The following is a 57,671-nucleotide window of genomic DNA, read 5'->3' as shown; positions in this document are numbered from 1 at the left end:
CAAAGGACGATCATCACGTATGAAGCAAGTTGGCCTGAGGATTGATGTTGATACCTACCGTGGCACCAAGGAAGGCGTACCCTCACTGTTGGCCGTATTGGCAAAGCATGATGTTAGCGCCAGCTTCTTCTTTAGTGTCGGGCCGGATAACATGGGGCGCCATTTATGGCGTCTTTTCCGACCGCGTTTTCTGTGGAAAATGCTGCGATCTAACGCCGCCTCACTTTATGGCTGGGATATTTTACTGGCCGGTACCGCCTGGCCGGGTAAAAAGATAGCTGAAGACCTTGGGCCAGTGATGAAAAGCACGCTACAGGCGGGGCATGAAGTCGGCTTACACGCATGGGATCACCAAGGCTGGCAGGCTAAAGTTGCGTCGTGGTCAATGCAGCAACTGGCGGAGCAGGTGCAATTGGGGGTGGATGCATTAGAACGGAGCATTCAGCAGCCGATTACCTGCTCCGCAGCTGCGGGTTGGCGTGCCGATGAACGTGTTTTAGCGGTAAAACAGCCATTTTCTTTCCGTTATAACAGCGATTGTCGTGGTACCCACCCCTTCCGGCCACAACTGCCAGATGGCAGCTTAGGCAGTGTCCAGATCCCCGTCACTTTACCGACTTACGATGAAGTGGTGGGGAGTGAGGTTCGCGCTGAAGATTTTAATGATTTTATTATTGCCGCCATGTTACGTGACCAGGGTGTGCCGGTTTATACCATCCATGCCGAGGTTGAAGGCGGGTCTCAGGCTCAGATGTTTGAGCAGTTATTGATTCGAGCAAAAAAACAGAATATCCAGTTTTGTCCTCTCAGCGAACTATTACCCGAGAATTCGGATTTATTACCTGTGGGTAAAGTTGTACGCGCAGCCTTTCCAGGTCGAGAGGGCTGGTTAGGATGCCAGACAGATATAAAGGGTGCAGGATGAGACTGTTAAAAGGAAGTGGAGCGGTAGTGCTGTCGCTATTTTTTGCTCTGGTATATCTATTACCGGTCAATAGCCGGCTATTTTGGCAACCTGACGAAACGCGCTATGCAGAAATTAGCCGGGAGATGTTGCAACGTGGTGACTGGATTGTACCGCATCTACTGGGCATCCGTTATTTTGAGAAACCCATCGCGGGATATTGGTTTAATAATATTAGCCAGTGGATATTTGGTGACACCAATTTCGCCGTCCGGTTTGGCTCAATTTTTAGCACCGCGCTGAGTGCCATATTAATCTACTGGCTGGCGACGTTATTATGGCGTAATCGTGCTACGTCGCTGCTGGCGACACTAATTTATCTCTCTATGTTGCTGGTGTTTGGTATCGGGACTTATGCGGTACTGGACCCAATGATCTCATTGTGGTTAACCGCCTCAATGGTCTGTTTTTATCTCACACTGCGGGCAGAGACGTCGACGCAGAAGGCTGGAGCATATCTGCTGCTCGGCCTTGCTTGTGGGATGGGTTTTATGACCAAAGGTTTTCTGGCGTTGGCGATCCCCGTCATCTCTGTACTGCCCATAGTGATACAGCAAAAACGGGTAAAAGAGCTGCTTATTTTTGGCCCAATCGCGATAGTGAGTGCGGTGCTATTGAGTTTGCCGTGGGCATTGGCAATTGCACAACGCGAGCCTGATTTTTGGCACTACTTCTTCTGGATTGAGCATATTCAACGCTTTGCCGAGAAAGATGCGCAACATAAAGCCCCATTCTGGTACTACCTGCCGATATTGTGCCTGGGTGTTTTACCCTGGTTAGGGCTATTGCCAGGAGCACTTCTCAAGGGGTGGCGTGAACGTGTAGCACGACCTGAGCTGTTCTTTTTACTCAGTTGGGTACTGATGCCGTTGCTATTTTTCAGTGTGGCAAAGGGGAAGCTGCCGACCTATATCCTGCCGTGTATGGCACCGCTATCCATGCTGATGGCCGCCTATGCGACAGATTGTGCCAACAACTTGCGAATGCGTGCGCTCAAGATTAATGGTGTCATCAACTTCCTGTTTGGATTGGTTTGTGCATTGGCGGTGCTGGTTATCGACGTGGGGCTAGTGAGTGGTCTGGTGGCTTACGGGCCGCAAGAGCATCAAAAAGTGGTACTTGGAACAGTTGCCTTTGCCGGCTGGGGGCTGGTGGGCTTGATAACCTGGCGCAATGATGCGCGTCATTGGCGCTGGGCGGCGGTGTGCCCATTACTGTTTGTTTTACTGGTGGGATATTTGATCCCGCAACAAGTCATTGATTCCAAACAGCCACAAAACTTTATCAAGCATAATTTTAGCGAACTCAATAGCAGTCGCTACGTGCTGGCCGACAGTGTGGGGGTGGCTGCGGGATTAGCATGGCAATTAAAACGTAGCGATATACTGATGCTCAGTGAGAAGGGTGAACTGACCTATGGGCTGAACTATGCTGACAGCAAAAACCAGTTCGTCAGCGGCGAAGATTTCAGTCAATGGCTGGCTAGGGCAAGGCAGCAAGGGGATGTATCTTTGGTGATGCAACTATCCCGCGATGAGGCAATTCCGGCCTATTTACCGGCAGCAGATAAGGTTAACCTGATGAATCGTTTGGCACTTTTGTGGTACAAAAAGGCACCATGACAAGTTACCTGCTATTGGTCATGGTCAGTTTATTGACCTGCGCGGGCCAATTGTGTCAGAAACAAGCCGCGCAATGCTGGGAGCGGTCGCCGAAAGCGCGGCTGGCCCCGACACTGCGCTGGCTTGCCGCCGCCATCATGCTGCTCGGTTTGGGGATGTTGCTGTGGTTACGGTTACTGCAACATCTGCCGCTGAGTGTGGCCTATCCGCTACTGAGCTTTAATTTCGTGCTGGTCACGCTGGCCGCACAGCTGTTTTATGGCGAGAAGGCGACACCCCGCCATTGGCTAGGGATTGCCGCTATTATGTTTGGCATCCTATTAATAAGTTGGCGCTGATGAAAGGCTATCTGTGGGGCATTGGCAGCGTGATGCTGGTGACTGTGGCCCAGTTAATGCTGAAGTGGGGCATGATGCATACCCCGTTGATCTCATTGGCTGATATTAATTTCGAATTCTTAGCTAATCACCTAAGCCAACTCATCGCCGTCATCTGTGGGCTGACGGGCTATGCTTTATCAATGTTGTGCTGGTTTTTTGCGTTAAGATACCTGCCGCTCAATCGAGCCTATCCGTTACTGAGCCTTAGCTATGCACTGGTCTATCTGGCCGCCGTACTGCTTCCTTGGTTTAATGAACCCGCGACTTTACTGAAAACCATGGGGGCAGTTTTTATTCTGCTGGGTATCTGGTTGATAAATACTAAGCCGATAAAAGGCGCTTAAACCTATTATCTCATTCATATCACTTGTTTTTTCCATACTCGATAGCTAAATTAACCCTACTGGTGCCTTTCGCTAGCCAGATATAACGTCAAACAGTTCACTGTGCGGCGAATTGGCTAAGCCTCACCCTGGGTGGAATATCGATGCGGATGCGTTTTTGGATCTTTCTGATCAGCATGATTCTTGCTGGCTGTAGCAGCCATGCACCGGCACCCAGTGGCCACTTGTCTGATTCTATTGTGGTGGTTGCCAAACTGAATGAGCAGTTACGTCAATGGGAAGGCACGCCGTATCGAAATGGCGGGCTGGATCAAGGTGGCGTTGATTGTTCTGGCTTTGTTTACCGCACCTTCCGCGATCGTTTTGATATGCAATTGCCCCGCACCACAGTGGCACAAACCACGTTAGGGACTAAAGTCTCTCGTGATGATCTGATGCCCGGCGATTTAGTCTTCTTCAAAACCGGCAGTGGGCAGAATGGGTTGCATGTTGGCATTTACGATACCAATGACGAATTCATCCATGCCTCAACCAGTAAAGGCGTTATCCGCTCATCACTGGAAAATGTGTACTGGAAACGTGTCTACTGGCAAGCGCGTCGCATCTAAATAGGGTATTGCATCAATAGGCTGAAGCTGAAGATATCACTGTGGGTTATGCTATCTTAGTTGCTGCTTATTCTGGTTCGGAGCCCTGTTTATGTCATCCCTGCGCTTACTCATTTCTGATTCTTATGATCCCTGGTTTAATCTGGCAGTAGAAGAGTGCATTTTTCGCCAAATGTCTCCGGATCAGCGGGTACTGTTTTTGTGGCAAAATTCTAATACCGTGGTCATCGGTCGCGCTCAGAATCCGTGGAAGGAGTGCAATACACGGCGCATGGAACAAGATGGCGTGAAGCTGGCGCGCCGCAGCAGTGGCGGCGGGGCGGTATTTCATGATTTGGGCAACAGCTGCTTCACTTTTATGGCCGGTAAACCGGAATACGATAAAACAATATCAACTCAAATTATTCTCAATGCCTTGGCCTCGCTAGGGATCCAGGCCACAGCTTCCGGGCGTAATGACTTAGTGGTGGTTAAGGGGGATGGTGAGCGCAAAGTTTCGGGTTCCGCTTACAAAGAGACCAAGGATCGTGGTTTTCACCATGGCACGCTATTACTGAGCGCTGACCTCAATCGTTTAGCTGATTACCTGAATCCCGATCCCAAAAAATTGCAGGCCAAAGGCATTACCTCAGTGCGCTCCCGAGTCACCAATTTGGTGGAGCTGTTGCCGGGAGTTAACCACCAGCAGATTTGCGCCGCCATTAAGCAGGCATTCTTCGATTATTACCATGAAGAAGTCGCCGCAGAGATAATCTCGCCACAAGTTTTGCCAGACCTGCCCGGCTTCACTGAACAATTTGCCAAACAGAGCAGTTGGGAGTGGAACTTTGGCCAAGCCCCGGCTTTTAGCCATTTAGTCGATACTCGCTTTGTTTGGGGCGGAATTGAGCTACATTTTGATGTATTACACGGTGCGATTGATCGCTGCCAAATATTCACCGACAGTTTGAACCCAGCACCGCTGGAGGCGCTAGCAGAACGGTTACAAGGCGTGAGCTATCGCCCTGAGGCCATCCATGCGGTCTGCCAGCAGTTAGGTGCTGATTTCCCTGAGTCACAGGCTGAGCTGTTGCAAGTTCACCACTGGCTGGCGGAGGTATTACGCTGATGTTACCTGCTAACACCCCACAATTTAACAACAGCTACGGGCAACAACTGAGCGGTTTCTACACCCATTTGCAGCCAACGCCATTAACAGGGGCACATTTGCTCTATCACAGTGAGCCACTGGCGCAAGAGTTAGGGCTTGATGCCAGCTGGTTTAGTGGCCCGAAAGCGGCTATATGGGCGGGCGAGGCGCTATTACCGGGCATGGAGCCGCTGGCGCAGGTCTATAGCGGCCACCAATTTGGCGTATGGGCGGGGCAGCTTGGTGACGGTCGTGGTATTTTGCTGGGGGAGCAGCAACTGAGTGATGGCCGCAGCATGGATTGGCACTTGAAAGGCGCGGGCTTGACCCCCTATTCGCGTATGGGAGATGGGCGCGCAGTGTTGCGCTCGGTGGTGAGAGAGTTTTTGGCCTCCGAAGCCTTGCACCATCTGGGGATACCCAGCAGTCGTGCATTGACCATCGTCACCAGCAATCATCCGGTTTATCGTGAGCAACCAGAGCGCGGGGCGATGCTACTGCGGGTGGCAGAAAGCCATGTGCGCTTCGGCCATTTTGAGCATTTCTACTATCGACAGCAGCCTGAGCAGGTCAAACAGCTGGCCGACTATGTTATTGCCCGCCACTGGCCGCAGTTGGTCGGGCTGGCGGAGGGTTACCTGTTGTGGTTTACCGATGTGGTCAAGCGCACCGCCCGCTTAATGGCCCATTGGCAAACGGTAGGTTTCGCCCATGGCGTGATGAATACCGATAATATGTCGATTCTCGGCATAACCATGGATTATGGCCCATTTGGTTTCCTTGATGATTACGTCCCCGGCTACATATGCAATCACTCCGATCATCAGGGGCGTTATGCTTTTGATAATCAGCCGGCGGTCGCACTGTGGAACTTGCACCGCTTAGGGCAGGCGTTGTCCGGTTTGATGTCGGTAGATCAATTGCAACTGGCGCTGAATGCTTATGAGCCAGAACTGATGGCGGCTTATGGTCAGCAGATGCGCGCCAAATTAGGTCTCTTTGACAGCGGCAGTCAGGATAACGACCTGCTGACGGCACTATTGAGCTTGATGAGTAAAGAGGGGCGCGACTATACCCGCACCTTCCGCTTGTTGAGTGAGGTTGAGATCCATTCGGCACAATCGCCACTGCGGGATGATTTTGTCGACAGAGCTGCTTTTGACAGTTGGTATAGCCGCTATCGTGCACGTTTGCAGCAAGAGTCAGTGGATGATGCACAGCGCCAGCAGGCGATGAAAGCGGTTAATCCTAAATATATACTGCGCAACTATCTGGCACAGCATGTGATTTCTCATGCTGAGAAAGATGATATTCAGCCGTTACAGCGCTTACATCAGGCGTTGCAGCAACCTTTTGCCGATCAACCTGAGTTTGATGACCTGGCGGCATTGCCGCCGGATTGGGGAAAACATCTGGAAATTTCCTGCTCCAGTTAAGAGGCAGGGAGATATACCCTGCCACCTGAGGTTATTGACAAAGTCGCCTGAGCGGAGAGAATAAGCAGGTCGTCAAGACGCCGTAAAATCATCCCTGATGGCTCGAACCGCGCCATTCCTGGCGCGGACGCTTGACTCTTCTGCCTATCCTCACCGTTATCGATCGAATCATTGAGGTTGTCAGCCGTCTGAGATGACAGGGGGCGGCCCTACCACTCTATTTCAATCAAAAACTATCTATGTGTTGAATGCCCCCTCGATCACCATTGATAGCTAATCAGTAATTTGGCATTGCGGCCATCTTGAGGAATAGCTTGCGGTGAGTAGTGCTCTTTGTTGAAAGCATTACTCAGTACCGCTGTGGTGGTGACACCTTGCAAAGCCCCTTGCCCACGATAGCTCAGATAGAAGTCATGCAGGGTATAGCCATGTTGTGGTTTATAGGGGCCAGACCTCTGCTGCGCATCATTATTTTTCATAAATTGCGTGTTGCCCACCATCTTGACTAGCCAGCCGGCACTTAGACCGGTGTTGGCAATAGGGAGATTCAGGCGGCTGGTCACCGTGTCAGGATTGATGCTGTTAATATATTGGCGGGTCACCAGATTAATGCCCCGGGTGCGGTTATAGGCCAGTGCCCAGTCAAACCACGGATTTTGATAGTCCAATGATGCATCCCAGCCCCAGCTTTTGCTCTGCGGGATATTAATGTACCGGGAGGTGATGAGTTTAACTTCAGGGGTAATGCGGTTCTCAGCGTTAATAGCGAAATAGCTGGTTTTGAATTTGACTGAATCGTCATCGGTCAGTAGCGAGTTAAAATGTAAACCAAAACCCGCTTCCCGGGTGACGTTGCTTTCGGGGTGTAAACTTGGGTTGGGTTTCCAGTAATTTACCCAAAAATGGTTTGAGTTGTTATACAGCTCGGCCAGTGTCGGGGTGCGAAACGCCTGGCTGTAGGCGCCAAACAGCATCAGCCAATCTGTCGGGTTGAGTGTCACCGCGCCCCGTGTTGACCATTTTTTGGCATCCCGATTGGCAAAGCCCACGCGGCTGTTTTGATAACTGTCGAAACGGGTTCCCGCCAGTAAGGTAACAGGTAGGTTGCGCAGGGTTATCTCATCTTGCAACCAGCCGGAGGTAAATCTGACATTGGCCGGCGGGAAGCTGCGGATTAAGCCATCGGGGATCTGCTGCTGACGATAACTCTCCGCACCGTAAGTGAACAGATGTGCCGCCGGGCTATCAGTAAATAGCGCGCTACGGTTCTCCAGTTTTACTCCCGAACTCCTCTGCCGACGATTGCCAAAATCTTTGGCGCTCACCTGATCACTGACATTAATCTCCGAGTAGTAGATTTTGCTGGTGAAGTCTAGCCACTCAAGGTGTTGCGGTTGCAGCCGATAGCTCAGGTCGGCATCACGTTGCAGGGTATGTCGCGCCATCATGGGGTTCATTCGTGGGTTTGGCTGGCTACTATTGGCCATCTTAGGCTGCTGCGCGCGGTTGTTGTAGTAACGCAGTCCGGTGGTTAATGATTGACCCTCAGAGAGGTAGGCGGTGCCTTTGAGCATCAGATTGTTCACAGCTTCATCATTGGGAGCAGTATAACCATCACTTTGGCGTATATTTCCGACCTTACGTGTACTCAGGGCCATAAGGCCATCCAGATTATCTGTGCGGCCAAAGAGCGATAGCGCCGCGCCGCGACTATGATAGGCACTGGCGCTATAGCCGCTGAGCCGGAAACCCAAGTTTTGATCTTTAGCCAATAGATCCGCCGCCGTGACTGTTTGGTAAGCAATCACGCCGCCCATGGCACCGCTACCAAACAGTGAGGTTGATGGGCTGCGAATGACGCTAACCTGTTTTATCAGCGCCGGATCAATGAAAGTCCCGTTGATATGGGCGCCGCTAATTCCCTGACGGATACCATCAATCAGTACCAGCACCCCATATTGGTCATAGCCTCGAATATTGATATTCTGCCCGTTGGTGCGGCCAACTCCAGTGACACTGACCCCCGGCTCATTTTGCAGCATCTCTGCGGCGCTGGTCGCGGTCTGTTTTTGTGGCAATGAATCATCAATAGTGGTGATGATTCCGGCAGCATTAAAACTGTCGGTGATGGGGCGGTCAGCGGTAATGACAAGGGTGTCATTTTTACTCTCGGCGGCGAGGCTGGCAGTGGCTAAAGGCGATAATGCCAGGGTGATTGCCAGACTGCACGAAGACAAACGAAAGAGACGAGACATAAGCAACTCTCCATATGTTATTAAACATAATCAAAGGATTGCTGGCTGCCTTGGGGGAGCTATTCGGTGGCTGGCGTAGTGATAATTATCGGAAACAGTACTCTGGCGACTAAATCATTATTTAGTCAGGATCAGTTTTCCTGCTTTGGTTTGGCGTAAATAGTAGAGCTGGCCTTGATGATGGATCGCCACCACATCCTGTTGGCCAAGCAGTTGTTCGCTGCGCAGTGAGGACAGTGGCAAAGTCGAGTGATGCTGGTCGGCGGTGTAATTCAAATCCTGAATGCGACGAGTGGGATTATTCATAATGTCTGTTTTTTAGCGTTCATATCATTTTGAATGTGATAATAATTATCATCTGCATCTGCGCAATATTTCAATAGCAATATTCATTACTTGATATGCCAACTCCTTGTTTTTCATTAATGATTCAGTGAGTCAATTGGTGATGATAAATAGATAGGAGGAATCTAGTGCAGGGGGAATTATAACAGCGTGGATCATATCATTTAGTGATAGAACAGAATTACCGCAGTGATTAACCCGGTACGGCTAATGCCATTCTATCACTATGTTAATTAAGATATCTTGCTAGCTGAAGGGCGCTGCTAGTTAAAATCGGCTGCTGACCGCATCAGCCAGTAGACTCAATAGTTGCTCGGTATCGGCCCAGTTTAGGCAGGGGTCGGTAATGGATTGCCCATAGGTTAAGGGCTGACCCGCAACAATTTTCTGTGTTCCTTCCATCAGGAAGCTCTCCGCCATCACCCCAACGATAGCCGTTGAACCGGCGCGGATCTGCTGACCAATATCGGCAGCGACCTCTAACTGACGACGATGCATCTTCTGGCAATTGCCGTGGCTGAAATCCACCACCAGATGTTCGGGTAGATCGAATTCACGCAGGCTATCACAGGCTGCGGCAATATCCGCAGCACCATAGTTAGGGGTTTTTCCACCGCGCATGATGATGTGGCCGTGCGGGTTGCCACTGGTTTGGTAAATGGTCATCTGGCCATGCTTATCCGGTGACAAAAACATGTGGCTGGCTTGTGCGGCACGAATAGCATCAATAGCAATGCGGGTATTGCCGTCAGTGCCGTTTTTGAAACCGACCGGGCAGGAGAGTGCTGAGGCCATTTCACGATGAATCTGGCTTTCGGTGGTACGTGCGCCAATCGCGCCCCAACTGATAAGATCGGCAATATATTGACCAGTCACCATATCCAGGAATTCTGTCGCCGTCGGCAGCCCTAGCTCATTCACCGCCAGCAGCAAGCGACGGGCCATCTCAATACCCAAATTGACCTGACAGGAGCCATCAAGAGCGGGGTCAGAAATCAGCCCCTTCCAGCCTACGACTGTGCGCGGCTTTTCGAAATAAGTGCGCATGACGATTTCGAGGCGGTCTTGATAGCGCTGGCGCAATACATTCAGGCGAGTGGCGTAATCAATCGCGGCATCAAGGTCGTGAATTGAACAGGGGCCGACCACCACCAGCAGGCGCGGATCTTCACCGGTGAGTATCTTCTCAATCCGCTTACGTGACGCTGTCACGTTATCGGCAATGGCCGCAGAGATCGGCAACTTCTCCGCCAGTTGTTGTGGCGTAATTAAGCTGTCGATGCGCGCGGTCCGCAATTCATCTGTCTTATGCATGGAAATTCTCTAAATCCGTTCTTCTCTGCGGCAGGAATACCGGGAAGTGATGGCGATCACAATAAACCAAAACTAAATGAATTCAACCGCCATCGCCGTGATTTATACAAATTTTGATTAAATAAATTGCAAATGATAAGTCTGGCAATGGTCTGATTAGAACATCCGCCGACTCATGCCCAAAATATCCAGAATTTTGGTGGAGATCTCCTCGACGGAGTAGTTGGTGGAGTTCAGATAGCGAATCTGATTTTTGCGAAATAGCGCCTCCACTTCCCCCACTTCCATCCGGCATTGGCGCAGTGAGGCGTAACGGCTGTTTTCTCGCCGCTCCTCACGAATGGCAGCCAGCCGCTCAGGGTTAATGGTGAGGCCAAAAAGTTTATGCTGAAAGGGTTTCAGCGCCGCAGGAAGCTGCAAATTGTCCATATCATCGGCGATAAACGGATAATTTGCGGCACGGATACCAAATTGCATGGCTAAATAGAGGCTGGTGGGGGTTTTTCCGCAGCGAGAGACCCCCAGTAGAATCACTTGCGCCTGATCCAGATTGCGCAGAGAAATACCGTCATCATGAGCCAGGGCGTAATCAATGGCGGCGATACGGGCATCATATTTGCTCAGATTGCTTTCGGTTAAACCATGGGTGCGATTGAGTACCGGTTGCGGTGCCACGCCGAGTTCACCCTGAAGTGGTGCAACCAATGCCTGCACGATATCCTGGCAGAACCCTTCACTGTGCTGAATGAGTTCCCGCACTTCGGGACTGATTATCGAATAAAAAACCAGCGGCCTGACCCCGGTATTCTGATAGATATCATTAATTTTTTGGCACACCTCTTGCGCCCGTGCGGCACTTTCAACAAATGGCAGCGTAAAGGTGGTGGCTTTAACCGGAAATTGCGACAGGACCGCATGACCCAGTACTTCGGCAGTAATTGCCGTACCATCCGAAATATAAAACACACTTCTTTCCACGCTGACTCCTGAATATTTTGTCGTTCGGATTAATGGCATTGGTTAATAAGGCATCATATTGCTGCAAGTTTAGCGCAATCAGTGTGCCTTATTCGGCATGTCGGTAAAGTGTTTGCTGTCAGAATCGCCCGAAAATAACTTTTCTTGTTGGCTTGATCGATTCACCTGTCCATGGGGTATGGATCATTATGCTAATCTGAAATAGATCTTTGCTACTTAAGGTGGCAGGGGTGTTAGCTGCGCTAACCACGATTTGTCCCCTACAGACGGTTCGTCACTATAAACAATGTAAAAAGGATTGTTTCGATGTCCAACAATGGCCTAAACCTGTGTAATGTGCTTTGGTACAACCAGCTTGGCATGCACGATGTTGAAAGGGTTGGCGGCAAGAATGCCTCCCTGGGTGAAATGATAACTCATCTCTCCGCACTGGGTGTCTCGGTGCCCAATGGTTTTGCCACTACCGCTCAGGCGTTTAACGACTTTCTGGAGCAAAGTGGCGTTAACCAACGTATCTATCAATTGCTGGATCAAACTGACGTTGATGATATTGCGGCACTCTCCAAAGCGGGCGCGCAGATCCGCCAATGGGTTATTGAGACACCATTCCATCCTGAGTTTGAACAATCCATTCATCAAGCCTATCAGCAGCTAGCAGATGGCGAGCCAGCGGCCTCCTTTGCGGTGCGCTCATCGGCGACAGCGGAAGATATGCCCGATGCCTCCTTTGCTGGTCAGCAGGAAACCTTCCTTAATGTGCAGGGCATTGATGCGGTGATGATTGCCATCAAGCATGTTTTCGCCTCACTGTTTAATGATCGCGCCATCTCTTATCGCGTGCATCAGGGGTACGACCATCGCGGTGTGGCGCTCTCTGCTGGCGTGCAGCGCATGGTGCGCTCAGATCTCGCCTCTTCCGGCGTGATGTTTACCATTGATACAGAATCAGGTTTTGATCAGGTGGTATTCATCACCGCAGCCCATGGTTTGGGGGAGATGGTGGTGCAGGGGGCGGTGAATCCAGATGAGTTCTATGTCCATAAACCAACGCTACGTAGTGGTAAGCCGGCGATTGTGCGCCGTAATATGGGTTCGAAAAAGATTCGCATGGTTTATGCCGAGAGTCAGGATCATGGCAAACAGGTACAAATTGAAGATGTGCCAGAGGCGCTGCGCAATCGTTTCGCTCTCAGCGATGATGAGGTAGAAGCACTGGCGCATCAGGCGTTGTTGATTGAGGAGCACTATGGCCGCCCGATGGATATCGAGTGGGCTAAAGATGGTCACACCGGCAAACTGTTTATCGTGCAGGCCCGCCCGGAAACGGTGCGTTCCAACGAGCAGGTGATGGAACGCTACCAATTGAATCACCAAAGCAATGTGTTGGTGGAGGGACGGGCTATCGGGCACCGCATTGGCGCGGGGCCGGTGAAAGTGATCCACGATATTAGCGAGATGGACCGCATTCAGCCGGGTGATGTTCTGGTCACCGACATGACCGATCCTGATTGGGAACCGATCATGAAAAAAGCCTCGGCCATTGTGACCAATCGTGGTGGACGTACCTGCCATGCGGCCATTATTGCCCGTGAGCTGGGGATCCCGGCGGTCGTCGGTTGTGGTAATGCCACGGAGCTGCTGCGAGAGGGGCAGAATGTCACGGTTTCCTGCGCCGAGGGCGATACTGGCTACGTTTATCATGAACTGCTCGACTTTTCGATTCAAAGCTCGCAGGTGACTGAACTGCCTGATTTACCGTTGAAAATAATGATGAACGTCGGTAATCCAGACCGGGCGTTTGACTTTGCCCGCCTGCCGAATGAGGGGGTGGGGCTGGCGCGGCTGGAGTTTATCATCAACCGCATGATTGGCGTGCACCCTAAAGCGTTACTGGAGTTTGACAGTCAGGAACCGGCTATTCAGGCTGAGATCAAGGCGCTGATGAATGGTTATGACGATCCGGTTGAGTTTTATGTTGGCCGCCTGACCGAAGGTATCTCGACCCTGGGGGCGGCGTTCTGGCCTAAACGGGTGATTGTGCGCTTGTCAGATTTCAAATCTAACGAATATGCCAATCTGGTCGGTGGGGAGGCTTATGAACCGCACGAAGAGAACCCGATGCTGGGCTTCCGTGGGGCCGGGCGTTATGTTGCCGATAGCTTCCGCGACTGTTTCGCCCTGGAGTGTGAGGCGGTTAAACGGGTGCGCAATGTGATGGGGCTGACCAACGTCGAAGTGATGGTGCCTTTTGTCCGCACTGTGGCTCAGGCGGAAGCGGTAGTCGCAGAGCTGGCACGGCAAGGGCTGAAACGTGGCGAGAATGGTTTGAAACTCATTATGATGTGCGAAATCCCATCGAATGCGTTACTGGCGGACCAATTCCTGGCGCATTTTGATGGCTTCTCCATCGGTTCCAATGATATGACTCAGCTAACATTGGGGCTGGATCGTGACTCCGGTGTGGTGTCTGAGCTGTTCGACGAACGAAATGAGGCGGTCAAGGCACTGCTTTCAATGGCAATTCAGGCGGCGAAACGGCAGGGCAAATATGTTGGGATTTGTGGTCAAGGGCCATCAGATCATGAAGATTTTGCTATCTGGTTGATGGAGCAAGGGATCGACAGTTTATCCCTTAACCCAGATACCGTGGTGCAAACCTGGCTGAGTCTGGCGCAACATACTCAACATTGATATTGCTGATATAAATCAACCACCAATTAATTATCCGCAGCTTAGGTTGCGGATTTTTTTGTCTGCATCCCAATAGAGTGGGTTGAATAGTGGCGATAATTTGGTTGGGAAGGAGCAACAGCAATAAAATTAGCGAGAGTGGTAATGAAAAGGGAATAGTAAAATAAAAGATAGTAAAAAAAGATAGCAGCAAAAAAAAAGCCCATCTTAAGTGATAGGCAAAGACTACACACAGCAATACGTATATTCGATTACAGATATTTAAGTAAATCATTCTGAAATGATTTATTTAAACGCCTTGGGGAAAGCAATATCTTATAATAATAGTAAGTAAATTCCTTGGTTTAGTCATTAAGAATCATCTGAATAAAATAGATTGAATAAATGCTTCCCATTACAGTGATTTCAAATGGTTATTAATAATCGGCTTATTTAATTATTTATAGGATTGCTGGCGGAGAATATAAATAGGGGATTTTAAGTGGCTATTATTAAATAATCATAGCGGATGGTTCTGAGGCGCGGGGGTTGCGCAGGATAATTGCCCAACCCCCTAAAAGCTAAAGTTCTTCCAAATGTTTGGCGACTTCTGTAATGCTCTCTTCTGGTTCAGGGGCTTCGCTGACCCAAGCTGCCGTCAGGCGATAGGAGATAGCTAACACCACCGGGCCGATAAATAGCCCAATCATGCCGAATGACAGCAGGCCACCAATAACCCCGGAGAGAATTAAGATCATCGGCATATCGGCTTCCATGCGGATAAGGTAAGGTCGCAAAACGTTGTCCATGGTTCCGACGATACAGCTCCAAACCAGCAGTACCGTGCCCCATGTGGTGTCGCCGGTCCAGTACAACCAGATAATCGCCGGAACCAGTATCAACAGCGGCCCAAGTTGCGCAACACAGCAGATAAACATCAACACGGTAAACAGGGTGGCATATTGGATCCCGGCAATGGCCAGACCAATCCCCCCCAGCACCGCTTGTACCAGTGCGGTGACCACCACCCCCAGCGCCACGGCGCGGATCGCTTTCGCCGCCAAGACCACCACGGCATCACCGCGTTTATCGGCTGCTCGCACCGCAAAATGGCGAATACCCAAACCCACTTGCTCACCATGGAAGTAGAGCAACACGCTAAATAGCACCATCAGCGCCAGATGAATTAAAAAGTAGCCAATATGGGCGGCTTGAGCCACCAGCCAGGTCGCAGCCGCACCGACATAGGGCTGCACTTTAGCAATAATCGCATTACCGCCACCGGCAATCAGCGTATGCCAACTGCTATAGAGCTTATTGCCCACCATGGGGACTGATTGCAGCCAGGTGACATCGGGCATCCGTAAATTAGAGGGGCTGGATGCCCACTGGATAAGCGGGCCGCTGTTTTGCACCAGGCTACTGACCAGTAGTGCTATCGGAATGACGAATAGCAAAACCAGTAGCAGCGTCATGATTAATGCCGCTAACCAACGTTTCCCCCAAAGGATTTTTTGTAGCCTAATCAGCAGTGGCCAGGTGGCAATGACCACCATGCCCGCCCAGGCAAAGCCCATAATAAAAGGTTGTACCACCCAGAAGCTGGCGATAATCATGATCAAAATGAATATCACCCCAAACATCAGTTTAGGTAAATCGAGACGACGTTGTTGCGGGTAATTCATCAGTGGGTTCTCACTTCGAAAGTCATGGCAAGGTGGCCATCGCACTGCTTATTTCTGCACTAATCTGCATTAATTGGGTTTGGAACTCATTAAGCATCTGCACTAATCATGGTGTATTTCTGCCACTTTTAACAGATAGCAGCGGATTTTACTGCGGCGATTTTTTTAAAAAAGGAGAATATCGGCGATGTAATAGAGATCTGGCCGCCGTAAAAAGGCTGAAATAATTTGCTTCTAATGGTTTGCGGCTATTATTTGTGCAATATAAAATTTTGATACTCAATGGTTTGCTGCTCTATTTCTCCGTGGCCGACAGCCATCACTTTCCCATCGTTCTGAATTGGCATAAATTATTCGACAAAGGCGATCGCGAACAGATAATCTTTTAGCGAAATAACAAACACACATACCTATAGATAGGGTCACACTCATGATCCCACAGATTTCTCAAGCACCGGGTGTTGTTCAGTTGGTGCTGGATTTTTTGGATGCTTTGAAGCAAAACGGATTCACTGGCGATACTGCCACCAATTATGCCGATCGCCTGACCATGGCGACGGACAACAGTATCTACCAACTGCTACCCGATGCCGTTGTTTTCCCCCGTTCGACGGCAGATGTCGCACTGATTGGTCGCCTGGCGGGGCAAGAGAGTTTTAAATCGCTGCTGTTTACGCCCCGTGGTGGCGGCACTGGCACCAATGGGCAGGCGTTAAACCACGGAATTGTGGTGGATATGTCGCGCCACATGAATCGCATTCTGGATATTAATCTGGAGCAAGGCTGGGTGCGGGTCGAAGCTGGCGTGATTAAAGATCAGTTGAATCAATACCTGCGGCCTTTTGGCTACTTCTTCTCGCCGGAGCTATCGACCAGTAACCGCGCCACATTAGGCGGCATGATTAACACCGATGCCTCTGGACAAGGCTCCTTGGTGTATGGCAAAACTTCCGATCACGTGCTGGGGCTGCGGGCTATTTTGCTCGGCGGTGAGATGCTGGATACCCGCGCCATGCCGACGGCATTGGCGGAAACGATTGCTCAGGAAGATTCAATTATCGGCCGCATCTACCAAACGGTGCTGAATCGCTGCCGTGACCAGCGGGCGCTGATTCTGGAAAAATTCCCCAAATTAAACCGCTTCCTGACCGGCTATGACTTACGTCACGTGTTCAGTGATGATCTGCAAACCTTTGACTTAACGCGCATTTTAACCGGTGCCGAGGGGACGCTGGCCTTTATCACTGAAGCCACGCTGGATATCACGCCGCTGCCGAAAGTCCGCCGTCTGGTCAATGTGAAGTATGACTCCTTTGATTCTGCGCTGCGCCACGCCCCTTTTATGGTGGAGGCGAAGGCGCTATCAGTGGAGACCGTGGACTCCAAAGTCCTCAATTTGGCCAAAGAAGATATTGTCTGGCACTCGGTCAATGAGTTGATTACCGATGTGCCGGATGAAGAGATGCTGGGGCTGAATATTGTTGAGTTCGCCGGTGATGATAAGGCGCTGATCGACAGCCAAATGGCGTCACTTTGTCAGCGGCTGGATGATTATCTCGCTGCCAGAGAGGGCGGGGTGATTGGTTATCAGATTTGCGGCGATCTGGCCGGTATTGAGCGCATTTATGCGATGCGCAAAAAAGCGGTGGGTTTGCTCGGTAACAGTAAAGGGCAGGCCAAGCCGATTCCGTTCGCGGAAGATACCTGTGTGCCGCCACAACATTTAGCCGATTATATTGTTGAGTTCCGCCAACTGCTGGATAGCCACAATCTCACTTACGGCATGTTTGGTCATGTGGATGCTGGCGTATTACATGTGCGTCCGGCACTGGATATGTGCGATCCGCGGCAAGAGATGCTGATGAAACAGCTATCTGATCAGGTGGTGCAACTGACGGCGCGCTATGGCGGCTTATTGTGGGGGGAGCATGGGAAAGGCTTCCGCGCTGAGTACAGCCCTGACTTCTTCGGCGAAGAGCTGTACCGCGAATTGCGGCGCATTAAATCGGCTTTTGATCCCGATAACCGTTTGAATCCGGGGAAAATCTGCTCACCATTAGGCAGTGATGCGCCCATGATGAGAGTGGATAGCTCGGATAAACGTGGCACCCTGGATCGACAGATCCCGCTGGCGGTCAGAAGCTCCTTCCGTGGCGCGATGGAGTGTAATGGCAATGGCCTCTGTTTCAACTTTGATGCCCGTAGCCCCATGTGCCCCTCGATGAAGATTACCGGTAACCGAATTCACTCGCCGAAAGGGCGCGCAACATTGGTGCGCGAGTGGTTACGGCTGCTCTCTGAACAAGGGGTTGATCCGGTGGCGCTGGAACAGGGGCTGGCCACTCAGCGCCCGAGTCTACGTGGCCTGATTGAAAAGACCCGCAACAGCTGGCATGCCAGCAAGGGGGATTATGATTTCTCCCATGAAGTTAAAGAGGCGATGTCAGGTTGTCTGGCCTGCAAAGCCTGTTCGACCCAGTGCCCGATAAAAATTGATGTGCCCGGTTTTCGTTCGCGTTTCTTGCAGCTGTATCACACCCGCTATCACCGCCCACTGCGCGACTATGTGGTGGCGGGAGTGGAGAGCTATGCGCCGTTAATGGCGAAAACGCCGAAGATCTTTAATTTCTTCCTAAAACAGCCGTGGGTTGGCACGTTAAGCCGCAAGAGTATCGGCATGGTGGATCTACCGATGCTCTCCACTCCCTCGCTGAAGCAGTCGTTGTCGGGCCACTACGCCAGTACCATGACACTGGAACAGTTGGAGAAACTGCCCGCAGCTGAACGCCGTCAGCATGTGCTGATCGTGCAAGATCCCTTCACCAGCTACTATGATGCGCAGGTGGTGGCCGATTTTGTGCGGCTGGTGGAGAAACTGGGCTTTAACCCGGTACTGCTCCCTTTCTCACCCAATGGCAAGGCGCAACATATTAAAGGCTTCCTGCTGCGTTTCGCCAAAACTGCACGCAAGACCGCAGATTTCCTGAACCGCATTGCGCAATTGGGTATGCCGATGGTCGGGGTTGATCCGGCATTAGTGCTTTGCTATCGCGATGAATATAAAGAGATTCTGGGTGATGCGCGCGGTAACTTTAATGTGCAACTGGTGCATGAGTGGCTACAGGTGGCACTGGCGGAGCAGCCCGAGCAGCAAATGAGCGGTGAGTCCTGGTATCTGTTTGGTCACTGCACCGAAAGCACCGCACTGCCCGCCAGTAGTCAACATTGGGCGTCGATATTCTCCCGCTATGGTGCCAAACTGGAAAGTGTCAGTGTCGGCTGCTGTGGCATGGCCGGAACCTATGGTCATGAAGCAAAAAACATCGATAACTCGTTGGGCATCTACGCACTATCCTGGCAGCAAGCACTGCAAAAACTGCCGGGTAAACGTTGCTTAGCCACCGGTTATTCGTGCCGCAGCCAAGTTAAGCGCATTGAGGGCAATGGATTACGACATCCGTTGCAGGCACTATTGGAGCTTGTTTAATTAGCGCAGATATAATTGGAGATAACTTAATGCTTTGGAAACGTAAAGCCACGCTGGCGGAACTGAATAAGATCGGTGAAGGTTGTATGGTTGCCCACTTAGGTATTGAGATAACCCGGTTGGGTGATGACGAACTGGAAGCCACTATGCCGGTCGATAATCGCACCACACAACCTTTTGGCCTGTTACATGGCGGGGCTTCGGTGGTGCTGGCGGAGTCTCTCGGTTCGATGGCGGGCTATCTGTGCACCCTTGAAGGTCAACAGATTGTGGGATTGGAAATTAATGCTAACCATTTGAAAGCGGTGCGCACTGGGAAAGTGCGTGGCTGTTGTCGCGCTATTCACGTGGGTCGCAGCCATCAGGTGTGGCAGATTGAGATTTTCGATGATCAGAACCAGTTGTGTTGTACCTCCCGCTTAACCACGGCGGTGTTGACGCGATAACACCATTACCCATAAACCCCATTATTATCCTGCTCAGGGTCATTGATTGGCCTTGAGTCACCTAAATATACCTCTTCTATTTATCTTGCCCCGCTGACTAATTTATTCGCCAAATACCTGCCCTTGTCGCTATATAAAGTTAACGCCGTTAATACCCTTACTGTTTAAAGTGTAAAGAGAATGTTTATCCGATAAATGCGGCGAATCACTCTGATAGGTTTCCCCAGCGGCTGTTTTCAGCTAAAGTTAATGGAGAAATAGGTATTTTCTATGAATGTTTAAAAACGCAAGGGCTGACTGCGATTAGCCTTTGATATAGCAAGGGATTTGAGCGTTGCTGTAAAAATTATTCAGTTATTTCAGGGTGATAAAAGTACAGTTGTTCCTCAAGACTTTTACGGCCATCGCAGCATGCTTATTCGTTGCCGCCTCATTTGAGGTCAAAACGGCACTTTTCTTAATATCCCTGCAAAACAAATGGTTGAAGTGATAATTATTATCACTACCATTGTGAACATTCTGTGTTGATTTACTCATAATCAGCCAGCAAATATTTAACCTGAAATGTACTATACCCAAAATAAATGGGTAATTGAGAAACATAAGGTAGGGCATATGCAACAGCAATCAGTCGGCACATTTTCACTCGACGAGAATGTCTGGCAAGGCGTGACGATAACAGAGAGTGCTGCCGCGCAAATTACCCGGCTCATGCAACAAGACCCGCAAATTAAAGGGTTGCAGCTCGGGGTCAAGCAGTCCGGTTGCGCTGGGTTTGCCTATGTGATGGATATGGCGAAAGAGCCAGCCGACGACTGTCTGGTGTTTGAGCAAGGTAGCGCCAGACTCTACGTGCCATTAAAAGCGATGCCATTTATCGATGGCACCGAGGTGGATTACGTCCGCGAAGGGCTAAACCAGATCTTCAAATTTAATAATCCTAAAGCTCAGCATGCCTGCGGGTGTGGCGAGAGTTTTGGCGTTTGAGCGATGTAAACGAAATGACACGAAGCAATGTAGAAGTGCCAGATGATGTGCAGGCTTGGGTCAGCGATGGTCGCTACAAAGAGGGATTTTTCACACAGTTGGCGACAGATGAGCTGGCGAAAGGCATCAATGAAGATGTTATCCGCGCCATTTCAGCGAAACGTAATGAACCTGAATGGATGCTGGAGTTTCGACTCGGCGCTTATCGCAGCTGGCTAGAGATGGAAGAGCCGCACTGGCTGAAAGCCCATTATAAGAGTTTGGATTATCAGGATTATAGCTATTACTCTGCGCCCTCGTGCGGCAGTTGTGATGATAGCTGTGATTCGCAGCCGGGCGCGGTGCAGCAGTCGTCGGCAGAGAGTGATTACCTTACCGCTGAGGTGGAGTCGGCGTTTGCCCAGCTCGGGGTGCCGGTACGAGAAGGGGCCGAGGTGGCGGTTGACGCTATTTTTGACTCGGTTTCTGTGGCGACCACCTATCGCGGCAAGCTGGCTGAGCAAGGGATTATTTTCTGCTCGTTTGGCGAAGCGATTCAAGAGTATCCGGATCTGGTACGTCAGTACCTGGGGTCTGTGGTTCCGGCAAAAGATAACTTTTTTGCCGCGCTGAATGCGGCGGTGGCCTCTGATGGCACTTTTGTCTATGTACCAAAAGGGGTGCGCTGCCCGATGGAATTATCCACCTACTTCCGGATCAATGCCGCCAAAACCGGTCAGTTTGAGCGCACTATTTTGATTGCCGACGAAGGGAGTTATGTCAGCTATATTGAGGGCTGCTCCGCGCCAGTGCGTGACACCTACCAGCTACATGCCGCAGTGGTTGAAGTCATTTTGCACAAAAATGCCGAAGTGAAATACTCCACGGTTCAGAACTGGTTTGCCGGTACTGAGAGCACTGGCGGTATTCTCAACTTTGTCACCAAGCGCGCACTGTGTGAAGGTGAGGGGTCAAAAATGTCGTGGACCCAATCTGAAACCGGCTCCGCCATTACCTGGAAATACCCGAGTGTGATTTTGCAGGGTGATAACTCAATCGGCGAATTCTTCTCAGTGGCGCTGACTAACGGTTACCAGCAGGCCGATACCGGCACTAAGATGATCCACATTGGCAAAAACACCAAATCAACAATTATCGCCAAAGGGATCTCTGCCGGACATAGCCAAAACACCTATCGTGGCCTGGTAAAAATTCTGCCCGGTGCGGATAACGCCCGTAACTTCACCCAGTGTGATTCGATGCTGATTGGCCCGGACTCCGGTGCGCATACTTTCCCCTATGTGGAGGTGCGCAATAATTCAGCACAATTGGAACATGAAGCGACCACCTCAAAGATTGGCGATGACCAACTGTTTTATTGCTTGCAGCGCGGCATCAGCGAAGACGATGCCATCTCAATGATTGTCAACGGTTTTTGCAAGGATGTCTTCTCCGAATTGCCGCTGGAGTTTGCCGTCGAAGCACAGAAATTGTTGGCTATTAGCCTGGAACACAGTGTCGGTTAAGCATGAGTTGAATAAGCATTCGCCACGTTTTGCGCACCAAGGAAACCTATGTTAAGCATCAAGAATTTGAAAGTGAGTGTTGAAGGTAACGAGATTCTGAAAGGGTTGGATCTGGAGATCAAACCCGGTGAAGTGCATGCCATCATGGGGCCGAACGGCTCGGGGAAAAGCACCTTATCCGCCACCTTGGCGGGGCGTGAAGAGTATGAAGTCACTGAGGGGAGCGTGGAATTTAAGGGTAAAGATCTGCTGGAGTTAGCACCGGAAGATCGCGCGGGTGAAGGTGTGTTTCTGGCCTTCCAATACCCGGTGGAGATCCCTGGCGTCAGTAACCATTTCTTTCTGCAAACGGCCGTCAATGCGGTGCGTAAATACCGCCAGCAGGAGCCGCTGGATCGTTTTGACTTCTCAGATTTCATCGAAGAAAAAATTGAGTTGCTCAAAATGCCCGCTGATTTGCTGACCCGCTCAGTTAACGTGGGTTTCTCTGGTGGCGAGAAAAAACGTAATGATATCTTGCAGATGGCAGCACTGGAACCCTCCTTATGCATTCTGGATGAGACCGACTCCGGGCTGGATATCGATGCGCTAAAAATAGTGGCCAACGGCGTGAACTCGCTGCGCAATGAGCAGCGCGCATTTATTATTGTGACCCACTATCAGCGTATCCTCGACTACGTAAAACCTGACTTTGTGCATGTGCTGTATCAAGGCCGCATCATCAAATCCGGTGATTTCACCCTGGTAAAACAGTTGGAGGAGCAAGGCTATGGCTGGCTTACCGACCAACAGTAAAACATCTGAACAAAGCAGTGCGCCAGAACCAAAACGGATGCCGGAACAGCAACGTATGCTGGAACAGCAGCGCATTAATGCACTGAAAAATTTTGGTCTGCTATTCAAACAGCGCGAGAGCGGTAAAGGTAGCGAGGCAACGGCACATTGGCAGCAGGTGCTGGAGTTGGGCTTTCCCAGCATTAAGCATGAAGATTGGAAATATACGCCCCTGGAGCGTCTATTGGCCCATGATTTCAGTTTTGCCAGCGCTCCGGCCGTAACCGCCGCTCAGCGTGATGCCTTGTCATTGGTGCAAGATGCCCATCGCTTAGTTTTCATTGATGGCAGGTATGCACCTGAGTTAAGTGACAGCGACTGCGGCCCTTATCAACTCACCCACCTGACGCAGAGTGTGCCGCTACCTGCCGCTATCCGGCCGGAAATCTTTTTGCACCTGACAGAGAGCCTGGCGCAGGAGAGTCTGCACATTCGTCTGCCGGCGGGGCAACAGAGTGATAGGCCCCTCTACCTGCTGCATATCAGCTCAGGCAGCGGGTCTGAGGTGGTGAATACCAGCCATTACCGTCATCATTTGTCGGTTGAAACAACCGCGCAGGCGGAAGTGATTGAGCATTTTGTCAGCCTCAACCCGCAGCCGCATTTCACCGGCGCACGGCTCACGATTAGCCTCGGTGATAATGCTGAGTTGAGCCATTACAAACTGGCATTTGAAACCCCGCAGAGCTACCACTTTGCCCATAATGATTTAGTGCTAAGCCGTGATGCGCGAGCGCGCAGCTACAGTTTCTTGCTCGGCGCGGGGCTGACTCGTCATAACACCAGCGCCCAGTTAAATGGTGAGGGCGCGACTTTATCTATCAATAGCCTGCTGCTGCCTATCGGGCGTGAAATCTGTGATACCCGCACCTATCTGGAGCACAATAAAGGGTATTGCGAAAGCCGCCAGTTGCACAAAACCATAGTGCGTGAGCGGGGTAAGGCGGTGTTTAACGGCATGATTAAAGTGGCCCAGCATGCGCTAAAAACGGATGGTCAGATGACCAACAATAACTTGTTGCTGAGCAAGTTAGCCGAGGTGGATACCAAGCCACAGCTGGAAATCTACGCCGATGATGTGAAATGTAGCCACGGGGCGACAGTGGGGCGCATTGATGCCGAACAGCTGTTCTACCTGCAATCGCGTGGCATCAATCAAGCTGATGCGCAGCAGATGATTATTTTTGCCTTTGCCGCAGAGTTAACCGAGGCTATTCACAGCGAGACCATCCGTAAAGTGGTACTGGCGCGGATTGCTGACCGGCTGGCGGGAGAGTCGCTATGAGTTTTCCTATTGAACGGGTAAGGGCTGACTTTCCACTGCTCAGCCGTCAGGTTAATGGGCAACCGCTGGCCTATCTGGACAGCGCAGCCAGTGCGCAAAAGCCACAGGTGGTTATCGACCGGGAACTTAACTTCTACCGTGAGGGTTATGCGGCGGTTCATCGGGGCATTCATAGCCTGAGTGCCGAGGCGACCCAACAGATGGAAGCGGTGCGCAGTCAGGTGGCTGATTTTATTCATGCCGCCTCTGTCGAGGAGATAGTCTTCGTTAAAGGCACCACCGAGGCCATCAATCTGGTGGCAAACAGCTATGGCCGCCACTTCCTGCAGGCGGGCGATAGCATTATCATTACCGAAATGGAGCATCACGCCAATATTGTGCCGTGGCAGATGGTGGCGAAAGATCTCGGTGTTGAAATTCGCGTATGGCCGCTGACGGTAACCGGTGAGCTGAAACCCGGTGCACTGCTGGATTTGATTGATGACACCACGCGGTTGCTGGCGATAACCCATGTCTCCAATGTGCTGGGGACGGTGAATCCGATCCAAGAGATTGTTGCTCAGGCCAAAGCGGCTGGGTTGGTGGTGCTGGTGGATGGTGCGCAGGCGGTCATGCATCAAGCGGTGGATGTGCAGGCACTGGATTGCGATTTTTATCTCTTCTCAGGGCACAAACTGTACGGGCCGTCTGGCATTGGTATTCTGTACGGCAAAAGTGCACTGTTACAGCAGATGCCGCCATGGGAAGGGGGCGGTTCGATGATCAAAACGGTGAGCCTGACCCAAGGCACCACTTTTGCTGATGCCCCCTGGCGTTTTGAAGCTGGTTCTCCAAATACCGCAGGGATTATGGGGCTTGGCGCGGCAATTAGTTACGTCAATGAGTTGGGCCTTGCACAAATCCAGCAATATGAGCAATCGTTGATGCAGTACGCGCTGGAACAGTTGAGCCAAATCTCGAGTCTGACACTCTATGGCCCCACGGCGCGGGCAGGGGTGATAGCCTTTAATCTGGGGTCGCACCACGCGTATGATGTCGGTAGCTTCCTCGACCAATATGGCATTGCGATTCGAACCGGTCACCATTGTGCTATGCCGCTGATGGCATACTACAAAGTACCGAGCATGTGCCGTGCCTCACTGGCGCTGTATAACACCCGTGAGGAAGTTGACCGCTTGGTCGCAGGGCTACAGCGTATCGAAAAATTGCTGGGCTAAGATTCAACAGTTGGCGACAGCTCGCGCCAAAGGGGTTATACCCAAAGCCCTTGTTGTTGCAGGCTGCAAGCGAACAGGCCGGTGACACCAGGGGCAAAGGGTGTTTTTATCTATTTAGGAAGCATGTGATGGCTGGTCTACCCGATAAAGATAAGTTGATTCGTAACTTTTCCCGTTGTTTGAATTGGGAAGAAAAATACCTGTATGTGATTGAGTTAGGCGCGCAATTGCCGCCGTTAACCGAACAGCAGCGCCAACCGGAGAACCTGATATCCGGTTGCCAAAGCCAAGTGTGGATCGCCATGACCCCCTCTGCGGCGGGGCAAGTGCTGTTTGCCGGTGACAGCGATGCCGCGATTGTCAAAGGTCTGGTTGCCATTGTGTTTATTCTCTATCAAGGTTTAACCCCACAGCAGATAGTCAGTTTGGATGTACGTCCATTCTTTGCCGACTTAGCCCTGAGTCAGCACCTGACACCTTCGCGCTCGCAAGGTCTGGAAGCGATGATCCGCGCGATCCGCGCTAAAGCAGCGGCCTTATCGGCTAGCTGACCTCCCGTCAACATTTTGTGCTTTATTCATGATTGACTGACCATTTCTGTGTTATGGGTCACAGTATTAAAGTGGTGATATTTCAGCAAGTTAAATCATCAGTCATGGCCGATAAAGCACAATACATTACATTGTAACACCTTGATTTGTAGAGATATAAATTGCCTTTATAATAAGGGCTGTTACTATATGGTGGCCTTATTATTGGCTGCTAAAATTAACGTAGATATACCCTCATCTTTCAAACTGTAGGTGTGTTGGCAACTTGCGTTCACCCGCATCACTTACTGACGTAAGCGCATCGGGATGCCGCTTTCCTGCACTTGAAATCTATTGGGTATCGCCGTGTAAACCGAATTTGAAGAAGTGATGTAGGAACTAAGCATGAAACGTGCATTAACTTTGATTGGTATGTTATTCGCAACTTGCGTGGCGGGAAGTATCACTGCTGCCAATGCGACCGAGTATCCTCTACCGCCAGCCAATAGCCGTCTGATTGGCGAAAATACCACCTATATTGTGCCAAACGATGGCCGCCCACTTGAGGCTATTGCAGCCGACTACAAAATCGGCTTATTGGGGATGCTGGAAGCAAACCCGGATGCTGACCCGTATCTGCCATTACCGGGTTCAGTGTTAACTATCCCAACCCAGATGTTGTTACCTGATACCCCACGGGAAGGTATCGTGATCAACCTGGCGGAACTGCGCCTTTATTACTACCCGAAAGGCCAGAACAAGGTGATAGTGTACCCAATCGGTATCGGCCAGTTAGGGCGTAATACCCCAACGATGACGACCTCTGTCAGCCAAAAGATCCCGAACCCAACCTGGACACCAACAGCGAATATCCGTAAGCACTATCTGGCCGAGGGTGTGACCTTGCCTGCTGTTGTTCCAGCCGGCCCGGAAAACCCAATGGGTCTGTTTGCGATGCGCCTGGCCGCCGGTGGTGGTGAGTACCTGATCCACGGTACTAATGCTAATTTCGGCATTGGTATGCGCGTCAGCTCCGGTTGCATTCGTTTACGTCCTGATGATATTGAAGCGCTGTTCAAATCAGTACCTAAAGGCACTCGCGTTCAGATCATCAATGAGCCAGTCAAATATTCGGTAGAGCCGGATGGTAAACGTTATGTGGAGGTTCATCAGCCGTTGTCTCGTGTCGACAGTGATGACCCGCAAACAATGCCAATTGCGATTAGCAGCAGCCTGCAGAAGTTTATCGACGACAGCCAGACTGATGCACAAGTGGTGCAGAGTGCGATTGTACGTCGTGCTGGTATGCCGGTGATTGTGACGGTAGGCGCAGCGGCACCAGAGCAAGCTCCTGCTGCTGTAGCGCCTCAGAGCGAGCCGCAGACTCAACCGCAGACCGAAGAGCAGCAACCGACTGAACAGCCGACGCCTAAGCTGGTTCAGCCAGGCCCGGTTTACTCCGCAGCCAACTAAGTCTCAGCTCCACCTTTACCATGGCTGCATGTCGGTCATGGTAAAGTTTTCACTCCCTTCTGAATCAATTCTAATCAATGATGTGAGACAAATAGCCTAAGTGCCAGTTATGGCGCGTGACAGCCTTGTTACGGCGTTTTTGGCGCTAAAGGGTAGGTTGGGTTCAGTTCGGTAGCTTGCAAGCGAGCAGGGCGGTTTTGCGAGGTAAAAAAAATGGCGCACAATGTGCGCCATTTTTCATTCAGGAAGTAATATTACTTCTTGTAAGCGTGAGCTTGGTTGTCCAGACGTTGGTTAGCACGTGCTGCATCGTCTTTAGCTGCTTGAACGTCAGAACGGATTGCGTTCACGTCGTTGCTCAGTTGGTCAACTTTAGCGTTCAGAGTCTGAACGTCAGAAGACAGTTGATCGATTTTAGCATTGCTTGAACAACCAGCCAGCATAGTAGAAGCCAGAATTACCGCGCCCAGTACAAGTTTAGTACGATTCATTATTAACACCCTCTAGATTAAGTTAATCTCCATGTAGCGTTACAAGTATTACACAAAGTTTTTTCGAAAGAGAATAAATTTTTAGTGTTAGAGGGGTTTATTTTGATCGTTCGCTCAAAGAAGCATCTTGTTTTAAAAAAAAGTTAAAAAAACGAGACAAAACAGCCTGATTCTATGGGATAAGTCTTATTTGAGAAATGACTCTGGCAGGATTAGGATAAAATGGATTTTTTCAGAAAGTTTATTTGGTTCGCTTAAAAAAGAAAACACCGCTATTGGAAGCGGTGTTTTTAATTAGCGTACAGTTGTGCGTGTTGAGATTATAACACGTGCACTGATGAAGTATTAGTGGTGCCACTTGGTACTAACGCACCAGAAACCATGATCACCACGTCACCTTTCTGTGCCAAACCGCTGGCCAGCGCCGCTTCTTTACCGATACGGTAGAAATCATCTGTTGAAGCAATTTCGTTGACCAGTTGAGTGATCACGCCTTTGGTCAGAATTAACTGACGGGCCGTGGTTTCATTGGTGGTCAGTGCCAGAATAGTTGCAGTTGGGAAGTATTTACGCACTGATTTGGCCGATTTACCGCCACCTGTGGCGACGACGATCACTTTTGCTTCCAGTTTTTCTGCGGTTTCTACAGCACCACGGCAAACGGCTTCAGTGATACGCATTTTGCGATTGTCGTTCAGCGTTTCGATGCGGCTAGGCATGATACGGTCTGTACGCTCGCAGATGGTCGCCATGATGGTGACAGACTCTAATGGGTACTTACCCTTAGCACTTTCACCAGACAGCATCACGGCGTCTGTACCGTCCAGGATGGCGTTAGCAACGTCGCCAGCTTCTGCACGGGTAGGGCGTGGGTTTTTGATCATTGAATCGAGCATCTGAGTTGCAGTGATAACAACTTTGCGAGCACGGTTACATTTTTCAATCATCATCTTCTGCGCGAAGATAACTTCTTCAACCGGGATCTCAACACCCAAGTCACCACGGGCCACCATGATGCCGTCAGATGCTTCCAGGATTTCGTCGAAATTATTCAGACCCTCCTGGTTTTCGATTTTAGAGATGATTTGGATGTGGCCGCCACCGTGTGCTTTCAGGTGTTCGCGGATTTCCAGGACGTCTGAACGTTTACGGATAAAGGATGCCGCAACGAAGTCTACGCCTTGCTCACAACCAAAGATCAGGTCAGCTTTATCTTTTTCAGCTAATGCTGGCAACTGGATAGAGACGCCCGGCAGGTTAACGCCTTTGTTTTCGCCCAGATCACCGTTGTTCAGCACTTTACATACCACGTTGCTTTCAGTGACTTCTGTCACTTCCATGCCGATCAAACCATCGTCAACCAACACCGTGTTGCCGATTTTCAGGTCAGCAGCGAAACCTGGGTAGGTCACAGCAACGATAGTATTGTTGCCAATCACGCTTTGATCAGTGGTGAAAGTGAAAGTCTGACCTGCAACCAGAGCCGCATCTTTGCCGCCTTCCAGTTTCATGGTGCGGATTTCAGGGCCTTTGGTGTCCAGCAGGATACCCGCTTTCAGGCCAGTTTTCGCCATGACAGCACGGATATTCTTGATACGTTGACCATGCTCTGCATAGTCACCGTGGGAGAAGTTCAAGCGCATAACATTCATACCTGCATTCAGCAGGTTCGTCAGCATCTCTTCGGATTCGGTTTTTGGACCGATGGTACAAACAATTTTAGTCTTTTTCATGACGGATTTTTTCTACAAGTTGTGATGGATAAAAAGCGAATATTCCGTTTAATCGAGCAACGGAGTGGGGATCTGATTAGTGTCTGGTGTAAAGAAACGTGCCCAAGAAGCAAAACATTACTAAGAATAGATGACAGTTGTGGAAGTTGAGCGGAAAACTTTAGCACGAGGCTAAACGCATGATCGGTATACGACGGCGTATAGGTGAGTTGTATTTTTTTAGCGTATCTACAGATCAAGAGGCTGAAACCATTCAACTGAAACGACGGTTCGTATTATAAGCGGTAACTAACGGGAAATGAAATAGAAAACAGGAACTCATTGCCGTTTTTTATAAAAAGGGGAGATTAGTCGCGCAAACACTAAGAGTAATGCCTAATTTGTTGCGCAACAGATATTTGTTTTAACACTTTTAACAAATTCATTGATGAAAAACAGAATATTGAGAGCGACAGAATATCAGTGAGGATTGAGAAGTCAGGTGGTAAAATGGGAATATGGGAATATGGGGAACATCGAAAATAGCAGAGTGGTGCGTCCGAATGGACTCGAACCATCGACCCCCACCATGTCAAGGTGGTGCTCTAACCAACTGAGCTACGGACGCACATTACCCTACAAATAATAAGATTGGTGCGTCCGAATGGACTCGAACCATCGACCCCCACCATGTCAAGGTGGTGCTCTAACCAACTGAGCTACGGACGCAATACCATAATCTTATTACCTGCCATCAATGCTGACAGCGGGGACGAATATTAACGATCCGCCCGACGGCTGGCAAGGAGAAAAACACAATATTCACCGCAAACTCACGTAATTGCTGCGCTTTTACTCATTGCGCTGTTTTTTTCCTCATCTTTTCGCTTTACCTAAGCATTAATCGCCAGTTTGACTCCAGCGATTAACACTTAGCTAGGCTTGCCTAGTGTGCTGCTTTTTGCAGGATAAACGCCGTCGGTTGTTTTTGTAACCAACGGATGCGCAGTGCCATTAAGATCGCCGCAGCGGTTAAGCCGATAACGAAGCCTATCCAGAAACCACTTGGCCCCATTGCGGGGACAATATAGTCGGTCAGTCCCAGCAGGTAACCACTCGGTAACCCCAGCAACCAATAAGCTGTAAAGGTAATAAAGAAGATCGAACGGGTATCTTTATAGCCACGTAATACACCGCTGCCGATCACCTGAATGGCATCAGAGAGCTGATAGAGCGCCGCTAGCAGCATCAAATGGGAGGCCATCATCACGACTTCAGGTGTTTTGTTATACAGCAGGGCAATATGTTCGCGGAAAATAACCGTAAACACCGCAGTTATGCAGGCCAGCATCAAACCGACAGCAATACTGGTATAAGCCGCGACCTTTGCTTGATCAACCGAACCCTGACCGAGGCGGAAGCCAACACGAATAGTGGCCGCCACACTCAGTGACATGGGTAACATAAACATCAGTGAGCTGAAGTTGAGCGCAATCTGGTGCCCGGCAACCGCGACGATACCGAGTGGCGAAACCAGTAATGCTACTACAGCAAACAGTGTCACTTCGAAAAACAGCGCCAGCGCAACGGGTAGACCAAGGCCGCCCAAACGTTTCATCACTTGCCAGTCTGGTGCTGCAAACCCTTTCTCCAGTTTGATGTCTTGCTGCGAGCGAGCGCGGGTAACATACCACCGCATCATCAGGAACATCACCCAGTAGACGGTTCCGGTGGCCACACCACAACCCACGCCCCCTAACGCCGGTGCGCCGAATTTACCGTAGATGAAAATATAGTTAATCGGAATATTAACCAGCAAACCGATAAAACCTATCACCATCCCCGGTTTAGTTTTGGACAATCCTTCGCACTGATTACGCAACACTTGGAAGAACAGATAGCCGGGCGCGCCCCACATAATGGCATGTAAGAAACCAACGGCTTTATCCGCCAGTATCGGGTCAATATTATGCATTTGCTTAATAACGTGGTCGCTATTATATAGCACAAACATAATGAGCAGTGAAACGCACAGCGCCAGCCAAAATCCTTGCCTGACTTGATGGGCAATCTGGTTACGCCGCCCGGAACCATTAAGTTGGGCAACCGTAGGGGTTAGCGCTAGCAGTAAACCATGACCGAATAAGATTGCCGGTAGCCAGATAGATGTCCCCACGGCCACCGCAGCCATATCGGTTGCACTAACAGAGCCGGCCATAATGGTATCAACCACGCCCATTGCCGTTTGGGACAGTTGCGCGATGACGACGGGAATAGCGAGAGCCAATAAGCTACGCGCCTCTACTATATACTTCTGCACGTATGCACCTTCTTTATTTATTGAGGCTATTTATCGCTAAATAAGCGTTAAATAAAATAACGGAAACAATCTATCCAAAATACTTGGGGTTGCAGGTAGGTAGCAAGTATAGCCCGATGGTCTGACGCCGCTCAGTGATTCGGGTAAGAGAGAGAGGGAGTCACTAGCAAGCCTACAACATCAAGAAAAACGAGTATAAAAGATTGTACCTTCTCGCCGAGCTTAAGCAATCCTTGTCATTAAATATCAGCAAAATACCGCGTATGCAGTTTTTTATTCTAAGTGGTTTGGTTTTCCGTATCTTCTGAGGCAAAATCAACGCAGAGATCACTTCTTTTTACCGCTGACTGATGAGAGGCATGGCGTATGTTTACCGGTATTGTTCAAGGCACCGCGCCGGTGGTTGCCATCGAAGAAAAATCTAATTTCCGTACTCATGTGGTGGAGATGCCAACTGAGATGCTACCTGAATTAGCCTTAGGCGCTTCTGTTGCCCACAATGGTTGTTGCCTGACGGTCACTGCGATTGAAGGCCATCGGGTTAGCTTTGATTTGATGAAGGAGACACTGCGCATCACTAACCTGGGTGATATTCAGGTGGGGGATGTGGTTAATTTGGAGCGCGCAGCTAAATTCAGTGACGAAATTGGTGGGCATCTTATGTCCGGCCATATTATTTGTACCGCTGAAATAACCAAAATATATACATCAGAAAATAATCGTCAGATCTGGTTTCGAATGCCCAGCGCTGATTTGATGAAATATATATTACATAAAGGTTTTATCGGTATTGATGGTATCAGCCTGACCATCGGTGAAGTCGTCGGCAACCGTTTTTGTGTGCATCTGATCCCGGAAACACTGGCACGCACCACGCTAGGTAAAAAGCGCTTAGGGCATCGGGTCAATATCGAAATAGATCCGCAGACGCAGGCTGTGGTGGATACCGTTGAGCGAGTACTGGCGCAGCGCGATATTGTCCATGCCACTGAGTCCGTGGAAAAAACAGTGCGTGAGTAAGTAGGATAAAAGTGAAGCAGGGGCTGTGCACCCCTGCTATCAAACCAGTCATGTTTAAATTGCGGCACTCTTAACGGGGAGTCCGAATACCGCCCTCTACGCCATTAGGGCTAAACAGAACTTGCCACAATTGAATGTCTCTGGCGCGGAATGCCCCAGCACACGCATTCAGATAATAGCTAAACATCCGTTCAAATCGCGAGGAGTAATTCTGCGCCAGAGTTGGCCATGCCGCTTGGAAACGGGCATACCAGGCCATTAATGTTCGGTCATAATCTGCGCCGAAATTATGCCAATCTTCCATGATAAAATAGGGCTCGCTGGCCTGAGCAATATGTTTCACCGAGGGCAGGCAACCATTTGGGAAGATATATTTATTAATCCACGGATCAATACTGAGATCAGTGCGATTAGCGCCAATGGTGTGCAGCAAGAACAACCCATCAGGTTTTAAATTGCGATTTACCACCTCAAAATAGGTGCGGTAATTCTTTGGCCCCACATGCTCGAACATCCCCACCGACACAATACGATCAAACTGTTCATTTAAATCACGATAGTCTTGCAGCAAGATAGTGACATCCAAACCTGCGCAGCGCTCTTGCGCCAATTTTTGCTGTTCCGCTGAAATGGTCACCCCTGAGACTGAGACCCCGTAATGGCGGGCGGCATAAGCGGCAAGTCCACCCCAACCACAACCGATATCCAGCAGTTTCATGCCCGGGGCTAATTGCAGCTTTTCGCAGATCATCTGCAGCTTATTTTCCTGCGCTTGCTCAAGAGTCGTGGCCTCTTTCCAGTAGCCGCAGGAGTATTGCATATTGGGGTCGAGCATGAGGCTAAATAGATCATTACCTAAGTCATAATGCTCTTTGCCGACAATCCAGGCGCGTTTCTTTGATTGCAAATTGATCACACGGGCGGCGGCAATACGTAAAGTATCTTTGAGATGGTGTGGAAGTTGATTTTCCAGGCCAGCACGGAGAACTCGCTGGAAAAAGATATCCAAGCGATCGCACTCCCACCAACCGTCCATATAACTCTCACCTAATCCCAAAGATCCTTCTTGTAATACCCGCTTAAAAAAGTCTGGGTTATTAACTTGAATGTCGAAGGGGCGTGAGCCATTGATCTCAATATCAGCCCGGTTCAGCATCTCTTGCACTATGCGGAACCACGGATTTTCTTGAATGCTCTGGTCTTCTATACAGGATGAACTCATAGCTTCTCCATCACTTTCTTCTGACTTATGACCCGCGATAATTATCTATATGCGCGAAGACATACCAATTAGGTTGTTGTGACCTTGGTGTCTGATATCCGTTACGGACAGAGGAAGATTAAGAAGAAACCCTAATTATGTTTTGGTTTAGGGTAACTCATCCATAAGAGTAAATGTGACGCAATCCACGCGCACAGAAAGTGCTTAAGATAATGCTTTTTTTTAATGGTATTGTAATCGGTTAAACCGAGTATAGGCTTGCCGGGACGCTTTCTCAATACTAAATCGCTCCCGGCTTTTATGCCGCTTAGTGACTATTTCTATTGAAAATTAATTCCCTTTTTATCTTTTCGCAGCGCATAGCAATGAATGCCATATCCCAATAGTGCTAACACAACCGTCGACAGCATCACCGTCACTGTTGCCAGCAATGCCTGGCTGATAAAAGCGGACACCATCATGCTCGCGACAAAACACAACCCTAGCTGAAGCGTGTTTTGCAGTGCAGCGGCTTTGCCAGTGTTCGCCGGAAAAGGCATTAATGCATTCGCTACGATAATAGGGTAGCAGGCACCATTCACAAGCGCCATTATGCAGAAAGGAATAAGTAAGCTCACCAGTGTCGGAGTGGTAAAGGTTGCGATGAGATAGAGCGCGATCATGCTGGCGCTATACCCCGCCAACAGCCATGGCAGCAGGGTATTTCCTTTGATGCGAGTCAGAGCGCTACGGCAACCGAAACCGCCTAAGAGAAAAGCCAATGTCTGTGGAACATAACTTAAACCGATGACGTTCGGGCCATATCCCATGTCGCCCAAAATAAAAGGTGAACCGGTTAACCAAGCGAAAAATCCGGCACTACATGCGGCGAACATCATCACGTTGCCGCTAAACTGTGGCGATTTCAATAACTGGTAGAAACTGATCCTAGCCCTACTTTGATCGGCTCTATCAGTCGCGGATTTTTTCCGCTCTTTCAACAGCGCCGTTGGGATCAGGAGCAGCAGAGTAACGGCCAGCAGAACGACAAAAATGGCGCGCCAACTGAAGTGATTTAACAGCCAGGCACCCAGCAAAGGTGCCAGTGCCGGCGACAACGCCACCAGCGGCATGATAGTTGCGAATACGCGGTTGGCTTTACCGTCGCGATAACGATCCACCACTAAGGCTTGCCAGCTCACGGCGGCAGAACAGACCCCCACCGCTTGAATAAAACGCAGGATTAATAACTGGGTGGCAGTCTCAACCCACAAAATCCCCAGACAGCCGATAGCAAATAACCCCAACCCGACCAACAGCACCGGTTTACGACCTATTTTATCCGATACCGGCCCCCAGATAAGTTGGGCGATAGCGAAACCGGCGAGGAAGATGCTCAGACTGGCACTGATGGCACCGGCGGAGGTTTGCAGCTCTTGTTGCATTGCGCCAAAGGCGGGCAAATACATGTCGGTGGCCAGATAACCCAGCATACTTAAGCCAGCCAGGTAGAACATGAAGCTAGAGGTGGTTTTCATTCTTTATTCTCAATGTGAAAATGTTGCAGGCGTTGCTGTTGTCAATATGTTGTTATTGTAAATGTATTATTACAGGCAATTTTATTGCGGGGGCATTCTATCCGGCGAGTGATTCGATTGTGAAACGGTAATATTTGCGCCATGCTATCAAAATATTTGATGTCTGAATAAATGAGCAACAGGAGCAGAAGATAATGTGGTCTGAATACTCGCTGGATGTGGTTGACGCGGTCGCACGTACCGGTAGCTTCAGTGCCGCCGCTCAAGAATTGCACCGTGTGCCATCGGCGATAAGTTATACCGTGCGCCAGCTTGAAGAGTGGCTGGCGGTGCCGCTGTTTGAACGGCGTCATCGTGACGTAGAATTAACCGCCGCAGGTGTCGTTTTTATCAAAGAAGCTCGCGATGTTATCAAAAAAATGAATGGCACTCGCCGTCAATGCCAACAAGTGGCGAATGGCTGGCGAGGGGAGTTAACCATCGTGGTGGATAAAATCGTCAAACCACAGCGCAGCCGCCGCTTAGTTCTGGATTTCTATCGACATTTTCCTGATATCGAATTACGGGTACGTTATGAGGTGTTCAATGGCGTCTGGGATGCGCTGGTGGACGGGCAGGCTGAAATGGCCATCGGCGCCACGCGTGCGGTGCCAGTCGGAGGGCGGTTTGTTTTTCGCGACATGGGCTTTTTAAGTTGGCAATGTGTGGTGAGTGTCGAACACCCATTAGCGCGGTTAACCGGGCCACTGACCGATGATCAGTTGCGGCCTTACCCCGCACTCTGTCTGGAAGATACCGCGCGCAACCTGCCGAAACGGGACACCTGGACCTTAGATAATCAGCAGCGGTTGGTGGCACCGGACTGGGCGACGGGGATTGACTGCCTGTGCGCGGGGCTATGTGTTGGCATGGTGCCTGCTCATATGGTCTCGCCGCTGATTGCGCAAGGGAGGCTGGCAGCGCTAAGCTTGGCTGAACCGCTACCGGATAGCCCATGCTGCCTGACGTGGGAGCAGAACAACCACTCACCGGCACTGGCATGGTTGCTGGCGTATTTGGGTGACAGTGTCACGCTAAATGCTGAGTGGCTGAAAGATGACAACCCATCAGCTACTCAGCATGACGACACCAGCAACTGAGAGCAAATAACCGTGCCGGTAGCCGAGTTTGCTACCGGCAGAAGAGAGTTAGCGGCGATAATCGCGGAACGGGCCATCCGCAACAGAACGTCGCTCGACCAGTTTCGGGTGCACCTCAATGGTCTGGGGATCTTCGCGCTTGCTGACAATACGGTCGAGCAACATCGCAAAAGCGGTTTCACCTAATCGCTCTTTTGGCTGATGAATAGTGGTCAGCGCAGGGGAGAAGTAGCGCGCGTTGCGCACATTATCATACCCGATCACTGAAATATCTTGCGGCACCCGCAAGCCCAGCTCATCGGCTGCGCATATTGCACCCATCGCCATAATATCGCCGCCACAGAATACCGCGGTCGGGCGATGTTTTTGCGTCAGAATCTGGTGCATGGCTTTATAACCGGACTCCGGTTCGAAATCGCCCTGAACCACCCATTCATCACGCAGCGTGATATTGGCCTCCTCCAGGGCTTTCAAAAAGCCCTGATGGCGACCACCGCCAGTATTACGGGATAGCTGGCCGGGAATAGCGCCGATATCTCGATGACCGCGCTCAATCAGATAACGTCCAGCCAAATAGCCGCCTTCAAAGGCGTTATCGATAATCGAGTCAGTAAAGTCGCCACGTGCTGTCCCCCAATCCATCACCACCATCGGGATATTACGATAATCTTCCAGCATCCCCAGCAACTGCTCGGGATATTCTGAACACATCACCAGCAGTCCATCAACACGCTTTTGTGCCAGCATCGCCAGATAGGCTTTCTGTTTATCCAGATTATTATGAGAGTTACATAAAATCAGCGTGTAACCCTTGCTATAACAACTGTTTTCAACCGCTTCGATCACTTCAGCAAAATAGGGCGCTTCGCTGGACGTTGCCAGTAAACCAATTGATTTGGTGTGATTAACTTTCAAACTACGGGCCACAGCACTGGGTGAATAATGCAGTTCTTTAATGGCCGCCCACACGGCAGCCTTAGTATTTTCGGCGACGAAACGCGTTTTGTTAATCACGTGCGAAACGGTGGTGGTGGAAACACCCGCGTGTTTGGCCACATCTTTAATCGTTGCCATAAAAAAAATGACTCCTAAGCTCACCTGTTACAGTAGGTAAGTATTATGTTAATCGTTTGCCTGCAGACGCGAAACCACTCAGACAGAAGCATGTTATTGGCTGGAAAATGGAATCAGCTGGTTGTCTGAGAGTATTTATTGGACGTTATTGGTCGGTATGCAGTTATGAACTGCGAATTTTGGCTGATCTGGAGGAAAAGTGAAAGAGGTATTCAAAGTTATAAAGTGCGTAATGAGCACAAGATTTTTTTTCTGAATTGTGGGAAGATATTTTAACACACTAACTATGTGCCTTTTCCCTACGACAAACTGACCGGCTGAGGAGTTTTTATGGATACCAATCTGAAAATGTCGCTGATTACGACTGTTGGTGCGCTGGCGATGATTATTGCCTTTAGCTTCGTGGCGGTAATGAATTAATTAAGCCGCTTGCCGGTAAAATAGTAAAGTAGGGCGGTTTACCCGCCCTTAATTATTGCTTGATGTGCTAACACATCGTCTCGCGCTTATTGCCTTCTCAGGCTAAATTCTTCTCAACGAATGCCCAGTTAACCAGCGCCCAGAAATTTTCCAGATATTTTGGCCGCGCATTGCGGTAATCAATATAATAAGCGTGTTCCCACACATCCACCGTCAGTAACGGTTTATCCGTGGTCGTCAGCGGGGTTGCCGCATTAGATGTACTCACAATCGCCAGCGTGCCATCGGCTTTTTTAACCAGCCAAGTCCAACCTGCGCCAAAGTTTTTCACTGCGGCATCGGTAAATTGTGCTTTAAATTCAGCAAAAGAACCAAATGATTGATTAATGGCATCAGCCACTTTACCGGTCGGCTCACCACCACCATTTGGTGACAGACAGTGCCAGTAGAAAGTATGGTTCCAGACTTGGGCCGCATTGTTAAAGAGACCACCGCTGGAGGTTTTTACTATCTCTTCCAGCGTCTTGTCAGCAAACTCACTATCTTTAATCAGATTATTGAGGTTAATCACATAGGTATTATGGTGTTTGCCGTAATGGTACTCCAGCGTTTCAGCTGAGATATGGGGTTCCAGTGCATTTTGTGCATAAGGTAATGCCGGTAATTCAAAAGACATAGCTCTCTCCTTTCGGGTTGCTCAGGGTGTTTGCTCCTCAAATCCCATCAATAGCCGCAGGCCATGATGTGGCGAAGAGCGGTTAAAAGCTTAATTGTTGTATTTTTGTTGTGGGTATAATCTTAACAATTTTCGACAGAAATGACAGTTATAACCACAGTATTAGTATGGCATTGGCATTAGCCAAGATAGATCACGGGGATAACAGAAGTTTGGCGAGTGGGGTACTCACAGCCAACAGCAGTGCTGGCTGTGAGTTGAAGAATTAGCGGATAGTTTTAGGTGTGACCACGCGGCGAGCACCCACATAGTGATCTTGCCAGTAGTCGTTATTCAGCATACTAATGCGGATCTCTTCGCCGGTACGCGGGGACTGAATAAATTTGCCATTACCTAAATAGACACCGACATGATCGGCAACGCCGCGATTGGCAATATTAAAGAACACCAGATCACCACTCTCTAATTCAGCACGTTTGACTGGCGCGGCATCACGTAAATGATACATCTCGTTAGCAGTACGCGGCATTTTTATTCTGATCACATCTTTATAGGCGTAATAAATAAGCCCACTGCAATCAAAACCAGTATTCGGCGAGGTGCCGCCCCAACGATAAGGTTTACCGACTTGTTTCATCAGTTTGCTCATTGCCGTTTGCTTCGCATGTTGGTAGCGCTTTTTATGGGCAGGGCTGAGCTTGATTTTATTATTTGCAACTAATTCTGTGCCAGCTTTACCTTGAGTCTTATTTCGATGCCGACCATAAGCAATTTTTTCTGTTTTTTTGACCGCCGCCACTTTTTTGTTGGCCGCTGTTTTAGTATTCGTTTTTTTAACACTGCTGGGTTGTTTTATGGTGGGTTTACTTATTTCTTGCACTTTCTTCTTAAGAGCTTTCGTTGTGTTACTGGCTATGCTCTTTTTATTGCTGCTGACGGCGGTTTTATTGGTGCTGGTTTTGCCGGTGGCAGTTTTAGCGCTGGCAATTTTCGCTTTCTTGGTACTTTTATCAGCTTTTCGCTTTTTACGATCATCAGGGCTGGCTTGGCTGACCTGACCTCTCTTTTGCTCCGCCGACACCTGTGCCTGCGGCGACGCATGCGCCAAATTTAAGAATAGTTGGGTAAACAGCAGCACAAACAGCGTAAGAATTAAACGCATAATAACGCTACCAACCTTAGCCCTGAGATGAATATGAAGAGTCACAGTATTGCCGAAACTCGGGATATAAAAAAGCGAAGAGATACAGGATTCTAATCGATATTGTGAGAAAACGTTAATGGCTTCACAATTGTAGCTTATTTATGCTTTCAGCGAACTTAAATCAACCATTCGTCAACGAGTTATATCCGTCGTATCTAAAACCGTAGGGTTGTTAGCGACACTCACTCATCTGAATCACTGACTTGAGTTAGCGTATCGAGATTCGTTTGCTGGCAGACTACCTGTGGCCTCAATAACTTAGGGTATTATTGAAATAAACGCCTGCTACACGATAAAGAAGATATTAGTGAAGTGATGGGATCAAAAATGTTATTCTCAATGCACATATTTGTAGCTGACAGCTAACTCTTTGCTGATGGCATAAAGTCCCTGCAAAAGATGGCGTTTTATTCCAGCGGTGACAGTCGCTACAATAGAGCGGACGCAATAATGATATTGAGTAAAAAGCATTGTAGCCACGATATGGCTTGAGGAAGCAAGAAATGACGACGATTGATAAAATTCAGCGCCAGATAGCAGAAAACCCAATCCTGCTGTACATGAAGGGCTCGCCAAAGCTGCCAAACTGCGGTTTCTCTGCTCAGGCTGTGCAGGCGCTATCGGCCTGTGGCGAACGCTTTGCTTATGTTGATATCCTGCAAAATCCGGATATTCGTGCTGAGCTGCCAAAATATGCCAACTGGCCAACATTCCCGCAGCTGTGGGTAGATGGCGAATTGGTTGGCGGTTGCGACATTCTGATGGAAATGTATCAGCGTGGTGAATTGCAACAGCTGCTGAAAGAGACTGCAGATAAGTACCGTTCACAGGAAGATCAACCCGCCGCAGAGTAATGTGCGCTGGTGGTCAGTGAATCAAAAAAGGTGGCTTACGGGCCACCTTTTCATATTTATAACATGCCGTTTTCTGATAAAAAACGCGTTACTCGGACTCTCCCGCCGGTATTGGCCAGCCGCCCAATTTCTTCCAACGATTAACCAGCTCGCAGAACAGCTTTGCCGTTTGCATGGTGTCGTACAAGGCCGAATGCGCCTGGCTGCTATCAAACGGAATACCTGCGGTCAGGCAGGCTTTTGCCAACACGGTTTGCCCCAGCACCAGCCCGCTAAGAGCGGCGGTATCAAAAGTGGCGAATGGATGGAACGGATTGCGTTTTAAACTCGCCCGCTCAGCCGCAGCCATGACAAAACTGTGATCGAAATTGGCGTTGTGTGCCACGATGATTGCCCGGTTACAGCCTTGATCTTTTAGCCCTTTACGCACCGCTTTAAAAATGGCGTGTAAGGCATCGTGTTCACTCACTGCACCACGTAAAGGGTTGGTAGGGTCAATCCCATTAAATGCCAGTGCTTCAGGTTGCAGATTGGCACCTTCAAAGGGTTCTACATGAAAATGTAGTGTTTCATCCGGTAGCAACCATCCCTCTTTGTTCATCTGTAAAGTCACGGCGGCAATTTCTAATAATGCATCGGTTTGAGCATTAAAACCGGCGGTTTCAACATCAATTACTACGGGGTAATACCCACGAAAACGGCCACTCAGGGCGTTAAGGTCACTTTTATCTGCCATCAGTTTCTTATCTTCATCGAATTCAGCACACATTATGTCAAATTTTGGCGCAGGATGCAGGGGGATATCGCGATGATAAAAAAGGCACCGTGCTGGTGCCTGTTAGCTAATCAGTTTCCGAGGCCGTGTCCGGCGCTCTTATTCTCGATTAACTCGATTTTATAGCCGTCCGGATCTTCGACAAACGCAATGATGGTATTACCGCCTTTGACCGGGCCGGCTTCACGGGTGACTTTTCCACCCGCCTGACGAATGTGGTCGCAAGTGGCGGCCACATCATCCACACCCAGCGCCAAATGGCCAAATGCACTCCCCATCTCGTAGCTCTCTACGCCCCAGTTATAGGTCAGCTCAATCACTGAGCCTTCACTTTCATCGCTATAACCGACGAACGCCAGCGAGTATTTATACTCGGTATTTTCGCTGGTACGCAGTAAACGCATCCCTAATACCTTGGTGTAGAAATCGATGGAGCGTTGCAGGTCACCGACGCGGATCATGGTATGGAGTAAGCGCATAATATCCTCTGTTTACATTTTGCCTGGTTATTGGGCAAGGGTGATGAAACCAGGTTCAAGTATAGCCCCGGCAATTAAATCAGTTCAATGGGTTACAGGAAATGAAACGGGGCAAATCATCACGGCCAGATATCGCCTGACCGTGATGAGATAGTCGATTAGCAGGTAGAACTCATTACAGCGTTGGGTAATCAGTGTAGCCCTTAGCACCGCCGCCGTAGAATGTTTCGCCATCAGGCTCATTCAGTGGGGCATGCTGTTGTAGGCGAGCGACTAAATCTGGGTTAGAGATATAGCTGCGACCAAAAGCTACCGCATCAATAAAGCCTTTCTCAATCAACTCTTCGGCCTTCTCGGCGGTATAGGCACCCGCACCGATAATAACCCCTTTGAAGCGCGCACGAACCGCATCACGGAACGCCTCTGAGTAAGGTTTACCACCGGCCCAATCTGGCTCGGAGATGTGCAGGTAGGCGATATGCCGTTTGTTCAATTCATCAATCAGATACAGTGCCGCTTCTTCCTGATCTTCACCATTATCCAGACCATTGAACGGCCCTAATGGGGAGATACGGATACCAATACGTTCAGCACTCCATTGGGCAGCGGTGGCGTCAACCACCTCCAGTGTCAGACGGGTACGGTTTTCAATGCTACCACCGTATTGGTCGGTACGCTGATTTGAGGCCGGAGACATAAATTGATGCAGCAAATAACCATGGGCGGCATGGAGTTCGATATAGTCAAAACCCGCTTCGCGCGCATTGGCGGTGGCCTGACGGAAATCATTAATGATGCCCGGGATCTCTTCTGTTTCCAAGGCGCGCGGGGTGGAGCAGGGAACGCGCACCCAGGCACCGTTTTCATCGCGCACGGTGGTGCGGGTATCAGCGGCAATAGCTGAAGGCGCTACTGGCGCTTGTTGGCCGGGCTGCAAGCTACTGTGCGAAATGCGTCCAACATGCCACAGCTGCACGGCAATATGTCCCCCCTCCTCATGCACCGCCTGAGTGATTTTTTTCCACGCGTTCAACTGCTCCTGAGTGTGTAACCCCGGTGCTCCCGCGTAGCCTTTTGCCTGGAAAGAGATCTGGGTTGCTTCGGTGATAATCAAACCGGCACTGGCCCGTTGACGATAATATTCCGCCATTAAAGGGGTTGGGATATCACCTGGCTCAATACTGCGTAAGCGAGTCAGTGGTGCCATAAATACGCGGTTTGGCAAAGTGAGCGCGCCAACCTTCAAAGGAGAGAACAGTTTAGCAGTCTTCATGGTGCGTCCTATATTAATAGACCAGTCAACTATTGGCTGGATAAATCCTGAAGCACAAAGTTTGCGATCAGAATCATTGGATTATTGGTTCGGCTGTAGAATCAATTCGATACTTTCTAGTGCACAGGTCAGCGGGGTAACGGAACGTTTTACCTTGGCCCGCAATGCCGCACCCAGCCACAAGGCATAGAGTGTTTCTGCGGTGGCGGCCGGGGAGAGCATGGTGCGCAGCGAACCCTCTGCAATACCGGCTTCGATGGCATCTTGCAAACGACCAATCACGCGGGCAGTGCCGATATCCAGCGCGTGGCGCATGGGTTCGGATAGATCACTCACTTCAGCTGATAGTTTAACCGCCAGACAAGCATTGTGGCACTCACTGCCGCAATAGTTAGCAATAGATTGAGCAAAATAGTGCAGCAAATGGTGACGTTTATCGCCTTGGGAGCCAGTCAGCAGACTCTCCATTGCCGTGTCATAACGATCAAAATAGCGCTGTAACATCGCCTCACCAAACACTTCCTTTGAGCGGAAGTAGTGATAAAACGAGCCTTTCGGAATACCCGCGGTGCTAAGTAGCAGGCTAAGCCCCATGCCGTTAAAGCCAAGGCGCAGACTGAGACTTTCACCTGTCGCTAGCAGGTGATCACGGGTGTCTACATGTGTGTGCTGTATTTTGTTCATGTCGCAGAGCGTAATAGACCGATCGGTCTAGGTCAATAAAAAAATGCCAGCGGATAACTTCACTGGCATTAACTATCTGTTTTTCTACCGAAAATTTATCGGTGCTTTTGGCTCATCTGTTAGCCCTGAGTGCGGCACTTCTCCAGCAGATCCATCCCAGATTGATATTCATTGGTTTGAATATTCATCATGCCCAATAGGGTATGGAAGAGATTATCCTGCGAAATTTCATCATGTTGTGCACTCTTGGCTAAACACTGGCGATCGATGCCATAGCTTTTTGTATATTCAGGTGATAACCACATTAAGAAAGGAATGTGGGTTTGCTGACCAGGGGCGAACATATAGGGTGTTCCGTGCAGATACATGCCATTTTCGCCCAATGACTCGCCGTGATCAGAGAGATAAACCAGTGCGGTATTAAATCTGGCACTCTGCTGTTGTAGCAATTTAATGGTGTTATCCAGCATGGCATCAGTATAAAGAATCGAATTATCGTAAGTATTCACCAGCTCCTGAGAGGTGCAATCCTGAATTTGGTTGCTATCGCAGGTTGGGGCAAATTGGCGGAACTCGGGGGTAGAGCGGCGGTAATAAGCGGGGCCATGACTACCCATTTGGTGTAATACGATGACCCCGTCACCTTGCAGCCCATTGATATAATTATCCAACTTATAGAGCAGCGCGTTATCTAAGCAGACACCATTCTCGCAGTCGGTGGTTAATTGCAGTTGTGTCACATCCTGATGGGGAGTGCGGTCACAGGCTCCTTTACAGCCACCATCATTTTCACGCCACAAAACATTCAGCCCAGCGCGGGCAAGAATATCCATCAAGCCCTCCTGATGGCTGGCCAGTGTGGCATCATAGTTTTTACGCGGCATATTGGAGAACATGCACGGCACGGAAATAGCGGTTTCCGTGCCGCAGGATGAGGCATTCTTAAAATAGGTCACATCCTGTTTTTGTAGGCGAGGGTTGGTTGCGCGACCATAGCCACCTAAGGAGAAGTTCTCGGCACGGGCAGTTTCTCCTACCACCAAAATCACCAAAGTTCTCTTCTGTTGCCCACTGATTACCGGCCCTTTATGGGCATCTTCACCAATCCTCACCAGCGACATATTGCTGGCGAAATATTTATGCCTGGCAAATTGAAAACTGCCGCTGACAAAGTTGGATGGCGTTAGCATCTTGACGATGCTTTTATTGTTGCGGATCAGCGAGGCGTAATCTTTATAAAACAGCGTCGCCACCAGCATGATAATGACCGCCGATAGCAGAATATTTGCCACCCGTAGCCCCAGCATGTACCACCAGGGGCGGGTTGCCTGAATCCGCACGAAGCAGATAATGATGGCAGGAGTGATACCGAGCACTAGCAGCCAGAGAGCCATACGTGGCGTGAAAAGGGCGGTGGCTTCCTGTGCGTTGGTCTCAAAGGCGTTTTGCATCATATTGGCGTCGATCACGGCACCATAGCTGAACATAAAGTAGTTGGCCGCAGCACCACCCAATAAAAATAGAATGATCAGTGGTTTGCGCAGCAAGGGGACGGCCAACAGGCTAAAAATGATATTGAGTGCGCAGAAAATCACCAGCGGAATGGTTGCGGCGAAGAAATAGCTTTCACTGCTGTCAAAACGGATCAGCGACCAGGCTTTGCTAATAAATAGCGCATTATGGCAGAGAGTGAAAAACAGCGCACAGCTGAGAATAAAACCGAGACTGTTACACTGTAACTTATATCGAACATTCATCGTGAAAATTGAATCCTAGAGTTCACTAATTGCATGAATGATATCGATTGAAACTTAAGATAACCTTAGCGGTATTGTGGTGTGCGTCACTGCTTGGCGGGTTTTATCCGGCGGGGCAAAATAGAGGCTTGCCAGCAGTGGCGAAGCAGGCTTCAATTAAGATATCGCTGAAACACTCAGTTCTTTAGGTATCTTAGTAGCAGGAGGCCGCGTAGCTCAGCAACTTGAGTTTTTCGACATTCCCAGTCCATGCCGTGGTATCTGCCAAACAGATGACCGCGGTTTTTGTCGTGGCTGTATGCGCAGCCGTGATGAGCGCTTTAACTGGATTAAAATGAGTGATCCGCAAAAACGAGATGTCCTGCGGCTGTGTCGCCAACGTCTACTGCGCTTGCAACGCGCTAACAAGCAGCCGGATGAACCGCTGCAAGAGCAACCCTCTCTGTTCTAACGAGCCGTGCATTTTTAGCCTTTATGGCTATTTAGTCGGCTATTGAGTCGCTCAACCCCCAATTGACCCTTAATTCGTTGCTCAGGGAGGATTTAACCTTGCTGTCGGTTGTGTATGCTAAGGGCATACTAATAAATGAGGTAGCTAATAATGGATACACGTACTCAACTGGCACCCCTTGGGCCTGAATTTTCTCGCATGATTTGCGGTTATTGGCGCTTGATGGAGTGGGAGATGACGCCCGCGCAGTTGTTGGGCTTTATCGAGCAGCATATTGAATTGGGCATTACTACGACAGATCACGCAGATATTTACGGTGGTTATCAATGTGAGCAGGCATTCGGGCAGGCATTGCGCCTTAAGCCCGCTTTGCGGCAGCAACTGGAACTGGTGAGCAAATGTGGCATTGCCACTACCGCGAAACCAGAGCATGCGCTGGGGCATTACATCACTGATCGCTCACACATCATCAAAAGCGCTGAGCAGTCACTGACGCATTTACATACTGATTATCTGGATCTGCTGCTGATCCACCGCCCAGATCCCCTGATGGATGCTGATGAAGTGGCTGAAGCTTTCACCCAATTACACCAAAGCGGCCAGGTAAAACATTTCGGCGTGTCGAACTTTACGCCCGCACAATTTAGTTTGCTGCAATCGCGTTTGCCATTCTCGCTGGTGACTAATCAGGTCGAAATTTCACCGCTGCACCAGCCCGCCATTGTGGATGGCACCCTTGATGCTTGCCAACAGCTGCGCATTAAGCCGATGGCCTGGTCTTGTCTGGGGGGCGGGCGTTTGTTTAGTGACCCAGAGTTCCAGGCGCTACGTGATGAGTTGCAGGCGGTGGCCGATGAAATAGGTGCTGAAAGTATTGAACAGGTGGTTTATGCCTGGATCCTGCGCCTGCCATCGGCTCCATTACCTATCATCGGTTCCGGCAAGATAGAGCGCGTTAAAGCCGCGTGGGCTGCGCTCTCCCTGACGATGACTCGCCAGCAGTGGTTCCGCATTCGCCGTGCGGCCCTCGGTTATGACGTGCCTTAAGACTCTATGCGCCAGTGAGTTTCAAGCTGGCGCACTTGCTGCTCCTCGCCCGACCAATACTTTCTACCACTCCGCGTAAAGGAATGTTGCCATTATACAAAACAATCTTGGCCTCATTACCTTCTCTAATGTGTCTCAGTTTGGTTTCTTCGAAATAGCCCATTACATAGAATGAATCGGTATCTATTAGCGCTACTAATGGAGTGCCAGTTGTCGCATAGTTACCTACCCGTGTTTGTAGATTGGTGATATAGCCGTTGGCAGGGGCATAAATACGCGTTTTGCTGAGATTCCATTTCGCTTGCTCGAGGTTTGCCACTGCGCCCTGATATGCGGCTTTCATACTATCAGCGGTTAAATTGGCAATCTCGAGATCGGCACCGGAAATGATATTTTTAGGTAAGTAGCGGCGGCGTTCAGCTTCATGATTCGCTTTGGCTAACTCACTCTGGGCGCGGACAACAGCGGCTTGCGTATTATCCAGTGCTAACTGATAGGGTTGCGGGTCAATGACAAATAATAGGCTATCAGAGCTTACCAATTGGTTATCATGAACTAGTATTTTAACCAGCCTGCCGGAAACGTCCGGGGTGATACTGACTAATTCTGCCCGGACTTTACCATCACGAGCTCAGGGCGATTACATGTAATAATTCCACATCCACCAACCAGCACAGAGTGCGAGGGCGAATACGATGACTGAGGAGAAATATTTAAGAGATTGATGATTCATGTCAATTTACCAACTGGCTAAGACCCATAAAGAAACCGTGACCGAAATGACAAAAATTGAGAGATCCATTAATATTGGATGTCAGATGTCACCAGAGTAGATCCAATTCCGTAGCATATGATGGATCAGTAGCTATAACACCAAACCTAGCATGACTGTCTTAAACATTGGCGGGAAATAGATAGAAGCACCTAACACCAAGTCGGTAAGTGGTGCGTTAATGGGGAATATAGATACATACATAAGGTTAATCCTTAAGGGGTATTTTAGTAAAAAACATCATTTCTGCTAAACTATTTCCCGTATTTATTGCTATTCCCCTAGCATCGACGGTATATATACATTTGTGTTTTTAATGTTAATTACCCAAAATAGACTGGACTCTGGGAGTTATGCTAGCACGCTAAATAAAAGGAGGGGCAATTGGAATCGACATTAGGATCTGATTTAGCACGATTAGTTCGCGTTTGGCGCGCACTTATCGACCATCGGCTGAAGCCGTTGGAACTGACCCAAACACATTGGGTTACCTTGCATAATATTAATCGTTTACCACCTGAGCAGTCACAGATTCAATTGGCAAAGGCGATTGGTATCGAACAACCATCACTGGTTAGAACCTTAGATCAACTGGAGGAGAAAGGTTTAATCACACGGCATATCTGTGCAAATGATCGTCGTGCAAAGAGGATAAAACTGACGGAACAGTCTTCACCGATAATAGAGCAGGTTGATGGCGTCATATGTTCCACCCGCAAAGAGATTCTCGGTGGAATTTCAACTGATGAGATTGAGTTGTTATCTGGTCTGATTGATAAGCTCGAGCGAAATATTATTCAATTACAAAGCAAGTAAATTATAAAGTTTTAGACTCTTATTCACAGCAGAAAGAAAAGTATCACTGTAAGAGCAAGTCAGGGTTCGCAATGAACCCTGACTTTTGTCCGCGAGGTTAATACCCAATGGTATTAACGTGGGCTGACAGTCACCGTGCTACCGCTGCTGGCGAGCATGACGCGCTGACCGACGCTAAAGCGAGTAGGGCCTTGCTTCTGCACCACCAGAATGGTTGTACCATCGTCTTTACGCACTTCAAGTTGTACGCCATCAGTACGGTTGATTGCCCCCTGAACACCTTGTCCAGCCATACCACCTGCAACAGCACCCGCGGCGGTTGCCAGACTACGACCTGTACCACCACCTACAGTATTGCCGAGGAAGCCACCGAGAACGGCACCACCAATAGCGCCGACAATGTTGTTATCATCACCACCCTGAATGGTGACAGGGCGAACAGAGAGTAATGTGCCGTAAGTGACGGTTTGTACTTGCTTAGCCTGTGATGCGGTAAAAACATCACCAGAGAGTGTGTTGTTATTGGCGCAACCGGTCAAAGTCACCGCAATAATAGCAACGGCGATTAATGGCTTTTTCATAAAAACTCCTATTAAAAATGCATAACCGCTATACGGTTTAGTATGGCGGGATACCCAAATCCAGTCCATTGCGGCCCAGTCTTTGCGTAAAGTATGGCTTACTCAAATGTTTATTTCACTAGTTACTTGTTTCCGACCACTTGCTGAATATTTCGGCTACCTTAGATTGGTTCGCAGCTTAGCGCCTTATACTTCAACCAATATTAAACGGCGGTTTAACTTTATTAAAGTATGAAATATCACTGCCATAAATGAAAGTGTTAGCAGTAGTGACTTTTATGTGACCCTTATTGCAAATAAAAAGCATTCTTTAAGAGATGCGCCTATGGCGGTATACACTTGAAAAAGTATATCTTTTCATGGTGTTAATTTTATTATTCTGATTCGGCTTGAGAAAAGTCTTATCGCTATTTTGTTCCTCAATGGGGAAATAAGGTCATTGCTATGAAATCAGGCCGTTTTATTGGGGTGATGTCAGGAACCAGTCTGGATGGCGTTGATGTTGTGCTGGCAGCCATTGATGAGCGCATGGTGGCCCAACAGGCTAGCTATTGCCATCCAATGCCGCAACAGTTGAAAAAAGAGATACTTGGCATGTGTCAGGGGCAGTCAACCACCTTGTCAGCCGTGGGTAAGCTTGATGCCCAGTTGGGGATGCTATTCGCTGAGGCGGTGCTGGCTTTGATGAGTAAAGAGGGGCTCACAGCGCAGGATATCACCGCGATTGGTTGCCACGGACAAACCGTGTGGCATGAGCCGTTAGGTGAGCCAGCCTTTACCATGCAATTGGGTGACAACAACCGTATTGCGGCGCTGACTCAAGTTGCCACCGTGGGGGATTTCCGCCGCCGAGATATGGCTTATGGTGGGCAGGGGGCGCCATTGGTTCCCGCATTCCATCATGCACTATTAGCCCATGCCACCGAGCGGCGCATGGTGTTGAACATTGGTGGCATCGCAAATTTATCCATGTTGCTGCCCGATTTGCCGGTGCGGGGCTTTGATACCGGGCCGGGCAACATGCTGATGGATAGCTGGATTTGGCGCAACAGATCCTTACCTTATGACAAAGATGCCACCTGGGCCTTGTCGGGGCAGGTGAATCAGTCACTGCTTGAGCTAATGTACAGCGACCCCTATTTTGCCAAGCCCGCGCCAAAAAGCACCGGGCGTGAATACTTCAACGCCGGATGGTTAGACCGACAGTTAGCGAAAGTGGCGGGAGTCAAACCTGAAGATGTGCAAGCCACATTGGCTGAGTTAACGGCGCTCTCCATTGCTGAACAAGTTCAATTGGCGGGCGGCTGTGAGCGGTTGCTGGTCTGTGGCGGCGGGGCGCGCAATCTACTGGTGATGTCGCGCATGTCCGCTTTACTGCCGGGCACCGAGGTGTGTGTCACTGATGACTTTGGTGTCAGTGGTGACGATATGGAAGCGCTGGCCTTTGCCTGGCTGGCATTTCGGACACTATCCGGTAAATCAGGCAATTTACCCTCTGTCACGGGGGCCAGTTGCGAGACCATTTTAGGAGCAGTCTATCCTGTATCGTCACGATGAGGGTGCTAAGCTTCCATTGAACATGGCAGCTTAGCCAATCAACGAGGGTGACATCATGAAATATTTATTGGCTGTGACCTGCACAACCGCCGCATTAATGCTGGCGGGGTGTAGCCTGGTGCAACCGAAAAATGAAACTTTGCACTATCAATGCGGGACGACCCAACTGACAGTCAAACAAGATAACCAACACGATAAAGTCAGCCTGATTCTAGATGGAGAACAGCTCACCTTGGGGCAAGTGCGCGCCGCTTCCGGCACTAAATATAGTGATGGCCGCTATACCTTCTGGTCAAAAGGCAATAGTGCATTTATTGAGCGCGATGACAAAATCATTATCGATGACTGCATGTTGATAAAATAACTGTGTTGATAAAATCACTGTTTTGATCAAGTCATCAGGTGGTTACTGGCTCAGGGTGATTGTGATTATGGTGCCACAAGGGCAGAATAATCATCACTGCTTTCCTGCGCGATACAGAGCTTATATGACTGACAATTTTGATGTTGCAGATTTACGTCGTGAATATATTCGCGGCGGACTGCGCCGCAGTGATTTAACTGAACAACCACTGGCGCTGTTTGAGCGCTGGCTCAAACAGGCGTGTGAGGCTCGACTGCCTGATCCGACCGCCATGTGTGTGGCAACGGTGGATGCCAATGGCCAACCCTATCAGCGCATTGTGCTGTTGAAGCACTATGATGAGCAGGGCATGGTGTTCTACACCAATTTAGGTAGCCGCAAAGCGCAGCAATTGGCTGAAAATCCACATATCAGTTTGCTATTCCCCTGGCATATGCTGGACAGACAGGTCATTTTCCTCGGTAAAGCCGAGCGGCTTTCCACCCTTGAAGTGCTCAAATATTTTAATTCCCGCCCGAAAGATAGCCAGATTGGCGCTTGGGTCTCTCAGCAATCCTCTCGCATCTCTGCCCGCGGTGTACTGGAAAGTAAGTTTCTGGAATTAAAACAGAAATTCCAGCAAGGTGATGTGCCATTACCCAGTTTCTGGGGGGGCTTTCGCGTTAAATTTGACTCTGTTGAGTTCTGGCAAGGCGGCGAACATCGTCTGCATGACCGTTTTATCTATCAACGGGAAGCCGCTGGCTGGAAAATTGACCGTTTAGCCCCTTGAGCACGATGAAATAATTGTGGTTAAGCCTAGCGCTCGTGCGGCGGGCGCTTTATTCTATACCCTTCGTACTTGAAGCCGCAGGGGTGTTCGCTTGCTGCCTACCTGCAATGCCAGGTTCTTTGGGTATAAATCATCTTTACATCGTAAAAGACATTTTTTGTAAAAGACAATTTTTTGTAAAAGACAATGGAGTCATTGATGACCAGCAGCAACCTGATTAAGCAATTGCAAGAGCGGGGCCTCGTTGCCCAGGTGACGGATGAAGAGGCGTTAGCAGAGAGACTGGCGCAAGGGCCAATTTCACTCTATTGCGGTTTCGATCCTACCGCGGACAGCTTGCATTTGGGTCATCTGGTTCCGTTGTTATGCTTGAAGCGATTCCAGTTGGCAGGTCACCGCCCAGTGGCATTGGTAGGTGGCGCCACCGGCATGATTGGTGACCCGAGTTTCAAAGCCAGTGAGCGCAAACTCAACACCGAAGATACTGTTAACGAGTGGGTTGAGAAGATCCGCCGTCAGGTATCGCCATTCCTCGATTTTGATTGTGGTGAAAACAGCGCCATTGCCGCCAACAACTACGACTGGTTTGGCGGCATGAATGTGCTGACTTTCCTGCGGGATATCGGCAAGCACTTCTCCGTTAATCAGATGATCAATAAAGAAGCGGTTAAGCAGCGCCTGAATCGCGATGATAGCGGCATTTCGTTTACTGAATTCTCCTATAACTTGTTGCAGGCTTATGATTTCGCTTGCCTAAACAAAGCCCACGGCGTGGCATTACAAATCGGTGGTTCTGATCAGTGGGGTAACATTACCTCGGGTATCGATTTAACCCGTCGCCTTCATCAGCAGCAGGTTTACGGTCTGACCGTGCCATTGATCACTAAAGCTGATGGCACCAAGTTCGGTAAAACCGAAGGCGGCGCAGTGTGGCTTGATCCAAAGAAAACCAGCCCTTACAAATTCTACCAGTTCTGGATAAATACCGCCGATGCTGATGTTTACCGCTTCCTGAAATTCTTCACTTTCATGAGCTTAGAAGAGATAAATGCGCTGGAAGAGGAGGACAAAAACAGCGGCAAAGCCCCGCGCGCCCAATACGTGCTGGCAGAAAATGTTACCGCTATGGTGCATGGCGCGGAAGGTTTGGCGGCGGCAAAACGTATTACTGACAGCTTGTTCTCCGGTGATTTGAATGAGATGACGCAAGCGGACTTTGCCCAGTTAGCACAAGATGGGATGCCAACTATTGAGTTGACCCGCGATGCTGATTTGCAGCAGGCGCTGGTGAATGCTGAATTGGTTCCCTCTCGCGGCCAGGCGCGCACCATGATTAACTCTAACGCGGTGGCGATTAATGGTGAGAAACAGGCCGATCCGGAGTACCTCTTTACGGATGCTGACCGCCTGTTTGGGCGCTACACCTTACTGCGTCGTGGCAAAAAACATTATTGCCTGATTAGTTGGTTATAAGGGTGAAATAGAGTAAGGGGCAGAGATGTCCCTTATTTTTTTGCTTATATTTTAGTTGCTAACGTTTTCGTCGCTCACTTTTAGGCTGTACCAATGAAAAATATACTTTCGATTCAGTCACATGTTGTTTTTGGCCATGCTGGCAATAGTGCCGCTGAATTTCCGATGCGCCGGATGGGGGTTAATGTTTGGCCGCTAAATACTGTCCAGTTCTCAAATCATACGCAATATGGTCACTGGACCGGTTGTGTCATGCCTGCCAGTCACCTGACAGAAATAGTCCAGGGCATCGCCGATATTGATCGGCTCAAAGATTGTGATGCGGTATTGAGCGGTTATATTGGCTCACCGGAGCAGGGTGGCCATATTTTGGCGGCGGTTGCGCGGGTAAAACAAGCCAATCCTGCGGCCTGGTATTTTTGTGATCCGGTGATGGGGCATCCTGAAAAGGGTTGTATCGTGGCACCTGGCGTGGCCGAATTCTTCTGTAAAGAGGCGCTGCCTGCCAGTGATATTATTGCGCCTAACTTGCTTGAGCTGGAGCAACTCAGCGGTGTGCGGGTTGAGAGTGTTGAGCAAGCCGTCAATGTGGCCCGTGATCTCTGTGCCAAAGGGCCAAAAGTGGTGTTGGTCAAGCACTTGAGCCGTGCGGGTTATCATGCTGACTGCTTTGAGATGTTATTAGTGACGGCTGAAGAAGCATGGCACATTAGCCGTCCGCTGGTGGACTTCGGCACGCGCCAACCGGTCGGCGTGGGTGATTTAACCAGTGGTCTGTTACTGGTAAATCTGCTAAAAGGCGCAGCGCTGGATAAAGCATTGGAACACGTGACTGCGGCGGTTTATGAAGTGATGCTGAAAACCCAGGCTATGGGTGAGTACGAACTTCAAGTGGTGGCGGCACAAGATGAGATTGTTAATCCTACCTGCCAGTTTAGCGCGGTTAGAGTCGGCCAATAATTCGCTATAATCAGCTTATCCGCGATAAAAAATGCCCCTGACAGCAGGGGCACTCTAATCAACTCATCAGTTAATCTATTATTTCTTGATATCTTCAGCTGCCAGCGCGGCTTTTACTGCTGGGCGCTCTGCAACACGAGCCATATAGGCATCTAAATGACTACGTTGCTTAATCTCAATATTCAGCGCGTTAGCCCAACGAGTGACGGTAAATAGATAGGCGTCGGCGACACTGAATTTTTTCCCTAGCAGATAATCATGATGCGCTAACACACTATCGACATAGCTGAATTGTTTATCCAGCCGCTCGCTGGCGATCACTTTATACTCTGGTGGTGTTTTCGGGTTAAACAGTGGACTGAAACCTTTATGTAATTCAGTCGCCACGAAATTTAACCACTCAATAGCATGATAGCGGGAGAGGGTGCCGGCAGGGGCGATAAGCTGGCGATCGGGCACTTTATCTGCCAGATATTGCACGATAGCAACCCCTTCGGTGAGCAAGCTACCATCATCCAATATTAGCGCCGGGACTTGTCCTTTTGGATTGATGCTTAAATAGTCTTGACCCGTTTCAGTGATTTTGGTTGCCAGATCGACACTCTCAATACTGAAGTCTAACCCCGCTTCACGTAATACAATATGTGGAGACAAAGAGCAGGCACTGGGTTTATAGAACAATTTCATCACAAACTCCTTAATAGAGCACTAAAAGAAACGAGCTTCCTTATCCTAAGGCAGGTGAGAAAAAAATGCAGCTAGCGGTGTAAGATAATTGTGAGGGAAATAGATAACTACCTGAGGAATAAGTGGTTATGCAAGCGGTGATTCCTTGCCCTACAGCGGTGAATACTGGCCGCTGTAGGTTATCTTTGCCACTGATTATGCAGCAGTGGAAATTAATTACCGTGGTGGACGAGTGCTGATTGATGCGGACCAGCTAAAGGTGGTGGTACTTGGTGCAGTTTTTTTGGTTTTTCTTTCTACGCGAGTTAACTTGGCGATTTGTTCTCGGGCGTTCATGATTTTTTCTATTGCTTCGTCTTTGATTTTATTCTGTTCTGAATTGGTTAATGCTCTTCCTAAATTTATTCTGGCTCTGTCGAGTTGCGTTTTGACATCACGTTGCTCAATTTCAGTCATCTCTTTTAATGTCAGCTTTTTCATTTTTTTCGCCTTATTTGCATCAGTCCTACTCAGTGTACAACCTTATCCTGCGTGGGGATGTAAGAGATTGCGATCTGGGCGACATTAATCACGATAAAAGCCTGTTAGAAGCTGTAAAGCTCGAGAATCATGACAAACCGGGCGAATAAATGCAGCCTACCTCCGCTCTGAGGCACCGCCTCGGCAAAAAATACCGAGAGCGGTGGCAGCAGCACCGGTTTTTTATTACAACAATCGCGAACCGTATCCCCACAGCAGCACTGTCAGACCCAGCAATAACTCTAAGACCAGCACACCAATGGCGAATGTGGAGCCAGAAAAGATAAACCCTTCCCGGCGATCGATATTCAGGAAGGTCGGTATTCCCAAATACATCAGGTAGCCGGCGTAGCATAGGGCGACAATCCCAACGAATAAGCATAACCAGATAATAGGGTAGAGGGCGACGACGCCGGCTAAAAACATCGGCGTGGCGGCATAACCGGCGAACAGGGTGCAACTTTGCCAGCTCGGGCGGCTGGCATAGCGGCGGGCCATCCAGTAAATGACGCGTCCCATCAAGGCGACGGCTGCCAGAATTAACCCATAGAAAATAATGGCGGAATAGAGGGCAGTAAAGGGCGTCAGTTTTATCACCTGGCCATCACCAAAGCTCCAGCCCACCTGGGTGGTGCCGATAAAGGCGCAAACCACCGGAATGGCGGCCATCAGCAGGACGTGATGGGCATAAAGGTGCCGGACACTTTCACCCTCACGTTTGATTTGCTGCAATTCCTGACTGGGGTGGGTTAGAAGCCCCCAAACATGGTTGATCATATATCACCTCCTTGCCCGCTATTGGCCGCTAATAACAGACTCATTTCATCTTCATCTATCATTAGGATGCAGTTAACGCTGTGCGGCCTAAGATCAGTATAGTTTGTTTTTTGAGCGAAAATGGGGTGGCGGCAGTAGCATTGATCAGATGGCTAGTGTCTATCGCTTCAACAAATGGTTAAATAAATGAGTAAATTAATAAATAAGATCAGGAGCAGGTAATGGGTACTCAAGGAAATGATAGTCGGATCGACAACATAGAGTTTGCGGTGAGTGATATTGCTAAATCGAAGGATTTCTATGGCAAGGTTTTCAATTGGCGTTTTACCGATTACGGGCCGGGGTATTGTGAGTTTACTGATGGTCGGTTGACGGGCGGCTTCACCACCTTAAGTGTAGTTCAGCCCAATGGTGGGCCGCTGGTGATCCTGTATGCAGATAATCTTGAACAGACACAAAAACGTCTGGAACAGGCTGGGGCCACTATCATAGTGCCGATCTTTGCTTTCCCAGGGGGCCGCCGTTTCCATTTTACTGATCCAGATGGTTATCAGTTGGCGGTATGGTCAGCTAATTGAGTTTGAGTGAGTGACGCAAAACGCGCCCGAAAGCGCGTATTGCGTTAGCCCGTCAGCTATGCTGCTGGTGCCGCTTTTTTACTGTCTGTTGGTGCTAAAGTCATGCGATACAGTTTTGGTGCTGTCAGCATCATCAAAATCGCGATGATAGCAGTGACGATACCAATCTGCATAAACACATGGCTATAGATTGCCAGTGATGCATG

54 protein-coding genes, 2 tRNA genes, 1 other RNA gene and 2 pseudogenes (2 of these 59 running past the window's edge) are annotated in these 57,671 nt (G+C 49.5%); 31 read left to right on the top strand and 28 right to left on the bottom strand.

Annotated features, from left to right (window positions below):
- From arnA to HRK25_RS16680, 8 genes are all read left to right on the top strand, one after another.
- Positions 1-23, top strand: the final stretch of a protein-coding gene (gene arnA / locus HRK25_RS16715) for a bifunctional UDP-4-amino-4-deoxy-L-arabinose formyltransferase/UDP-glucuronic acid oxidase ArnA (protein ID WP_032896151.1). The gene continues 1,981 nt to the left of window position 1, outside the view; 23 of the gene's 2,004 nt are visible here — the last part of the coding sequence; the start codon falls outside the window, past its left edge; its stop codon occupies positions 21-23.
- The gene (arnD, locus tag HRK25_RS16710; protein WP_032896154.1) at positions 20-925 is read left to right on the top strand and encodes a 4-deoxy-4-formamido-L-arabinose-phosphoundecaprenol deformylase; all 906 of its coding nucleotides are present in this window, start codon (positions 20-22) and stop codon (positions 923-925) included. The genes arnA and arnD overlap by 4 nt, the downstream gene beginning before the upstream one ends.
- A complete protein-coding gene (gene arnT, locus HRK25_RS16705) occupies positions 922-2,586 on the top strand; it encodes a lipid IV(A) 4-amino-4-deoxy-L-arabinosyltransferase (RefSeq protein ID WP_032896158.1) in 1,665 nt (554 codons plus the stop codon). The genes arnD and arnT overlap by 4 nt, the downstream gene beginning before the upstream one ends.
- On the top strand, positions 2,583-2,924 hold the full coding sequence (gene arnE / locus HRK25_RS16700) for a 4-amino-4-deoxy-L-arabinose-phosphoundecaprenol flippase subunit ArnE (RefSeq protein WP_032896160.1): 342 nt from the start codon (positions 2,583-2,585) through the stop codon (positions 2,922-2,924). Before arnT ends, arnE begins: the two co-directional genes overlap by 4 nt.
- Positions 2,924-3,310, top strand: coding sequence for a 4-amino-4-deoxy-L-arabinose-phosphoundecaprenol flippase subunit ArnF (gene arnF / locus HRK25_RS16695; protein ID WP_005270260.1), 387 nt, complete (start codon positions 2,924-2,926; stop codon positions 3,308-3,310). Before arnE ends, arnF begins: the two co-directional genes overlap by 1 nt.
- 143 nt (positions 3,311-3,453) lie before the next feature.
- A complete protein-coding gene (locus HRK25_RS16690) occupies positions 3,454-3,918 on the top strand; it encodes an NlpC/P60 family protein (protein WP_005270262.1) in 465 nt (154 codons plus the stop codon).
- A 91-nt stretch (positions 3,919-4,009) separates the two neighbouring features.
- Positions 4,010-5,026 (top strand): lipoate--protein ligase, encoded by a 1,017-nt coding sequence (locus tag HRK25_RS16685; RefSeq protein ID WP_032896162.1) that lies wholly within the window; start codon positions 4,010-4,012, stop codon positions 5,024-5,026.
- Positions 5,026-6,483 (top strand): protein adenylyltransferase SelO, encoded by a 1,458-nt coding sequence (locus tag HRK25_RS16680; protein WP_005270264.1) that lies wholly within the window; start codon positions 5,026-5,028, stop codon positions 6,481-6,483. Before HRK25_RS16685 ends, HRK25_RS16680 begins: the two co-directional genes overlap by 1 nt.
- Positions 6,484-6,743: 260 nt before the next feature.
- Here HRK25_RS16680 and HRK25_RS16675 read toward each other — a convergent pair whose 3' ends face one another.
- The 4 genes from HRK25_RS16675 to ppsR form a co-directional block, all read right to left on the bottom strand.
- Positions 6,744-8,738 (bottom strand): TonB-dependent hemoglobin/transferrin/lactoferrin family receptor, encoded by a 1,995-nt coding sequence (locus tag HRK25_RS16675; RefSeq protein ID WP_032896169.1) that lies wholly within the window; start codon positions 8,736-8,738, stop codon positions 6,744-6,746.
- 117 nt (positions 8,739-8,855) lie between these two features.
- Complete coding sequence (gene hemP / locus HRK25_RS16670) at positions 8,856-9,044, bottom strand: hemin uptake protein HemP (RefSeq protein WP_005270270.1); 189 nt, start codon at positions 9,042-9,044, stop codon at positions 8,856-8,858.
- Between the two features lie 306 nt (positions 9,045-9,350).
- Positions 9,351-10,397 carry a 3-deoxy-7-phosphoheptulonate synthase gene (locus HRK25_RS16665; RefSeq protein ID WP_005270273.1) on the bottom strand — a complete coding sequence of 349 codons (1,047 nt, stop codon included), beginning with the start codon at positions 10,395-10,397 and terminating at the stop codon, positions 9,351-9,353.
- A gap of 156 nt (positions 10,398-10,553) precedes the next feature.
- Positions 10,554-11,375 (bottom strand): posphoenolpyruvate synthetase regulatory kinase/phosphorylase PpsR, encoded by an 822-nt coding sequence (gene ppsR / locus HRK25_RS16660; protein ID WP_032896172.1) that lies wholly within the window; start codon positions 11,373-11,375, stop codon positions 10,554-10,556.
- 306 nt (positions 11,376-11,681) lie between these two features.
- Here ppsR and ppsA point away from each other — a divergent pair, with 306 nt between their 5' ends.
- Positions 11,682-14,066, top strand: coding sequence for a phosphoenolpyruvate synthase (gene ppsA, locus HRK25_RS16655; RefSeq protein ID WP_005270278.1), 2,385 nt, complete (start codon positions 11,682-11,684; stop codon positions 14,064-14,066).
- Between the two features lie 190 nt (positions 14,067-14,256).
- Here ppsA and rprA read toward each other — a convergent pair.
- Both rprA and ydiK read right to left on the bottom strand, forming a co-directional pair.
- Positions 14,257-14,365: antisense sRNA RprA (gene rprA / locus HRK25_RS16650), an RNA gene on the bottom strand.
- 261 nt (positions 14,366-14,626) lie between these two features.
- Positions 14,627-15,730, bottom strand: coding sequence for an AI-2E family transporter YdiK (gene ydiK / locus HRK25_RS16645; protein ID WP_005270281.1), 1,104 nt, complete (start codon positions 15,728-15,730; stop codon positions 14,627-14,629).
- Between the two features lie 430 nt (positions 15,731-16,160).
- Here ydiK and ydiJ point away from each other — a divergent pair, with 430 nt between their 5' ends.
- The 9 genes from ydiJ to HRK25_RS16600 all read left to right on the top strand — a co-directional run bounded on the left by ydiJ (position 16,161) and on the right by HRK25_RS16600 (position 27,494).
- Positions 16,161-19,217, top strand: a complete 3,057-nt coding sequence (gene ydiJ / locus HRK25_RS16640; RefSeq protein ID WP_005270286.1) for a D-2-hydroxyglutarate dehydrogenase YdiJ — start codon at positions 16,161-16,163, stop codon at positions 19,215-19,217.
- A gap of 29 nt (positions 19,218-19,246) precedes the next feature.
- Positions 19,247-19,663, top strand: a complete 417-nt coding sequence (locus HRK25_RS16635; RefSeq protein WP_005270288.1) for a hotdog fold thioesterase — start codon at positions 19,247-19,249, stop codon at positions 19,661-19,663.
- A gap of 615 nt (positions 19,664-20,278) precedes the next feature.
- Positions 20,279-20,650 (top strand): Fe-S cluster assembly scaffold SufA, encoded by a 372-nt coding sequence (gene sufA, locus HRK25_RS16630; RefSeq protein ID WP_032896177.1) that lies wholly within the window; start codon positions 20,279-20,281, stop codon positions 20,648-20,650.
- A 14-nt stretch (positions 20,651-20,664) separates the two neighbouring features.
- The gene (gene sufB, locus HRK25_RS16625; RefSeq protein WP_032896179.1) at positions 20,665-22,155 is read left to right on the top strand and encodes a Fe-S cluster assembly protein SufB; all 1,491 of its coding nucleotides are present in this window, start codon (positions 20,665-20,667) and stop codon (positions 22,153-22,155) included.
- Positions 22,156-22,203: 48 nt separating this feature from the next.
- Positions 22,204-22,950 (top strand): Fe-S cluster assembly ATPase SufC, encoded by a 747-nt coding sequence (sufC, locus tag HRK25_RS16620; protein WP_005270311.1) that lies wholly within the window; start codon positions 22,204-22,206, stop codon positions 22,948-22,950.
- Positions 22,925-24,274 carry a Fe-S cluster assembly protein SufD gene (gene sufD, locus HRK25_RS16615; protein WP_032896182.1) on the top strand — a complete coding sequence of 450 codons (1,350 nt, stop codon included), beginning with the start codon at positions 22,925-22,927 and terminating at the stop codon, positions 24,272-24,274. Before sufC ends, sufD begins: the two co-directional genes overlap by 26 nt.
- Positions 24,271-25,491: a cysteine desulfurase SufS gene (sufS, locus tag HRK25_RS16610; protein WP_032896184.1), complete on the top strand. Its 1,221-nt coding sequence runs from the start codon at positions 24,271-24,273 to the stop codon at positions 25,489-25,491. Before sufD ends, sufS begins: the two co-directional genes overlap by 4 nt.
- 128 nt (positions 25,492-25,619) lie before the next feature.
- Complete coding sequence (sufE, locus tag HRK25_RS16605) at positions 25,620-26,042, top strand: cysteine desulfuration protein SufE (protein WP_005270320.1); 423 nt, start codon at positions 25,620-25,622, stop codon at positions 26,040-26,042.
- A 384-nt stretch (positions 26,043-26,426) separates the two neighbouring features.
- Positions 26,427-27,494, top strand: coding sequence for a L,D-transpeptidase family protein (locus HRK25_RS16600; protein ID WP_005270323.1), 1,068 nt, complete (start codon positions 26,427-26,429; stop codon positions 27,492-27,494).
- 254 nt (positions 27,495-27,748) lie between these two features.
- On the opposite strand, the gene HRK25_RS16595 is transcribed toward HRK25_RS16600, so the two are convergent.
- The 5 genes from HRK25_RS16595 to HRK25_RS16575 all read right to left on the bottom strand — a co-directional run bounded on the left by HRK25_RS16595 (position 27,749) and on the right by HRK25_RS16575 (position 32,017).
- Complete coding sequence (locus HRK25_RS16595) at positions 27,749-27,985, bottom strand: major outer membrane lipoprotein (RefSeq protein WP_005165631.1); 237 nt, start codon at positions 27,983-27,985, stop codon at positions 27,749-27,751.
- Between the two features lie 320 nt (positions 27,986-28,305).
- A complete protein-coding gene (pykF, locus tag HRK25_RS16590; RefSeq protein ID WP_032896189.1) occupies positions 28,306-29,718 on the bottom strand; it encodes a pyruvate kinase PykF in 1,413 nt (470 codons plus the stop codon).
- A gap of 530 nt (positions 29,719-30,248) precedes the next feature.
- Positions 30,249-30,325 (bottom strand) — tRNA-Val (locus tag HRK25_RS16585).
- A gap of 24 nt (positions 30,326-30,349) precedes the next feature.
- Positions 30,350-30,426: transfer RNA gene (locus HRK25_RS16580), tRNA-Val, on the bottom strand.
- 217 nt (positions 30,427-30,643) lie between these two features.
- Positions 30,644-32,017: an MATE family efflux transporter gene (locus HRK25_RS16575; protein ID WP_005270328.1), complete on the bottom strand. Its 1,374-nt coding sequence runs from the start codon at positions 32,015-32,017 to the stop codon at positions 30,644-30,646.
- A 366-nt stretch (positions 32,018-32,383) separates the two neighbouring features.
- Between HRK25_RS16575 and HRK25_RS16570 the strand changes: the two genes are divergently transcribed.
- Positions 32,384-33,037: a riboflavin synthase gene (locus HRK25_RS16570; RefSeq protein WP_005270331.1), complete on the top strand. Its 654-nt coding sequence runs from the start codon at positions 32,384-32,386 to the stop codon at positions 33,035-33,037.
- Between the two features lie 70 nt (positions 33,038-33,107).
- On the opposite strand, the gene cfa is transcribed toward HRK25_RS16570, so the two are convergent.
- Positions 33,108-34,259 (bottom strand): cyclopropane fatty acyl phospholipid synthase, encoded by a 1,152-nt coding sequence (cfa, locus tag HRK25_RS16565; RefSeq protein ID WP_032896194.1) that lies wholly within the window; start codon positions 34,257-34,259, stop codon positions 33,108-33,110.
- A 320-nt stretch (positions 34,260-34,579) separates the two neighbouring features.
- Positions 34,580-35,776, bottom strand: a complete 1,197-nt coding sequence (gene punC / locus HRK25_RS16560) for a purine nucleoside transporter PunC (RefSeq protein WP_005270336.1) — start codon at positions 35,774-35,776, stop codon at positions 34,580-34,582.
- Positions 35,777-35,970: 194 nt separating this feature from the next.
- On the opposite strand from punC, the gene punR reads away from it, so the two are divergent.
- Complete coding sequence (gene punR, locus HRK25_RS16555; protein WP_005270339.1) at positions 35,971-36,915, top strand: DNA-binding transcriptional activator PunR; 945 nt, start codon at positions 35,971-35,973, stop codon at positions 36,913-36,915.
- A gap of 48 nt (positions 36,916-36,963) precedes the next feature.
- Here the strand turns inward: punR and purR are convergent, their stop codons facing one another.
- On the bottom strand, positions 36,964-37,989 hold the full coding sequence (purR, locus tag HRK25_RS16550) for an HTH-type transcriptional repressor PurR (RefSeq protein ID WP_005270340.1): 1,026 nt from the start codon (positions 37,987-37,989) through the stop codon (positions 36,964-36,966).
- Between the two features lie 330 nt (positions 37,990-38,319).
- Here purR and cydH point away from each other — a divergent pair, with 330 nt between their 5' ends.
- On the top strand, positions 38,320-38,409 hold the full coding sequence (gene cydH / locus HRK25_RS16545; protein WP_016266160.1) for a cytochrome bd-I oxidase subunit CydH: 90 nt from the start codon (positions 38,320-38,322) through the stop codon (positions 38,407-38,409).
- A gap of 97 nt (positions 38,410-38,506) precedes the next feature.
- Here cydH and sodB read toward each other — a convergent pair whose 3' ends face one another.
- Together sodB and HRK25_RS16535 are read right to left on the bottom strand one after the other, a co-directional pair.
- Positions 38,507-39,085 carry a superoxide dismutase [Fe] gene (gene sodB, locus HRK25_RS16540; RefSeq protein WP_005270342.1) on the bottom strand — a complete coding sequence of 193 codons (579 nt, stop codon included), beginning with the start codon at positions 39,083-39,085 and terminating at the stop codon, positions 38,507-38,509.
- Between the two features lie 265 nt (positions 39,086-39,350).
- Positions 39,351-40,247, bottom strand: coding sequence for a C40 family peptidase (locus HRK25_RS16535; protein ID WP_005270345.1), 897 nt, complete (start codon positions 40,245-40,247; stop codon positions 39,351-39,353).
- A gap of 545 nt (positions 40,248-40,792) precedes the next feature.
- On the opposite strand from HRK25_RS16535, the gene HRK25_RS16530 reads away from it, so the two are divergent.
- Positions 40,793-41,143 carry a Grx4 family monothiol glutaredoxin gene (locus tag HRK25_RS16530; protein ID WP_004874252.1) on the top strand — a complete coding sequence of 117 codons (351 nt, stop codon included), beginning with the start codon at positions 40,793-40,795 and terminating at the stop codon, positions 41,141-41,143.
- A gap of 88 nt (positions 41,144-41,231) precedes the next feature.
- Here HRK25_RS16530 and rnt read toward each other — a convergent pair whose 3' ends face one another.
- The 5 genes from rnt to eptA form a co-directional block, all read right to left on the bottom strand.
- On the bottom strand, positions 41,232-41,879 hold the full coding sequence (rnt, locus tag HRK25_RS16525; RefSeq protein ID WP_072079948.1) for a ribonuclease T: 648 nt from the start codon (positions 41,877-41,879) through the stop codon (positions 41,232-41,234).
- Positions 41,880-41,989: 110 nt separating this feature from the next.
- Complete coding sequence (gloA, locus tag HRK25_RS16520) at positions 41,990-42,397, bottom strand: lactoylglutathione lyase (RefSeq protein WP_005270353.1); 408 nt, start codon at positions 42,395-42,397, stop codon at positions 41,990-41,992.
- Positions 42,398-42,572: 175 nt separating this feature from the next.
- Entirely contained in the window at positions 42,573-43,670 is a 1,098-nt protein-coding gene (gene nemA / locus HRK25_RS16515; RefSeq protein WP_032896199.1) for an alkene reductase, read from the bottom strand.
- A gap of 81 nt (positions 43,671-43,751) precedes the next feature.
- Positions 43,752-44,354, bottom strand: a complete 603-nt coding sequence (locus HRK25_RS16510) for a TetR/AcrR family transcriptional regulator (RefSeq protein WP_005270361.1) — start codon at positions 44,352-44,354, stop codon at positions 43,752-43,754.
- 119 nt (positions 44,355-44,473) lie between these two features.
- Positions 44,474-46,111 (bottom strand): phosphoethanolamine transferase EptA, encoded by a 1,638-nt coding sequence (gene eptA / locus HRK25_RS16505; protein ID WP_005270364.1) that lies wholly within the window; start codon positions 46,109-46,111, stop codon positions 44,474-44,476.
- A 190-nt stretch (positions 46,112-46,301) separates the two neighbouring features.
- On the opposite strand from eptA, the gene HRK25_RS16500 reads away from it, so the two are divergent.
- Both HRK25_RS16500 and HRK25_RS16495 read left to right on the top strand, forming a co-directional pair.
- On the top strand, positions 46,302-46,562 hold the full coding sequence (locus tag HRK25_RS16500) for a DUF1289 domain-containing protein (RefSeq protein WP_032896203.1): 261 nt from the start codon (positions 46,302-46,304) through the stop codon (positions 46,560-46,562).
- Positions 46,563-46,712: 150 nt separating this feature from the next.
- Positions 46,713-47,609 (top strand): aldo/keto reductase, encoded by an 897-nt coding sequence (locus HRK25_RS16495; protein WP_005270381.1) that lies wholly within the window; start codon positions 46,713-46,715, stop codon positions 47,607-47,609.
- A gap of 46 nt (positions 47,610-47,655) precedes the next feature.
- Here HRK25_RS16495 and HRK25_RS16490 read toward each other — a convergent pair.
- Positions 47,656-48,342: pseudogene (locus HRK25_RS16490) on the bottom strand (HlyD family secretion protein); the annotation flags it as partial.
- Between the two features lie 6 nt (positions 48,343-48,348).
- Positions 48,349-48,585 (bottom strand): annotated as a pseudogene (locus HRK25_RS20245) (DUF1656 domain-containing protein).
- 180 nt (positions 48,586-48,765) lie between these two features.
- Between HRK25_RS20245 and rovA the strand changes: the two are divergent.
- Positions 48,766-49,197, top strand: coding sequence for a virulence master transcriptional regulator RovA (rovA, locus tag HRK25_RS16485; RefSeq protein ID WP_005270385.1), 432 nt, complete (start codon positions 48,766-48,768; stop codon positions 49,195-49,197).
- 113 nt (positions 49,198-49,310) lie between these two features.
- Here the strand turns inward: rovA and HRK25_RS16480 are convergent, their stop codons facing one another.
- Positions 49,311-49,778, bottom strand: a complete 468-nt coding sequence (locus HRK25_RS16480) for an outer membrane lipoprotein (protein WP_005270387.1) — start codon at positions 49,776-49,778, stop codon at positions 49,311-49,313.
- 444 nt (positions 49,779-50,222) lie between these two features.
- Here HRK25_RS16480 and anmK point away from each other — a divergent pair, with 444 nt between their 5' ends.
- The 5 genes from anmK to pdxY all read left to right on the top strand — a co-directional run bounded on the left by anmK (position 50,223) and on the right by pdxY (position 54,904).
- Positions 50,223-51,335, top strand: coding sequence for an anhydro-N-acetylmuramic acid kinase (anmK, locus tag HRK25_RS16475; RefSeq protein ID WP_005270391.1), 1,113 nt, complete (start codon positions 50,223-50,225; stop codon positions 51,333-51,335).
- 55 nt (positions 51,336-51,390) lie between these two features.
- The gene (locus HRK25_RS16470) at positions 51,391-51,699 is read left to right on the top strand and encodes an MliC family protein (protein ID WP_005270393.1); all 309 of its coding nucleotides are present in this window, start codon (positions 51,391-51,393) and stop codon (positions 51,697-51,699) included.
- Between the two features lie 124 nt (positions 51,700-51,823).
- Entirely contained in the window at positions 51,824-52,471 is a 648-nt protein-coding gene (gene pdxH / locus HRK25_RS16465; protein WP_032896206.1) for a pyridoxamine 5'-phosphate oxidase, read from the top strand.
- Positions 52,472-52,669: 198 nt separating this feature from the next.
- Positions 52,670-53,944, top strand: a complete 1,275-nt coding sequence (gene tyrS, locus HRK25_RS16460; protein ID WP_032896208.1) for a tyrosine--tRNA ligase — start codon at positions 52,670-52,672, stop codon at positions 53,942-53,944.
- Between the two features lie 93 nt (positions 53,945-54,037).
- On the top strand, positions 54,038-54,904 hold the full coding sequence (pdxY, locus tag HRK25_RS16455) for a pyridoxal kinase PdxY (protein ID WP_005270398.1): 867 nt from the start codon (positions 54,038-54,040) through the stop codon (positions 54,902-54,904).
- Between the two features lie 78 nt (positions 54,905-54,982).
- Here the strand turns inward: pdxY and gstA are convergent, their stop codons facing one another.
- The 3 genes from gstA to HRK25_RS16440 form a co-directional block, all read right to left on the bottom strand.
- Positions 54,983-55,591, bottom strand: coding sequence for a glutathione transferase GstA (gene gstA / locus HRK25_RS16450; RefSeq protein ID WP_005270404.1), 609 nt, complete (start codon positions 55,589-55,591; stop codon positions 54,983-54,985).
- A gap of 216 nt (positions 55,592-55,807) precedes the next feature.
- Entirely contained in the window at positions 55,808-56,071 is a 264-nt protein-coding gene (locus tag HRK25_RS16445) for a YjbD family protein (protein WP_005270407.1), read from the bottom strand.
- A gap of 225 nt (positions 56,072-56,296) precedes the next feature.
- Positions 56,297-56,887: a Yip1 family protein gene (locus HRK25_RS16440; protein WP_005270408.1), complete on the bottom strand. Its 591-nt coding sequence runs from the start codon at positions 56,885-56,887 to the stop codon at positions 56,297-56,299.
- 221 nt (positions 56,888-57,108) lie between these two features.
- Between HRK25_RS16440 and HRK25_RS16435 the strand changes: the two genes are divergently transcribed.
- Complete coding sequence (locus tag HRK25_RS16435; protein ID WP_005270409.1) at positions 57,109-57,465, top strand: VOC family protein; 357 nt, start codon at positions 57,109-57,111, stop codon at positions 57,463-57,465.
- Positions 57,466-57,521: 56 nt separating this feature from the next.
- Here HRK25_RS16435 and dtpA read toward each other — a convergent pair whose 3' ends face one another.
- On the bottom strand, positions 57,522-57,671 hold the 3' portion of the coding sequence (dtpA, locus tag HRK25_RS16430) for a dipeptide/tripeptide permease DtpA (protein ID WP_005270413.1). The gene runs 1,371 nt beyond the window's last position; the window shows 150 of its 1,521 coding nt (coding positions 1,372-1,521); the start codon falls outside the window, past its right edge; it ends in the stop codon at positions 57,522-57,524.

The sequence above is a fragment of the Yersinia bercovieri ATCC 43970 genome, from assembly GCF_013282745.1.
Taxonomy (GTDB): domain Bacteria; phylum Pseudomonadota; class Gammaproteobacteria; order Enterobacterales; family Enterobacteriaceae; genus Yersinia; species Yersinia bercovieri.
The sequence above is the reverse complement of the archived record's forward strand: the minus strand, read 5'-3'. Positions and strand labels throughout refer to the sequence as shown.

Bases quoted from the DNA above. Each gene is read 5' to 3' on its own strand.
- arnD (WP_032896154.1), top strand. From the start codon at position 20: ATGAAGCAAGTTGGCCTGAGGATTGATGTTGATACCTACCGTGGCACC.
- arnT (WP_032896158.1), top strand. From the start codon at position 922: ATGAGACTGTTAAAAGGAAGTGGAGCGGTAGTGCTGTCGCTATTTTTT.
- arnE (WP_032896160.1), top strand. From the start codon at position 2,583: ATGACAAGTTACCTGCTATTGGTCATGGTCAGTTTATTGACCTGCGCG.
- arnF (WP_005270260.1), top strand. From the start codon at position 2,924: ATGAAAGGCTATCTGTGGGGCATTGGCAGCGTGATGCTGGTGACTGTG.
- HRK25_RS16690 (WP_005270262.1), top strand. From the start codon at position 3,454: ATGCGGATGCGTTTTTGGATCTTTCTGATCAGCATGATTCTTGCTGGC.
- HRK25_RS16685 (WP_032896162.1), top strand. From the start codon at position 4,010: ATGTCATCCCTGCGCTTACTCATTTCTGATTCTTATGATCCCTGGTTT.
- HRK25_RS16680 (WP_005270264.1), top strand. From the start codon at position 5,026: ATGTTACCTGCTAACACCCCACAATTTAACAACAGCTACGGGCAACAA.
- HRK25_RS16675 (WP_032896169.1), bottom strand. From the start codon at position 8,738: ATGTCTCGTCTCTTTCGTTTGTCTTCGTGCAGTCTGGCAATCACCCTG.
- hemP (WP_005270270.1), bottom strand. From the start codon at position 9,044: ATGAATAATCCCACTCGTCGCATTCAGGATTTGAATTACACCGCCGAC.
- HRK25_RS16665 (WP_005270273.1), bottom strand. From the start codon at position 10,397: ATGCATAAGACAGATGAATTGCGGACCGCGCGCATCGACAGCTTAATT.
- ppsA (WP_005270278.1), top strand. From the start codon at position 11,682: ATGTCCAACAATGGCCTAAACCTGTGTAATGTGCTTTGGTACAACCAG.
- ydiK (WP_005270281.1), bottom strand. From the start codon at position 15,730: ATGAATTACCCGCAACAACGTCGTCTCGATTTACCTAAACTGATGTTT.
- ydiJ (WP_005270286.1), top strand. From the start codon at position 16,161: ATGATCCCACAGATTTCTCAAGCACCGGGTGTTGTTCAGTTGGTGCTG.
- HRK25_RS16635 (WP_005270288.1), top strand. From the start codon at position 19,247: ATGCTTTGGAAACGTAAAGCCACGCTGGCGGAACTGAATAAGATCGGT.
- sufA (WP_032896177.1), top strand. From the start codon at position 20,279: ATGCAACAGCAATCAGTCGGCACATTTTCACTCGACGAGAATGTCTGG.
- sufB (WP_032896179.1), top strand. From the start codon at position 20,665: ATGACACGAAGCAATGTAGAAGTGCCAGATGATGTGCAGGCTTGGGTC.
- sufC (WP_005270311.1), top strand. From the start codon at position 22,204: ATGTTAAGCATCAAGAATTTGAAAGTGAGTGTTGAAGGTAACGAGATT.
- sufD (WP_032896182.1), top strand. From the start codon at position 22,925: ATGGCTGGCTTACCGACCAACAGTAAAACATCTGAACAAAGCAGTGCG.
- sufS (WP_032896184.1), top strand. From the start codon at position 24,271: ATGAGTTTTCCTATTGAACGGGTAAGGGCTGACTTTCCACTGCTCAGC.
- sufE (WP_005270320.1), top strand. From the start codon at position 25,620: ATGGCTGGTCTACCCGATAAAGATAAGTTGATTCGTAACTTTTCCCGT.
- HRK25_RS16600 (WP_005270323.1), top strand. From the start codon at position 26,427: ATGAAACGTGCATTAACTTTGATTGGTATGTTATTCGCAACTTGCGTG.
- HRK25_RS16595 (WP_005165631.1), bottom strand. From the start codon at position 27,985: ATGAATCGTACTAAACTTGTACTGGGCGCGGTAATTCTGGCTTCTACT.
- pykF (WP_032896189.1), bottom strand. From the start codon at position 29,718: ATGAAAAAGACTAAAATTGTTTGTACCATCGGTCCAAAAACCGAATCC.
- HRK25_RS16570 (WP_005270331.1), top strand. From the start codon at position 32,384: ATGTTTACCGGTATTGTTCAAGGCACCGCGCCGGTGGTTGCCATCGAA.
- cfa (WP_032896194.1), bottom strand. From the start codon at position 34,259: ATGAGTTCATCCTGTATAGAAGACCAGAGCATTCAAGAAAATCCGTGG.
- punC (WP_005270336.1), bottom strand. From the start codon at position 35,776: ATGAAAACCACCTCTAGCTTCATGTTCTACCTGGCTGGCTTAAGTATG.
- punR (WP_005270339.1), top strand. From the start codon at position 35,971: ATGTGGTCTGAATACTCGCTGGATGTGGTTGACGCGGTCGCACGTACC.
- purR (WP_005270340.1), bottom strand. From the start codon at position 37,989: ATGGCAACGATTAAAGATGTGGCCAAACACGCGGGTGTTTCCACCACC.
- cydH (WP_016266160.1), top strand. From the start codon at position 38,320: ATGGATACCAATCTGAAAATGTCGCTGATTACGACTGTTGGTGCGCTG.
- sodB (WP_005270342.1), bottom strand. From the start codon at position 39,085: ATGTCTTTTGAATTACCGGCATTACCTTATGCACAAAATGCACTGGAA.
- HRK25_RS16535 (WP_005270345.1), bottom strand. From the start codon at position 40,247: ATGCGTTTAATTCTTACGCTGTTTGTGCTGCTGTTTACCCAACTATTC.
- HRK25_RS16530 (WP_004874252.1), top strand. From the start codon at position 40,793: ATGACGACGATTGATAAAATTCAGCGCCAGATAGCAGAAAACCCAATC.
- rnt (WP_072079948.1), bottom strand. From the start codon at position 41,879: ATGGCAGATAAAAGTGACCTTAACGCCCTGAGTGGCCGTTTTCGTGGG.
- gloA (WP_005270353.1), bottom strand. From the start codon at position 42,397: ATGCGCTTACTCCATACCATGATCCGCGTCGGTGACCTGCAACGCTCC.
- nemA (WP_032896199.1), bottom strand. From the start codon at position 43,670: ATGAAGACTGCTAAACTGTTCTCTCCTTTGAAGGTTGGCGCGCTCACT.
- HRK25_RS16510 (WP_005270361.1), bottom strand. From the start codon at position 44,354: ATGAACAAAATACAGCACACACATGTAGACACCCGTGATCACCTGCTA.
- eptA (WP_005270364.1), bottom strand. From the start codon at position 46,111: ATGAATGTTCGATATAAGTTACAGTGTAACAGTCTCGGTTTTATTCTC.
- HRK25_RS16495 (WP_005270381.1), top strand. From the start codon at position 46,713: ATGGATACACGTACTCAACTGGCACCCCTTGGGCCTGAATTTTCTCGC.
- HRK25_RS16480 (WP_005270387.1), bottom strand. From the start codon at position 49,778: ATGAAAAAGCCATTAATCGCCGTTGCTATTATTGCGGTGACTTTGACC.
- anmK (WP_005270391.1), top strand. From the start codon at position 50,223: ATGAAATCAGGCCGTTTTATTGGGGTGATGTCAGGAACCAGTCTGGAT.
- HRK25_RS16470 (WP_005270393.1), top strand. From the start codon at position 51,391: ATGAAATATTTATTGGCTGTGACCTGCACAACCGCCGCATTAATGCTG.
- pdxH (WP_032896206.1), top strand. From the start codon at position 51,824: ATGACTGACAATTTTGATGTTGCAGATTTACGTCGTGAATATATTCGC.
- tyrS (WP_032896208.1), top strand. From the start codon at position 52,670: ATGACCAGCAGCAACCTGATTAAGCAATTGCAAGAGCGGGGCCTCGTT.
- pdxY (WP_005270398.1), top strand. From the start codon at position 54,038: ATGAAAAATATACTTTCGATTCAGTCACATGTTGTTTTTGGCCATGCT.
- gstA (WP_005270404.1), bottom strand. From the start codon at position 55,591: ATGAAATTGTTCTATAAACCCAGTGCCTGCTCTTTGTCTCCACATATT.
- HRK25_RS16445 (WP_005270407.1), bottom strand. From the start codon at position 56,071: ATGAAAAAGCTGACATTAAAAGAGATGACTGAAATTGAGCAACGTGAT.
- HRK25_RS16440 (WP_005270408.1), bottom strand. From the start codon at position 56,887: ATGATCAACCATGTTTGGGGGCTTCTAACCCACCCCAGTCAGGAATTG.
- HRK25_RS16435 (WP_005270409.1), top strand. From the start codon at position 57,109: ATGGGTACTCAAGGAAATGATAGTCGGATCGACAACATAGAGTTTGCG.